Below are 57671 nucleotides of genomic sequence, written 5' to 3' on the forward strand. Positions count from 1 at the left end.
GCGTCGTGGAGTACACGACCTTCTCCGCGGCCCGCCAGTCACGGGCGTACTGCAGGGCGTGCGGCGGCTGGCCCGGCTGAGTGTGCGCGGTCTCCCAGTAGACCATCGTCTCGTACATCCGCCGGCCGTACAGGTACGTGCCCACGGGGCGGAAGATGTCGTTGATGAAGGTGTGCACCTCCTGATCGTCAGCAGGTCCGGTACCGAGCCCGCCCTCCGCGGCCTCGGCGTAGCCGTCGAGCGAGGTGATCATCGAGTAGATGAGCTTTCCCATGTATCTCCTTCAGGTACGGACGTCAGTCAGTGGTTCCGCAGATGGTGACCTCCGCACGGCCCGCAACTCATCGATCGGCCGTCGCATTTGTTCAGCGGTCAGCCGTCAGACCCCCGACACGGGGCGCCGCGTCGTCGGGTTGTCAGCCCGGTCCCGTGAGAATGCGACCGGTGCGCAGACGGCGGTAATCGACAGGCAGATGGGAAGCGAGGACCCGGGCTGTGACCATCAGCGCGGGTGAGACCGGAAGCCGCATACAGGACAGGCAAGCCGTACTCGAGAGCGGTCGTACGGGCCGCGGCGATCGGCAGGAGACTCGCACCGGTACCGGGAGCAGCGGCGGCGAGGTAGAAACGGCCGGGCTGCAGGCCCCCAGGATCTCGTCGAGGGTGCGGATACCGGTGGGCAGACCAACGGCGGTGCCGGGGTCGTGGTCCTGGTCGGGACGGGTGGTGGAGGTCAGGACCGTGGCGAGAGCCTCACCGAACCGGACAGGACGACGACGCGCCCGCACAACAGACGGCAGACCAGCGGGCGAGGCGCAGGCCGGCAAAGCGCCCGCCGGCTGACCGGTCGACGAGGCGGCGGAGATAGCCGGCTCGCCGACGGACTCAGCCGGCAGGCCAGGGCCGGGAACCCTCCCCCCAGCGCCACGGTACCGGCCGAGGCCACAGAAGCGGCCCGGCCGGCCGGGGTTGTCTCGTGGGCGCGCCGACCGGACGCAGCCGCGGGGGTGGGCTGAGGCGCAGCGACGGGCGCCATATTCGCGGTGGCAGGTACAGAAGCAGCGGGCACAGAAGCGAGTACCGTGGCCGCGGCGCCGGCGCCCCCTCCAGCAGCGGCGCCTTCGACCCCAGCGCGTACCGGGCCAAAGCGGCCATCCGGTTCGGCGGGATCTGCGACAGCCTCAGCAGCCCAAGCCGGTACGCGCCGATCTCGTCCACCCGCTCCAGAGCACGAGCGAACGCCGTACCCGGGGGGCGTGCGGCGCTGCGCACCGTCCAGAGGGACCGGCGGCTTCGGCGGTGAGGGTGGTGGCCCTGTACTGGGGGACTGGTCTACGGGCCGCGCCGAACCAACGCTGTGCCGGCCAAATCGTTTGCCTGCCGGCCGACGGGGCCGTCAGGATCAGCGTGTGATCTCTCTACTTCGCAGCCGCCGTCCACGCGCCACCACGCCTGCAGAGGACCACAACCTTGAGCTACACCATCCGCGCGTTCACTCCCGCTGACGAGACCGGCTGGCTCCACTGCCGGGTGCTGGCCTTCCTCCAGACCGCGTACTTCGACGACGTCTCACGCTCCAAGCCCACCACAGCGGCCCCCGGCCTGGACCTGGTAGCCGTCGACGCAGGCGGCCGTGTCGTCGGAATCATGGACACCAGCGTCGAGGGCGACATGGCGACGATCGACACCGTCGCCATTCACCCGGACCACCAGCGCCGCGGCCTGGCCCGCGAACTGTTGGAACGGACCCGCGACCGAGCCCGCACGCTCGGCGCGGCAGCCCTGGACGCCTGGAGCCGGGATGACCCGGACACCGTGAGCTGGTATCGAGCAATGGGCTTCACCGAGAGCGATCACTACCTGCACGTCTACGCCGACCACTACCGTGACTCTTCGGAGCCCGGCCGGGCTGTCGCCGAGGCGCGGCCCGGTCTGCGACCTCTCATGGTGTTCGCACACGCTCAGCTCGCGGATGAGGAACGGCTACGAGGAGAGTTCACCCGCGTCCACGTCTGCCGCCGTTTCGCCATGCCGCTCTGAGGCGGTCCGCGTGCCGCCTTCCGGCCGGAAGGCGGCACGCACTAAGACGCACGTCAGGCCGGCTTCGGAGCTGTCGCGAGGCTGGCGTGCTCTTCGGCCACGTCGATCAGTCCGGTAGGGGTACGCCCTGTGCGGTCCTCGGTGGCACAGAATCTGCGCGACAGACTGCTGGTCGCCCGTCGAAGAAAGGAAGAGTCCGGCGAATCGTGAAGGGGAAGGCCGGTGAACCCGCAGGCTCGTGCCGTCGGATAGGTCGTCTTCCAGACGGGTTCGCTGTCGGCAGCGGCGGGCGGACGAGGCGAATTTGGAGGTGCGAGATCTACGGATCTGCGACTACGACGGGTCCCATGAGGGTCTTCTACTGCTGTAAGTGCGGCATCGCGCTCACGCCTGACTTGACTGCGCTGTCCGACGTTCCGATCGTCCCGGACCTCGACAGTGCTCGGTCCAAGGGAGCACGCCTGGCGACTGCGACTGTGCCGCGGGGTCACGATGCGATTGAGCACGAGCCGTGGGGAGCGCCTTTCGTCCGGCAGGAAGACCGGGACAGCCCTGTACCGGGCTATCCCCGGGGACCGCTCATGGCCACTGAGGAAGGTCTTCGTCGTCTCGGCCGGCGTCCGCGACACGGTCGTCGTCCACCCGGATGACGCCCCCGGCCCGCAGCCGCTGCCAGGGTGGGAGAACAGCACCGGTTGCTGCGGACCGAATGGAACCGAAGGACCCAACCGGGCCTGCCCGTGTGGGGCACGGATCGCCACTGTCGCCGCAGATTGCTCCGGTCCATACGAGCTGCACCTCGACCCGGTCCGGACGTACGCCTTCGACCGGGCAAGGCATGACGTCTGATACAGCGGACCGGTCCAGGTGATCAATTTAATGAGCCGCACTGAGCTGCGGGATCGTGACATCCTGCGGCCGTGCTTTTGAGCGATCACACGAGCAGCGTCGAACTCCGTCCACTGCGCTATCAGTTCCCCGCGGCTCAAGGCGACGCCTGACAACTGGCTGGTCATTGACGGGGCCGTAACCACCCCCGACGGCAGCTGGTCCTTCGCCGATCCATGTCTGCTGGTTCCCGAAGCGCGTCAGATATCCGCCTGGCTGCGGGCGGATGCCGCTGGGAAGGTAGCAGTGACGAGGCCCGATACCGAAGGCTCGCTGTCCCCGGACACAAGCTTCGTCGAACCGGCCCTTGCCGTGAGCCTCGCTGATCGAACCGACAACGGAGCAGTGCTTCGTGTCCGCCTCTCCCTCGATGCAGCACCCCCATGGCAGCAAGGAGATGACAGCGCGGACACCTACCAGAACTTCGTGGAGATGCGGCCGGACACTGCAGTATTGCTTCGCCAGGCCGACCGATGGGATCTCGCTCTGCACTCACCCCGCTCCCTAATCAGCGCAGAGTCTCTCCGGTGTGAGGGCACCATGGCGTGCACTCCTGGATGACCGGTTCGGGCACCACCCGCGCCCGGCCGCATTGCGGACCAGGCAGAGCGGCATCGGAGCGGCGGTCAGGATCAAGACGGTGGGGCGGCGTTTACGCGCCAGCAGGTTGAAGCGGACTGTGGCGCGCAGGTCGGTGGGGTCCCCAGCGAGCGTGCTCTCCATCGGCGGGCTCGCTGCTGCTGCCACAGGGGTCCGGTCCGAACGATCCGTCATCGCAGCCGATATCCCCGATCCGCGGAGTGTTCGGCTTGTCAGTGCTCCGTGTTTGGATGCGGCATCGATCTTGCAAAGGGGAAGACATGGCTCGTACGACACCGCCACGCCCGTTCAACCTGCCCGCGGAGCTACCAGACATGGCGGGCTTGGCCAGGACAGCCACACGCCTGCACCCCCGCCCGGGCCGGCCCACCGTGCATGACAGCTCAGTGGGCGGGCCGCTGCTGTGGCCGGCCGAGGAGCAGTGGCCCGTGCGAACTCCCGCATACCGGCCCCTTGGGCGGGTGAGTACCCTCGCAGACATACATACCCGGAGAAATCTGCTCACGGACGCCTGGGCACGACCCCGTGGTCCCCACGAGAACCTGCTCACCGAACAGGAGCGGGAGATCAACGACCGCATCAACGCCGGATACCCACCCGAGCAGATGCCCGAAGGTCCGCTCCCGTTGATTCCCGTCGCGCAGTTCTACGCGACGGATGTTCCCGCGCTCCCTTTCCCCGAGGGGACGGACCTGCTTCAGATCCTGTGGGCGCCGTTCGACGACATCGAAGGCTGCTCCGACGCCGTGCAGCTGCGCTGGCGCCGGTCGTCGGACGTGAGGGAAGTCCTGACAGCGCCACCCGAGCCCCCATACGTGACAGACACCCAACACGTGCCCTCCCCCTGTGTGCTTCACCCCGAAGAAGTCCAGGAGTTCCCCCCGCCCCACCTCCTCAACGAGGAACAGGACAGCCGAGTGACCGCATGGGTGAAGACACGGTCCGCGGACTACTGGTCCGATCTGTCCGTCGCGCCCGGCTGGAAGCTGGGCGGCTGGCCGGCGCACTTCACATTCCGTGACCCCGCGGAATCGGACGAACTGCACTGCGGCGAATGCCACGGTCCCGTCGAAGCGCTGCTCACGATCGACAGCAGCGAATGGGACGGCGGCACCGGCAGCTGGCGCCCGACCGAGGACGCCAAGAAAAGCGGTGCTCCTCTGTACCGGACCGCATGCGAGCCCACCATGATGAACATCGGACGCGGTTACACGCTTCAATTCTACAGCTGTACCAGCGACCCCTCCCACCTGCCACGGACCATCATGCAGTAGGACCAGAACCGCGGGCGCTGCCCGATTCTGCGGGGCCTGCGGTCAGTCCCTTACACCGGGCGAAAACGCGTTGGCGGGAGTTCGGGAACAGTCGTCGAGCGTCTGATCCGCGCTGGCCAGTGGCGCGAGGGGGGTCGGGACGTCTTGATCGTGATGGACGCGGGCTACGACGTGAGGTGCCCAGCCTGGCTACTGTCCGACCTCCCCGTCGAGCTGGTCGGGCGTCTGCGCTCGGACCGGGTGCTGCGACTGCCCGCTCCGCCGAGTGGTCTACAAGCGTGAGGGCGGCCGGCCGCCAAGGCACGGTCCGGAGTTCCGCCTCACGAAGCCGGAAACCTGGCCCGAGCCCGCAGTGGCGACGGTGAACGACACACCCCGCTACGGCAAAGCCGAAGCCAAGGCGTGGGACCGCATCCACCCCCGGCTCACCCAACGGGCCGCGTGGATGGACCTGAACGGTGAACTTCCGCTGGTCGAGGGGCATCCTGGTCCGCCTCAAGTTCGAGCATCTGCCCGGTGACCGGGACGTACCACCGGTCTGGTTGTGGTTGTCCGCCACCGGCGCCACCAGCACGGACGTTGACTTCGTCTGATCGTGCTATCTGTGCAGATTCGATCTGGAGCACACCTTCTGCCTGTTCAAGCAGTCCCTCGCCTGGACCCGCCCACGGCTGCGAAACCGCGAGGCAGCGGACCGCTGGACCTGGCTCACCATCATCGCGCGCACCCAGCTCCGCCTCGCGGCCCCGCTCGCCGCGGACCAGCGCAAGCCCCGCGAGAAGACCACCCACACCAGCACGCCCTGACCCCGACGCGGGTCCAGCGAGTGTTCCGGAACACCCGGCCGCACCTGGGCAGTCCGGCCCGTGCCCCCACCCCTCCCGGCCAGGCCCCGGACGGCTGCCCGGCAGCCGCAACCGAAGACCGGACACCCGCTACCACGTGGGCAAAACCACCAAACAGCCCAAGACACTGATCGAACGCGATCAAGCCCGACGTTAAGGAACACGTTAAGAACCTGTTCTTCACCCCACAGTTGTGGCGGAAACCCTCGTTGCGGTGGAGTGAGTGCATCAGTTGGTGACCGACCTGCTGTGGGGACCGATGAGTGCTCGCTGCGTTTGGTGGTGAAAGGCTCGGATGCTGGACCCGTATTGGGTTTTTGTCAGCGCGGTGCTTGGCCTGGCGGGGAGTGTTCGGTATGCCTTCGCGACAGTGAGGGGAACGGCGCGTCCGAATGTGGTGACGTGGTCGCTGTGGGCTGCTGTGCCTCTGATCGGGTTTTCCGCGCAGCTCGATTCCGGTGTGGGCTTGCCGGCCGTGCAGACGCTGTCGGCAGGTGCGGGGCCGTTCGCGGTCGTGGTGTGTGGACTGCTGACCAGGCATAACCTGGTGCGGCTCGGTAGCTTCGACAAGGTCTGTGGTGGTGTTGCGGCCACCGCGCTTGTTGTGTGGCTGGTGCTGGATCAAGCGCCGCTGGCGGTGGTGTGTGCCGTCGTAGCCGACGCCGCTGCCGCCTTGCCGACGCTCGTGAAAGCCTGGCGCGATCCGTACTCGGAGAATCTGCTGTTTTATGTCCTGGTCGGCATCGGTGCTGCGGTGACACTCATGACAATCACTTCGTGGGAGCCGGAGTCCTGGGCCTTCGCGGCCTATATGTTCGCCCTGTGCGCCGTGCTCGGCGGAACGGTGCTCACCCGACGGCGAGTTATCAAGCAGCCGCGAACCGGTCCGGTGTTCCGAGCGTGAGTGTGCCTGTTCAGCGGATGATGCGCGAGTCATGAGGGTGATGGCTGCCCAGGTGATAAGGGTTTCGGAGTGCTGGATGAGGCGTTCGTAGTCCCTCGGGTGCCGGCGGACGTGCATCATCCAGGCAATGCTGCGCTCGACGACCCAGCGGCGGGGCGCCCTTCGGGCGGCTGATGGGTGATCGTGAGGTTCAGGTGTTTCCTTGCCCAGGTCACGAGCTTGCCCGCGGAGGCGTAGTCGGCCCAGGCGATGGTGATCTCGGGGTGGGCGAGGCGGAGGCGGAAGGGGATCTCCTTGGCCGCGGGGCGTGTCACCGTGGGGATGATCAGCCGTCAGGCGCCTTTCAGAGACCACATCGGCGAGAGCATCCTGGCGGTGCAGGATGAGCACTCACCGAACATCGGACGTGTTGCCATGGAACTCTCATTCCCCACTGGTCGCGTCCGCTGCGAAAGCTGGGCTGGAGACCTCTGCCTGAGGTCAGCGCCTTGATCCGGAACTCGGCCTGTCGGGCTGGGCCTTGACCTGGGCCTGGGACGCTTCCATCAGGTGCCGGTGGCCGCCGTGCACGAGGTCCCGGCGCAGACCGCTGTCGGTGACGAGTCCGGTGCCGGTGAACCCGCCCGGCTTCGAGAGCAGCGCGGTGCAGGCCAGCAGCCGGCGCGGCGGCTCGGGTGGCCTTGCCTCGGCTTCTCGGTCTCTGCGTCGCCGCGTCATACCGCAGCGGCGCCTTCCTCAGCGGTGGGCCGACTCTCGCTGTGCTGCTCGAAGACAGTTCGCGCCCTGCTGGGCGGGAGCCGCCACCACGCCGCCACTGGTACCCATCCGGCGAACGACAGCGCGAGCATGATCGCCGTCTGTCCCACGGCCAGCGTCACCCCGACCCGGGTCTGCAGCAGCCGGCCGGCCAGTGCCGCCACCGTTTTACCCGCCCAGAAGAGCAGATACAGCTGGGCCAGGGCCGCGGCGACGGCCGCCGTCACCGCCGCCCTGCCGCCCGGCGCGGCCAGCACCACCAGCGACGACAGGCGCGATCCTTCCCGGGGGCCGAGCCGGGTTCCACCGTGTGGATGGTCAGGGTGAGACCGGGTGCGGCAACCCTCTCCACACCCACCGTCTCGGTTCCGAGCTCGGTTATGGATTGATGCGCCGAAACACACCGGCCGTAGCGTGGCGTCCTGCGCCCCGGTCGGACTGTGTGAGCGGTTTCCCGACAAGGACGATGCCCGGGTGGCGCGGTACCAGACCGCGGGCGTCAGCGCCCGGCTGAAGATGCTCGCGCTCCTCCAGGCCCAGGGCATGCCGCGACTGAGGCGGAGGACCTGGTGGCCGCGCCGGAGAACGGCGCAACGTGGTCTCGGAGCCGGAGCGGCCGCGGACCTCGCCGACGACACAGATCGCCGCCCGGCGCTGCCCGAGTGCTGCGATGGGCCGTTACGTGTCCTGACCGGCGACGGGGGTGTCGCACAGGGCGTGGTCGACGAGATCGCTGGCGGCCTGTTCCTGCTGAAGTGCGTTGTCGGGCGAGTCGCCCAGGGCGGTGGACATGGACAGGGTGACGCTGCGGCTGCCGTCGTGGGTGGCGCCGTTCAGCGTGATGTAGCCGCTTTCGCCGCCTTCGTGACTCCAGTAGCTTCCGCCGCAGGACAGCGGCCGGTTGACCAGGCCGAGGCCGTAGCGCCCGTCCGGCCAGAACACCTGTGTCTCCTCGTCGACCGGGAGGGTGTCCTGCATCTCGGCCAGCCGTTCCGGGGACAGCAGTTCGCCACCGAGCAGGGCCCCGAAGAAGCGGTTGACATCCGAGGTGGTGGAGACGTAGCCGCCGGGGTCGGGAACGATCACCCGGGTGACGTCGATCCGTTCACCGGAGGGGTAGACCTCGTAGGCGTTGGCGTGCGGCCTGCGGAGGGTGGGGGTGCTGCCCGGCAGGTAGGTGTGGTGCATGCCCAGGGGCCGCAGGATCCGGTCCTGGACCTCTTGGTGCCAGGGGCGGCCCGTGGCCTCCTCGATGATCATGTCGAGCAGGACGTAGCCGGTGTTGGAGTATGCCCATCCGTCGCCGGGGGCGAAGTCCGGGCGGTGCCGCATCGCCCGGGCGACGATCTCTCGGGGGGTGTAGGTGTCGTACCGGTGCTCGTAGTACTGCTGTGGAGTGGCGAAGCCGGGGAGGTCGTCGTGGAGGCCGCTGGTGTGCTGCAGGAGGTGGCGGACGGTGATCCGGCTCCCGTCGTTGCCGTTGCCGTCCACCAGGCCGGGCAGCCAGCGCTCCACTGTGTCCTCGAGCGCCAGTTCGCCCTCGTCGACCAGTTGCAGGACCACGGTGGCCACCAGTGCCTTGCCGGTGCTGGCCATCCGGAAGTGGCCGTTCTCGGGCACGGGACGGTCGGTGCCCACCTCGGCGATGCCGCTGGTGGCGACCAGGTCCCGGCCGGCACCGGTGGTCACCCGTGCCTGTACGCCGGTGATTCCCAGCGCACGGATGGCGTCGGTGTCCCGGCGCAGGTCGTCCTGCCCGTATCCGGGCGCGGCCGCGTCGTGCGCGCCGGCCGGCAACTGGGTGGCAACGGCCGTGCCCGCGGCGAGCGCTGCCGCTGCGAGGACCAGCCACCGGCCGGGGACGCGGCCGCGCCGGGGCCACGCGGGCCGGGCGGGTGAGGCGGTGTTCCGTTGATGCGGAGCGGATGCCGGGCTCGTGAAGGTCATACCTCCACGCTAGGGAGACAAAGGTTCACCGATCGCTACCGCAGGCTCCCGAACGAGCGGTACAGCTACCTGTAGTGCCGCGGGCCTCCCCCTTCCCTAGGGTGGACGCCGTGGGGCTTCCACCGCCCTCCGGAGCGACCAGGAAAGCGACACGAGTGCACGGCATACTCCGCGCGGCCCGCGCACAGTGGCTCACCACATGGCGTGGCGGGCGTTACCTGCTGGACACCCTGCTGGCCGCGACGGTGACGCTCGCCGCCGCGCCCCTGCTGTTCGTGCCGTCGCTGGCTCAGCCCTGGGCGGAACGTCATCGCCGGCGCGCCGGGAAGCTGTTGGGACGGCCGGTGCAGCCGCGCCCGCGCGCCGCCCTGCGCAACCTCGGCTGGTTCGGGACACAGCTGGTGACCGGGCTGCCGGCCGGCGCCTTCGCCCTGTTCCTCCTGGGCAGTTGGGTAGTCACTCCCGTCATCTCCCTGTTGTGGTGGGCCTTTCCCACCGCGCCCTGGCTGCCCGTGGTCAGCCACCGGATCACCGGCTGGGGCACCGCGGTACCGCTCGGCCTGATCAATCTCGTGGTCCTGGCGGCCCTGGCCGCCATCACTCTCCCGCCGCTCGCCAGAGCACACGCCCGGTGCTGCCTCACGGTCCTGGCGCCTTCGCCCGCGGAGCAGCTGGTCGAACGCGTCACCGAACTCACCCGGACACGTACGGACGTCCTGCAGGCGCACAGTGCGGAACTCCGCCGGATCGAAAGGGACCTGCACGACGGCACCCAGACCCGGCTGGTGGCCATCGCGATGCGGCTGGCGGTGGCCGGTGAAAGCCTCTCCGGCGACCCCGACAGGGCCGCTGTCCTGGTGCGGCAGGCCCACACCGAGACCGAGGACGCCATGACCGAGCTGCGTTCCGTCATCCGCTCCATCTATCCGCCGGTGCTCGCCGACCTGGGCCTCTCCGGTGCGCTCGGCACCCTGACGACCAGGGCCGGTGTCCCGACCCGCATCGACATCGGCCCGCTCGGTGAGATCCCCGCGGCCGTCGAAGCCGTCGCCTACTACGCCGTCACCGAGACGCTGGCGAACATCGCCCGGCACAGCCGGGCGACCAGGGCCTCCGTGCGGGTCGGACGTGACGGTGGACTGCTCCGTGCGGAGATCTCCGACAACGGGAGGGGCGGAGCGGACCCGGCCCGGGGGTCCGGCTTGGACGGAATGCGCCGCCGCGCCGCCGCTCTGGACGGCTCCATGACCCTCAGCAGCCCGTCGGGCGGGCCGACCGTCATCACCGTGGAGCTGCCGTGCGCATCGTGATCGCCGAGGACAACGTCCTGCTGGCATCCGGACTGGAACTCCTCCTCAATTCCCGGGGCTTCGAAGTCGTCGAGATCACGGCCGATGCTCCCGGCCTCCTCACCGCCGTCCGCACCCACCGTCCGGACATCACCATCGTGGACGTCCGGCTGCCCCCGACTTTCCGCGACGAAGGCATCCGGGCCGCGATCCGGGCCCGCCGCGAGCACCCCGGGCTTCCCGTCCTGGTCCTGTCCCAGTACGTGGAACAGGAGTACGCGGGCCGTCTCCTCGCCGACGCCCGGGGCGGCATCGGCTATCTGCTCAAGGACCGGGTCAGCCGCGTCGCGGAGTTCACCGACGCATTGCGCCGGGTGGCAGACGGCGGCACCGCCATGGACCCCGAGGTCATCGCCCAGCTCCTCGCCGCACGCGGGGATCCCGTCGACGCCCTGACCGCACGCGAACGGGAGGTGCTGGCGCTGATGGCCGAAGGCCACGACAACGCGGGCATCGCTCAACGGCTCGTCGTCACCGACAACGCCGTCCACAAACACATCGGCAACGTCTTCCTCAAACTCGGCCTGTCGGTGGGCGACAGCGGCCACCGCCGTGTACGCGCCGTACTGACCTACCTCCGCCGCTACGGCCAAGACACCACGCCCACCGCCACAACACCACATCCGCCGACATGAACCTTGCACTGGACTCATGCACGGGAAGACACCCGAGCCCTGCGGTCACGGGCAAGGCCACGGTTGGCCATGTCGTGCGCCGGCACAACCGAATCTCCATAGTGGTCCGGGACGCACTCGATCCGCTGTGGCCCGTGCGAAGACCAGCACGAACCTGCCCGTCACTCTTATGCCCGGTACCGCCGCCAGGCAGGACAGTCCGTGTGACCGGGTCCTTCCCTCTTGGCAGATTCGGGGCGGGGCGTGACCTGGCTGACTGAACGGCTCGTAGCTCGCGCACCCATGATGCCGGGTCCCGAGGGTGCTGGGCGTAAGGCCCTCGGGGCCCGTATGTGCACCATGCTGTGGCCATGAGCGAGCAGGGCCCGGTGGGCCACTGCGGAGCGGCCCACCGGGCTTGACCAAGGGCTTGACCGGACTGGTCAACCGCAGTCAGTACCCTGGCCGACCAAGCCGGCCCGGGGTTCCGTAGCCGCGCAACAGCCGGCCCAGGAGCCCGCGTTCCGGCAGCGGGTCGAGTTCCGTCCGGCAGGCCGCACCGTGGACGCCGTCGGGCTCCACGACCGTGCGCCGCAGGCCTGGGTTCCTTGTCCCACTGCTCATCGCGGTGAGGCCGGCGACAGTGCGGGCCCTCCGGGCGCCGGGAGGCTTCGCGTTCCGCCTCCGTACGAGCAGCGGCATCCGCGCAGGCCAGGAGCGGGGGGCGGCAGCGCCCGCCCCGCCCCCGGCTCCGCCACGCCGGCGGCTCGCTCAGCGAGGATTCATGATCTCGATGACGCTCAGGAATCCGTCGGTGCCGTGCCCCCGTCCGACGGCGCGGCGGGCCAGTCCCTCGGCGGCGCGCATCAGGCTCGCGTCGATGGCGTGTTCCTCCGAGGTGTGGATGATGTGAGCCATGGTCGAGACGGTCGAGGTGATCGGGTTGAGGTCCCCGGTGTAGATCCCGTTGTCGATGTCCTCCACGTCCAGCTCGAACAGCGGTGGCAGGATCGCGGCGATGCCCTTGGCGAACGGGGCCAGTTCCTGCGCGGTGATTCCCTCCGCCCGTGCCACGGCCAGGGCGTGGGCGTAGCCGGCCATCGCCGTCCAGAAGATGTCGAGCAGCGCGATGTCGTAGGCCGCCGCCCGGCCGATCTCCGTTCCGAGGTGGGTGTGGGCGCCACCCAGGGCGTCCAGCACCGGGCGGGATTCCTGGTGGAGTTGCTCCGGGCCGCTGTAGAGGAAGACGGCGTCCGGTGTTCCGATGGTCGTGGCCGGTGTCATGATCGCGCCGTCCAGGTAGCTGATGCCGTGGTCGGCTGCCCAGGTGGCGGTGTCCCGGGCCCGGCCGGGAGTGTCGGCGGTCAGGTTCACCACTGTGCGGCCCTTGAGGGTGTCGGTGACCGCCGGGCGGCGCAGGATGGCGTCGGCCGCGTCGTAGTTCACCACGCACACCACGGTCAGGCCGCTGGCCGCGGTCGCTTCCTCGGCCGTCCGGGCGGCGGTGGCGCCCCGTTCGACCAGTTCCCGGTCACGGCCCGCGGTACGGTTCCAGACCGTGACACGCAGGCCGGCGTCCAGGAAGGCACCTGCCAGCGCGCGGCCCATCGGCCCGAGGCCGAGGACGGTGACGGTGGGCCGGTCGTGGGTCTCGGTGGATGAGGACATGCCTCAGCTCCTATCGTTGTGCCGTCATGGCGGTATTCGGTGGGGGTGGAGATGACACGCGGGCGTGCTCGGGACACGGATGTCTGCGGGGTGACGGCGGCCGTCGCCGTGATCGACGGCAAGTGGAAGACCACCCTGCTGTGGGTCCTGGAGTCCGGCCCTCAACGTCCCGGCGAGCTGCGCCGGCGGCTACCGGAGATCAGCGAGAAGGTCCTGACCCAGGCGCTCCGGGAGATGGAGAGCGATGAGCTGGTGCACCGGGAGGTGTACGACGAGCTGCCGCGGAAGACGGTCTACTCCCTGACCGCCCACGGCCGCGAACTCGCCGACGCGCTGGCGCCCCTCAGTGACTGGGGGTACCGGCGACTGACCCGGCTCGCCGAGGCCCGCACCACTTCCTGACACTGCCGACCTCCCCGACGCCTGGTTTCCGGAGCGGTCTTCGACCGCCCGCGCACACAGCCTCGCGCACCCGCTGGGCCGCCCACAAGTACCCACAAATTTGTGGGTACGCGGGGCTGACCAGCGGAGTTCTTCATCTGTCTCGCCCAGGAACGGACCCTGCGCGGGCCTTTCGCACCGGGCCGCGCCGAACCTCTCCACCCGCCGGCGGTGTCCGGCCGCGCTCCTGCGTGATCACTCAGAAGCGCGGTCGTTGGTCAATCCGCACCCCCGATGCCGAGGCCCCGAGACACTGAACGTGACGGCCTCGGGGCCCGGAGCGGCCCGGCCAAGGCCGAGACACATTCCCCGGCCCGGCGGGCCGGTCACCAGCCCGGCGGTCGCACCGTGCCCATCACCCGCGTGACGGTGATCTCGATGACCACGCGCTCGGGGTTGGGCCGAGGGGCCCGGTAGCGCTGGGCGTAGCGTCGTTCGGCCTCGGCGACGGAGTCCTGGTCGTCCTTGACGAGTGCGATGCCTTCGAGGGTGCACCAGCGGCGTCCGTCGACCTGGCTGACGGCGACCCGTGCTTCGGGGGCGGCTGCCCGGACGTTGCGGACCTTGGTGCTGTTCGCGCTGCTGATGACGCGTGCGATACCGGCGTCGGGGTCGAAGGTGACACCCACGGGGACCAGGTGCGGGCTGCCGTCCTGGCGGTGGGTTGTCAGGAAGCAGATCCGCCGTTCCTGCCAGAAGTCGTTTTCTTGCGCGCCGTGCGCGGGTACCTCGGTCGTCATGGTGTTCCTTCGTCGAGCCGTATGCCGATTCTCCCCGAGCACCGCGGGAGGCCGGCACGCCCGCCCAGGGTGGGGTCTTCACACGCCCGTAGGCTCCTTGGGACGCGGTTCCGCCGTGGAGCGGGCGGCGGGTGTGGCGAAGGCGGCGGCCACGACCAGGACGAGGACGAGGATGAGGGCGTTGCGCAGTCCGTAGTGCTCGCCGAGGAAGCCGAGTGCGGGTGGTCCGACGAGGAACGCGACGTAGCCGACGGTGGCGGCGAGTGCGACGCGGGCGGCGGAGTCCTCGCCGGAGTCGCCCGCCGCGGAGAGTGCGACGGGGAAGCCGAGTGAGGCGCCCAGTCCCCACAGGATCGCGGCGGACGCGGCTACCGCTTGGTGGTCGACGAAGATCACCAGGGCCAGGCCGATCGCTCCGACGAGGGCGCTGGCGCACAGGACGGCCGCCCGTCCGTAACGGTCGACGAACCGGCCGCCGATGAAGCGTCCGGCGGTCATCGCCGCCGCGAAGGCGGCGTAGACGGCGGATCCGAGGGCGGCGTCGAGGCCGTGGCCGTCGACCATGACCAGCGGCAGCCAGTCGTTCGCCGTCCCCTCTGCCATGGCGAGCGCGAGGATGACGCAGCCGATGAGCAGCAGCCTCGTGTCCTTCCACACCTGAGGGCGTCGTGTCCGGGTGGTCGTGCCGCCGTCGTCGGCCCGGCGCCCCACGTTGGAGGGGACGTTGCGGATCACGAGGGCGAGCACGGCGACGACCAGGGCGGCGACGATCGTCAGGTGCGCGAGGACGGGGAAGGAGAGGGCGGTCAGGAGCATGCCGGCCAGCGCCCCGACGACGGTGCCGAGGCTGAAGAACCCGTGCATCGCCGGCATGGTGGAGCGCCCCAGGAGGCGTTCGACCTCCGCGCCCTCGACGTTCAGGGCGACTTCGCCGCCGCCCATGCCGAAGCCGAAGAGGGCGAGGCCCAGGGCCACGACGGGGCCGGCGCCGGCCGCCGCACCGATGCCTATGACGGCCGCGCCCGCCGCCACCGCGACCGTCCCGACCACGATCACGGGGCGGGCGCCCCAGCGGGCCACGAGCGGCCCCGAGCACAGAATGCCGATCATGGAGCCGACGGAGAGCCCGAAGAGGATCAGTCCCATCTGCGCGGTCGAGGCGCCGACCAGGTCGCGTACGTCGGGGGTGCGCGTCACCCAGGAGGCGATGGTGAGGCCGGGCAGGAAGAAGAGGGCGAACACAGCGGTACGGCGCACTGCGAGGTCGACGGTCACGGTCATGGCTCCAGAGGATGCTCGAGCATAAGTCTGTACAAGCGTACACACTTTTGGGATGTCGCCGCGTGGCACATTGGGGGCGTGAGCGGCACACGACGCGAGGTTCCGAACGATCCCGGGCGCAGGGAACGCATCCTGGACGCCGCCCTCGATGTGATCGCCGAGAGCGGGGTGCACCGGACGACACACCGCAGGATCGCGACGCGGGCCGGAGTCCCGCTCGGCTCACTGACGTACTACTTCGACGGCATCGACGACCTGCTCGCCCAGGCGTTCGCCCGGCTCTCCGACACCATGTCCCGGTTCTACCGGCGGACCGTGCAGAGTGCCCGGACACTCGCCGAGGCCGAGGCCGCCGTCGTCGAGCTCATCTGCGGTCCGGGCTACGCCACGAAACGCGACATGACCCTCATCTTCGAGATGTACGCCTACGCGAACCACAACGCCGCGGTGGCCGCCACGACCCGTGCCTGGGCCAACCGCAGTCGGGAGAGTCTGGCCCTGCACTTCACGCCGGGGGCGTCACGCGCACTCGACGCGCTGATCGAGGGCTGGCCCATGCACCGTGCCTTCGACGACGCCCCGCTCGACCGGGAACTCGTCGCCGCCACCGTGCACGCGATCGTCGCCGCCGCTCAGGGCGAGTCCGGCGAGCCGCGCTCCTGAGCCGGGACCGTCCGCCCATCGGGGGCGGGCGAGCACGGGAAGTCGTCGGGCACGACCGGGAAACAAGGCGCCACTACGGCTGAACGACGCGTACGAGAGCGACGAGGATGGCGACTTCCGACGGTGCCGCTGAGCACCTGGGCCCTTCACCGGGATCGCCGGGGACGAGGCCGGCACGCGGAGATCTCGGTCCCTAGGTTCGGGCGATCTCCTGCCGGAGCTGCTGCGTGAAACGGCGCAGGAGATCCAGCGTCTCCCTGTGCTCGGCGCGGGCCTCGGCAGCGCCCTCGCTGGGCCGCGAACGCCAGACCCGGCGCGCAAGAGCGTCGGCGAGAGCAACGGTGTCCTCGGAGCACAGCAGGTAGAGGGCCGACCGGGCTTCCTGCATGCGCCCCACCAGCTCGTTGGCCCCAACTCCCCCATCGCCCAGCTGCGTGTGCCGGAGATAGTCGATGAGCTGGGACACCGCGGTGGTGAACCCGACTCCGGCCTTCAGCTTCTGATCGCGCATCCACAGGCGGTCCTGGCGGCGTGCGCTGAACCATGCCCCGAACACCACACCCACAAGAGCGAAAACGGCGCCGATGGCCACGGATACGATGTTCTCCACCTCAGCCTCCCCACAGGTACGGCACCACGGTACGAGGACCGTCCGGGGCCACCGACTCGTTGTTCGCGGCTCACACCGAAGATGCACGGCGAACGAATCGGCCCGGGCGGGGGAACACGGTGGGCCGGCGCTTCCCCAACCGGCGGAGTCGGCCAACGGCGGGTGGCAGGTGGTCCGGTGACGTGGGTGCCCGCGGCCGGGCGGAGCCGGGTGGGCCGCCCCCGGTCAGCGCTCTCCCACCGGCCGGCAGACGGCCGGGTGGGGCGTTCAGCAGATACGGGGCAGTTGTTCGCCCAGAGGCATGTCGACGATGCGTTCGCCGCCGATGGCCGTGCGGATCACCACTCGGCCGGGACGTGTCCCGTTCACCTGGCCGACGCTCACGGCACCTACACCCTCGGGGCGGGATCGCATGAGCCGGAGTGCCTCCTGCGCCCGCTCCTGGGGAACGAAGGCGACGAGGCAGCCCTCGTTGGCGACGTGCAGGGGGTCCAGGCCGAGGATCCCGCAGGCTGCCGCGACCTGGCCGGGGATGGGAAGGGCCGTTTCGTCGAGGGTGATCTGGACGCCCGAGTCGAGGGCGATCTCGTTGAGAGCGGCTGCCAGGCCGCCCCGGGTGGGGTCGCGAAGGGTGTGGACGGCTTCGCCCAGCGGCGCCAGGGCGCGGACCAGTCGGTGCAAGGGGCGGGAGTCGGAGACGATGTCCGCGGTGAAGCCGAGTTGCTCGCGGGTGCTCAGGACGGCTGTTCCGTGGGCACCGATGGGGCCGCTGAGCAGTACGGTGTCGCCGTCGCGGGCACCGGCGGCCGAGGGCCGCAGCCCGGGGATGCGGCGGCCGAGTCCGGTGGTGGTGATGAACACCTTGTCGGCGTGGCCCCGTTGGACGACCTTGGTGTCCCCGGCGAGTACCGGGAGCCCGGCCGCCCGGGCGGCGGTTCCCAGTGAGGTCAGCACGGCCCGCAGCTCGTCCAGTTCCATGCCTTCCTCGATCACCACGGCGACGGTGAGGGCGATCGGCTCGGCTCCGCGCATGGCCAGATCGTTCACGGTGCCGTGTACGGCGAGGGACCCGATGTCGCCCCCGGGAAAGAAGAGCGGGCTGACGACGAAACCGTCGGTGGTGATGACCAGGCCGTCCTCCCCGGGGATGTCGGCGGCGTCCTCCAGGGGGCCGCGCAGTTCCTCGCCCGCGAGGGCGGGCAGCACGACGGAGTCCAGGAGTTCGGCGGTGAGGCGTCCGCCGGCCCCGTGCCCCAGGAGCACCTGGTCCAGGTCCGGCCGGGGCACGGGGCATTGCGGGGCCCGCGTGTTCAAGGGTGCGGCAGTCTGCTCGTTCATGCCGGGCTCCCGGGGTTCGTGGCCAGGGCCTGGCGGCCGGCGGCGTGGAATGCGGCGCAGGTTCCCTCGGCGGACACCATGGGGGCGCCCAGTGGGGTGCGGGGGGTGCAGCTGCTTCCGTAGGCGGGGCAGTGCGTGGGCAGTCTGGATCCGGTGAGGACGGCGCCCGCGATGCAGTCGGGGTGTTCGATGGTGCGCAGCGTGCCCACCTCGTGGCGCAGGGCCGCGTCGTAGCGCGCGAAGGCGCCGGCAAGCCGCAGCCCGCTGTTGGGGAGTGGGCCCAGACCTCGCCAGACCTGGTCGGTGATCTCGAACACGCGCCGTACAGCGTTCTGGGCGTCGGTGTTCCCGGTGCGGCGTACCGCGCGGGCGTACTGGTTCTCCACCTCGGCGCGGCCCTGCTCCAGTTGCCGCACCGCCATCAGGATCCCTTCCAGCAGGTCCAGCGGTTCGAAGCCGGTGATGACGATGGGCACCTTGTACCGCGCGGCGATCGGCTCGTACGCGGTCCAGCCCATGACCGCGCAGACATGGCCGGCGGCGAGGAACGCCTGGACTTCGCAGTCGGGCGATTCGAGCAGCGTGGTCATGGCGGGTGGGACCAGGACGTGGCTGACGAGCATGCTGAAGTTGTCCAGGCCCAGGCGTTCGGCGTGCAGGACGGCCATGGCGTTCGCGGGTGCGGTCGTCTCGAATCCGACCGCCAGGAAGACGACCTCGCGCTCCGGTTCCCGGCGGGCGATCTCCACGGCGTCCATCGGTGAGTAGACGACGCGCACGTCGGCGCCGCGTGCCCGCTGGGTGAGGAGGTCCCCCTGGGTGCCGGGTACCCGCAGTATGTCGCCGAAGCTGGTGAGGACGGTGCCGGGGCGGGCGGCGATGGCCAGGGCCCGGTCGAGGACTTCCAGCGGTGTCACGCAGACCGGACATCCCGGCCCGTGGATCATCCGCATGCCGGCCGGCAGCAGTTCGTCGATGCCCTGCCGGACCAGGGTGTGGGTCTGGCCGCCGCACACCTCCATGAGCCGCCAGGGCCGGGTGGCGACGGCGGCCGTCTCCTCCAGCAGGGCACGGGCCAGCAGCGGGTCGCGGTACTCGTCGAGATGGCGCATGGCGGGTCCCTCCAGCGGTACTCAGTGGCGTTCGACGGTGAGATCGAGGAAATGTGCGGAGCAGGAGATGCACGGATCGTGGTTGCGGATGGCGCGTTCGCACAGCAGGCGCAGTTGTTCGTCGTCCGGATCCGGATGTCGGTCGAGGAAGGACTGCGCGACGCGCCGCAGGTGCTCTTCGATGGCGCTCTGGTTCTGCGCGGTGGGCGGGATCAGGGCGGCGTCCGTGATCGTGCCCTCCGTATCCAGGACGTACCGGTGGTAGAGAAGACCGCGCGGTGCCTCGGTGGCGCCGTATCCGGTGCCGGCGCGAGGCGGCACCGGCAGCGACGGTACGGCGGGCGCCGAGTAGTCGCTGACCAGGCGCAGTGCCTCGTCCAGCGCGTGGACGACTTCGACGGCGCGGACGAGGATGCTGCGGAAGGGGTTGCGGCACACCGTCCCGTGCCGGGGGTCGCCCAGGCCGGCGGCGTGGGCGGCTTCCCGGGCGACGGTGGAGAGCCAGCGTCCGCTGATGGCGTAGCGGGCGAGGGGGCCGGTCAGATGCCGTTTTCCGTCCAGCGAGGAGTACAGGGCGGTGGAACCGGGCACCTGGTGCTCCACCACATGCCGTTCGAAGTCGCGTACCGGGAAGGCTCTGGTGGGCAGGGCGCGGGTGCTCTCCGGTGACAGCCCGGCGCTGGAGGGGGCGGCCATGGCGGTGGGGGTTCCGGAGTCCATGGCGTAGGTGCCCGGTTGTGCGAGGGCGAGGAACTCCTCATCGGCTCCCGCGTCGGGAAAGTCGAAACCGGCGACCCACTCGACGGTGTGCCAGGCGTCTTCGCGGGCCCGGCGCAGTCGTTCGGCCAGTGGCGCCAGTTCCGTACGGGTCGGAACGCGGTGAAAGCCTCCCAGCCTGACGTTGACCGGGTGGATGGCTCTGCCCCCCAGTAGTTCCACGATGGCGTTTCCGGCCTGCTTGATGCGCAGACCGCGCTCGACGTGCGGGCGGTGGTGACGGGCCATCTCGATCGCGCCGCTGTGGCCGAGGAAGTCCGGGGCGTGCAGGAGATGGATGTGCAGGGTCTGGCTCTCGATCCATTCGCCGCAGTACAGCAAGCGGCGCAGCGCGGCGAGTTGCCCGGTGACGGCGACCCCGCAGACGTCCTCGATGGCCTGGCAGGAGCTCATCTGGTAGGCGACGGGGCAGATTCCGCAGACCCGCGCGGTGATGTCGGGTGGTTCCGTGTGGGCGCGGCCGCGCAGGAATGCCTCGAAGAATCGCGGAGGTTCGTAGATGCGCAGCCGGGCTTCGGTGATCCGTGCGCCATCGACGCGCAGCCGCAGTTCGCCCTCGCCCTCCACCCGGGAGAGCGCCCCGACGTGGAGGACCCTGGATCCGCGGTGTGTCATGACTCCTCCGGCCGGTCGGGGGCTTCCGGCTGTGCGGGCGGGCCCGGCGGCGTGCCGGAGGCATCGGCGAACTCCGGTGCGGTGGCGTTGAAGGTGCGCAGGACGCGTGTCACATCGGTGTCGGACATCCCGTCGCGGTGCAGCAGCGGGATGAACGCGGGCATGTTCACCGAGGCGGAAGGGCCGAAGCAGCCGTAGCAGCCCCGGCCGTAGGCGGGGCACAGGGCGCCGCACCCGGCATGGGTGACGGGCCCCAGGCAGGGCGTGCCGTTGGCGACGGGCAGGCAGACGACGCCGCGCCGTTTGCAGGCGAAGCACACGCTGTGGTCGGGGATGTGGGGGCGGCGCCCGCTGAGGAAGGCGGTGATGACCTCGATCAACTGGCCGCGGTCGATGGGGCAGCCGCGCAGTTCGAAGTCGACGGGGACGTTGCGGGAGATGGCCGTGGAGTGGGCGAGGGTGTCGATGTACGCGGGTTGTGCGTAGACGATGGAGAGGTACTCCTCCACATCGGCGAAGTCGCGCAGCGCCTGGATGCCGCCGGCGGTGGCGCAGGCGCCGATGGTGACCAGGTGACGGGAGACGCTTCTGATGTGCTGGATCCGCTCGGCGTCCTGGGGGGTGGTCACGGATCCTTCGACGAGGGACAGATCGTACGGTCCGGGGCCGGCGGCGCTGGTTGCCTCCAGGAAGTAGCGGATGTCCAGTTGTCCGGCCAGTGGCAGAAGTTCGTCCTCGCAGTCCAGCAGTGTCAGCTGACAGCCGTCGCAGGAGGCGAATTTCCACACGGCCATGGTGGGTCGCCGCTCGCCGCTCATCACAGTTCCCTGACGGCGAGCAGCGGTGCGGCGCGGTCCCAGCCGATGACCGGCCCGTCCCGGCACAGCAGCAGGGGGCCGAGCTGGCACTGCCCGCAGTGGCCGGTGCCGCAGCGCATGGTGCGTTCCAGGGACAGCCGCACCCGCGGGGCCGGAATGCCGCGCCGGACCAGTTCGCGGGCGGTGGCGCGCATCATGACCTCGGGGCCGCACAGGAAGGCCGTGGTGCGCCCCGGACGGCGGGGGGTGCGATCGAGCAGATCGGTGACCACGCCGACCTCCCCCGTCCAGTCCGGCGCGGGGCGGTCGACGGTGACCGCCACCCGCGCCGTACGGCCCCACTCCCGGTTCTGCTCCCGGTACAGCAGGTCGGCGGGGGTGCGGGCACCGATCAGTACACTCACGCTGCCGTGCTGCGGCGCGTCGGCCAGTACGCGCTGGATCAGCGGGCGCAGTGGTGCCAGGCCCAGCCCGCCGGCCACGACCAGAACATCGTGGCCGCGCGCCGCCGGCAGGTCCCAGCCGGTGCCGAAGGGGCCGCGCACCGCGACCTGTTGGCCGGCCCGCAGGGCGTGCAGGGCCCGGGTGACCGCGCCGACGGCGCGCACGGTGTGGATCAGGCCGCGCCCGGTGACGGTGGTGCCGCTGACGGACAGCGGCACCTCCCCGCGCGGAAAGCCGTAGACCATGGCGAACTGGCCCGGTGAGAAGGGGGGCAGCGGCTCGGCCACGGGTTCCAGGGTGAGGCTGACGGTGTCCGCCGTCTCCTCCTCACGTTTGGTGACCGTGTAGGGAAGGGGGAGCCGGCTCACAGCGTTCCTCCCTGGTGCGGGCCGTACAGGTCGAGCAGGCGGATCCGGGTGGCCTTCAGCCGTTGTCCGACGACGCCGCCCACGGCACGGGCGAGGTCGTAGCCGAAGGGCGGGTCCGTCTCACACCGGGTCAGGACGGCGGCGGCGTCACAGCGCCGTGCGGTCACCGGGCTGAGGGTTCTGGCGCCCAGGTGCCACTCGTAGGGCGGGAACAGCCATGACCAGCCCAGCAGGTCCCCGGGGGCCAGCGTCTCGATGACGGGTGCGACGCGGCCCGGTACGTGCACGTCCAACGCGACCGCTCCCTCCTCGATGATCCAGAAGGCGTCGGCGGGTTCGCCCTCGTCGAAGATGCGGGTCCCGGGCGGGTAGCGCACCTCCCGGGTGAGGGAGAGCAGTTCGGTGCGGTGCCCGGCGTCCAGTCCGGCCAGGAATCCCGTGGGCGCCGTCATCGTTCACCGGCCTGACCACCGCGTTCCTCTTCCGCTCCGGCCTCGGCGTGCAGCGCGTGTGCCTCTTCGGTGATGTCGATGCCGACGGGGCACCACACGATGCACCGGCCGCAGCCGACGCATCCGGAACTGCCGAACTGGTCGTGCCAGGTCCCCAGTTTGTGGGTGAGCCACTGCCGGTAGCGACTGCGCCCGGACGAACGGACCGGGCCGCCGTGCACGTAGCTGAAATCGAGGTCGTAGCAGACGTCCCACACGCGCCACCGCTCGGCGTGATCGCCTGTCAGGTCGGTGACGTCCTCGGTTGTGGTGCAGTAGCAGGTGGGGCAGACCATGGTGCAGTTTCCGCAGGTCAGGCAGCGCGCGGCGACGTCGTTCCAGCGTTCGGCGTCCATGGAGCCGCGCAGCAGGTTCCGCAGATCCGTCTGCGGCATGGTGCGGCCCATCCGGTCGGCCGCCCCGGTGACCGCGTCGCCCGCCGCCGTCACGGTCGCCCCGTCCGCGGGCCGGCCGGAGAGCTCCGCGAGCACTTCGGTCCCCGCCTCGCTGCCGGCGCGCGCCCAGAATCGGTGCCCGCGCTCGTCGTGCACCTCGGTGAGCACCAGGTCGCAGTCACCCGACAGGCCGGGTCCCGTTCCCATCGACACGCAGAAGCAGGTGGCGCCCGGTTCCACGCACTCCACCACGATCAGAAACGTCCCGGTGCGGCGCCCCCGGTAGAGGGGGTCGGCGTACCGGCCGCCCATCAGAACCCGGTCCTGGGTGGAGATGGCGCGCAGATCGCAGGGTCGTACCCCGAGGAAGGCGTAGGAAGGCGGCCGGTCCGGCTCCTCGGTGACGGTCACGGTGCCGTCCGGCGCCCGGTCGGCACTCCACTGGCGTGCGCGCTCGGGGTGCAGAAACGTCTTCCAGGACTGCGGGCCCGCGCTGTGGGCGAAGGCCATCCGGTCCGCTCTGCGGCGCAGCCGGTAGCGTCCGGCCTCCAGTTCCACGCCCCATCCGTAGGGCAGTTCCGCCGCCGAGGTCAGCTCGGCCAGGACGATGGCGTCGTCCCGGACGGTGGGCCCCACGACGGTACGTCCGCGCCGGATGAGGGCACGCACCAGTTCCTGCATGCCGTCGGCGCCGAGTACGACGCCCTCGCTGGTGCCGCCGGTCACGGCCGTCCTCCGCCCTGTCCGGCGGGCGGCTGCGGCAGTGGTTCCCCGAGTTCGCCCTCGATGGCCCCGCTCATGGCGCGCAGGACATCCAGGGTTCGCCGGGCCTCCTCTTCGTCCACGGTGCTGATGGCGAACCCGACGTGCACGATCACATAGTCGCCGGGGGCGGCGGCCGGTGTGTAGGCCAGGCAGGCGTCACGGCGCACACCGCCGAAGTCGACCGTGGCCATCCGCAGTCCGTGCTCCTCCCGCAGCTCGATCACTCGTCCCGGAATGCCGAGGCACATGCCCTACTCCTGTTCCTCGGTGGCCAGTCGGGCAGCGGCCACCGCTGCCTGTCCGAAGCTGATGCCCCCGTCGTTCGCCGGCAGTTCACCGCACGTCAGCACGCGTACTCCGCCCTCGGTGAGCAGGTCGGAGACGGCCTCGAGCAGCCGCCGGTTCTGGAAACAGCCGCCCGACAGACACACCACGTCCGGCGCGCCGTCCTCGATCGCGCGCCACACCAGGGCGGCGGTCGCCTCGGCCACCGCTGTGTGGAAACCGGCCGCCAGCACCGGTACCGGAGTGCCCGCGTGGCTCTCCCGCAGCAGGGCGGTGAGCGTCGGCAGCGGGTCGTATACGGCGATGCCGTCCGTGCCCCGGGACAGTCGCCACGGCAGCGCCGTCGTGCGCAGCGCCCCGGCGGCCGTCTCCAGCGCGACGGCCGCCTGGGCCTCGTAGCTGATGGTGTCCGCCAGCCCGAGCAGCGCCGCGGCGGCGTCGAAGAGCCTGCCAGCGCTGGACGCGACCGGGCAATTGACGCCACGCGCCAGCAACTGGCGCACCGACTCGGCCTCTTCGGGGCGGCCTCGGTCGGCGAGCGTACGCAGCAGGGCGGCTTCCGGTGCCGGTGATCCCAGTTCCTCGGCGGCCAGCAGATAGCCCAGGGCCATCCGGAACGGGAAACGCACCGCTGCCTCCCCGCCGGGCAGCGGCGCCCGGCCGAACCGGCCCACCCGGCGGTACCGGCACAGGTCGGCGACCAGGATCTCGCCGCCCCACAGGGTGCCGTCGTCGCCCAGGCCCAGACCGTCCAGGGCTACCCCGGTGAAGGGCCCGGTCAGTTGGTGCTCGGCGGCACAAGCGGCGACGTGGGCGTGGTGGTGCTGCACCGGGACGCGGCGTCCGGCCGGCCGGCGAGCCGTGGCCCAGTGGGTGGAGGTGTACCCGGGGTGGAGGTCGTGCGCCACGACCTCGGGGGTGATCGCGGACAACCGCGACAGCTCTCGCAATCCCTCCTCGAAGGCATCGGCGGTCCGCGGGTCGCGGAGATCCCCCACATGCGCTCCCGTCACCGCGAGGTCCCCGGAAACCAGGGTGAAGGTGTTCTTCAGCTGCGCCCCCACCGCCACCAACGGGCGGGGCGAAGCGATCGGGAGTCGCCGGGGGGCGGGCGCGTACCCGCGCGCCCGCCGCACCGTGTGCCGCCGGCCACCCAAGACGAAGACCACGGAGTCGTCGGAGCGGGCGTGGATGTCCCGGTCGTGGGAGAGGATCCCGTCCGCCACCGTGCCGAGCAGGCGGACGGCCTCGGCGTCATCCGTCACGATGGGCTCATCGCTGAGGTTGCCGCTGGTACACACCAGCGGCCGGCCCGCGTCGTGGGCGAGCAGGTGGTGCAGCGGGCCGGCCGGAAGCATCAGCCCCAGCAGACGGGTGCCGGGATGTACGCCGGGGGCGAGCCCGGAGACCGGGCCGCGGGCCGGCAGCAGCACGATGGGGCGGGCGGGTGAGGACAGTTCGGCCCGCTCCCGGGGTCCGGGTGAGGCCAGCCGCTGTGCCATGGCGAGATCCCGCACCAGCACGGCGAACGGCTTGTCCGGGCGCCGTTTGCGTTCCCGTAGCCTGGCCACGGCGCCGGTCTGCGACGCGTCGCACAGCAACTGGTAGCCGCCGACTCCCTTGACCGCGATGACGGCGCCCGCGGTCAGGGCGTCCACCGCGGCGGCCAGTGCGCCTTCGCCGGAGGCGGTGATGCGGCCCGTACCGGGCCGCCAGGACAACCGCGGTCCGCACGCCGGGCAGGCCAGTGGCTCGGCGTGGAAACGCCGGTCGGCCGGATTCGCGTACTCCGCGGCGCATTCCGGGCACAGGGTGAACGGACGCATGGTGGTGCGTTCGCGGTCGTAGGGCAGGTCGGTGATGACGGTGGCGCGCGGTCCGCAGGCGGTGCAGTTGATGAACGGGTACCGGTGGCGCCGGTCCCCGGGGTCGGACAGTTCGGTGAGACATTCCCGGCAGGGCGCGGCATCGACCGGCACCTCGCGCCGCGACCCGGCCGCACCGCGGCCGATGCTGGTCAGCACGGTGAATCCCGGTCCGGCCGGCGGGTCACCGGGGATCAGCGGTCCGACGGTCACGTCGCCGACCGCGGCCAGCGGTGGTGCGTCGCCTCGGCAGCGGGCGACCAGTTCGGCCAGGGACGCCCGCCGTCCGCTGACCCCCATGACGACCCGGCCGTCCACGTTGCGCACCCAGCCGGCCAGCCCCAGGGCGATCGCCGTCCGGTACACGAAAGGCCGGAACCCCACGCCCTGTACGGTGCCCGACACCTCGATCCGCCAGCTCTGCGCGCGTTCGCGGGCCCCGTCACCGGCCGCGCGCGCCCTCTCACCCGCTCCGGCCATCACTCACGCCCGCCGTACGGCTGCCCTCGCGGGCCGTGTCCAGGGACGGGGCCGCGCCGATCTCCCGCTCGACGCGCTCGGCCAGCGGGGTCACGGCGTCGCGGACCGGTGTCGACAGGCCGGTTCCCAAGGAGGTGTCCTCGCCTTCCACCGCGAAGACCACCAGCCGTGCGGGAAGTGAATCCAGTGCCCGCGACAGTTCCACGGCCTCGCCCAGTCCCATGCCGTGCGTGGAGGCGGACGCCGCGGGGACGGGGGTCCCTTTCCGCAGTTCGAGCCGGTGCACCCGGCCAGGCCGTCCCGGGTGGGCGTGCGCGGCGTCCACCACGACGCACAGTTCCGCGCCCCGCCACATGTCGATCAGTCGGGCCGGGTCTCCGTCCGAGACGGTGAACTCGACCTCGGAGCCGGGCCCGTCCGGCCGGTGCCGGGCACGTTCCCGCAGCAGGGCGACCACGGCCCAGCCCACCCCGTCGTCACGACGGAACTCGTTTCCGACACCCACGACGACCGTGCGGGCCCGAGCGTTCATGATCATCCATTCCATGAGCGCCATGTTCTTTCCGGTTGCCAGTGTTCTGCCGCGCGGCCGCCGCGAGCGTGGCTGACGCGCCCGGCGCACTCCATTCGGCCCCACCGCCTCAGCCGAACGACACTCCCCCGCCGCGACCGGGCGCGCGCCCGCCCGGCCCACATCATCAAGCGGCGTGCCCGGGCAGGGCCCATTCTGAGAGGGTCCCTTTCCGCCTTCCTCCGGGACGGTGATCACCTATGTCGCACGCCAGGGCCGGCGAGCTGACGCATGCGCTGTTGACGGACGGCACCACGGTATGGCTGCGCCCTCCCCGGCCCGGGGATCGGGAGGCGATCGCCGTGATGTACGCGGGGATGTCACCGGAGAATCTGCGACGCCGGTTCTTCGCGCCCGGACGCCGTTCGGGTGAGCAGGCGGCCGATCGGATGGCGGCGCCGCCGCGGCCCGGCTATCACGGTGTCGTGGTGGGATTCGGTGTCGACATCGTCGGGGCCGCCGATTACGAGCGCGTCGCCCCGGATGACACGACAGCCGAGATCGGGCTCGCCGTGGCCGACGGCTGGCATCACCGCGGCATCGGCACGCTGATGATCGAGCACCTTGTCGCCTCGGCACAACAGGACGGCATCGACCGGCTGACCGCCGAGGCGCTGGCCGACAACCATCCCGTCCTCCGGGTCTTCGCCGACCTCGGTCTGCCGGTGTCCCGGCACTTCGACGGCACCCAGGTGCGCTGCACCGTGCGGCTCGGCGAACCTGACGAGCGCTATCTGAGCGCCGTGGACGAACGGGCCAGGGCCGCCACGCTCGTCAGTCTCGTGCCGCTGCTGCGCCCCGAGTGCGTCGCCGTCGTCGGCGCGGGCCGCCGCGCCTCATCGGTGGGGCGGGCCGTCCTGCACAACGTGCTGAACGCCCACTTCACGGGGCTGGTCTACGCAGTCAACCCGCATGCCCGCTTTCTGGAGCACGTTCCCGCCGCCCCCACCGTCGCGGAACTTCCCCGGACACCGGACCTCGCCGTACTCGCCGTTCCCGCGGCGGCGGTGCCCGAGGCGGCCGAGGCGTGCGGACGGTCCGGGGTGCGAGCCCTGCTCGTGATCACCTCGGGCCTCACCGCCGCCCAGGGCCGTTCCCTGCTGGAGACCTGCCGCACGCACGGCATGCGGCTGGTGGGCCCCAACTGTCTGGGGGTCGCCAATACCGAGGAGGACGTCCGGCTGCACGCCACCTTCGCCGCTCACACCGTTCTTGCGGGCACCGCGGGCGTGGCCGTACAGTCCGGCGGCGTCGGCATCGCCCTGCTGGATGGCCTGTCACGGCTGGGCATCGGCGTGTCCACCTTCGCCTCCCTCGGCGACAAGTACGACGTGAGCAGCAACGATCTGCTGGAGTGGTGGGAGGAGGACGGCCGCACCGAACTCGCCCTGCTCCACCTGGAGTCCTTCGGCAACCCCCGGGCGTTCTCCCGGACCGCCCGCCGGGTCACCCGCCGCATCCCCGTCCTCACGGTGGACGCCGGACGTTCGGACGCCGGCCGGCGCGCCGCCGCGTCGCACACCGCCGCGGCGGCCACCTCCACCGTCACCAGGAAGGCGCTGTTCGCCCAGGCCGGGGTCATCGCCACCCGGAGCATCGCCGAGCTCCTGGAGACCGCCGCGCTGCTGCACAGCCAGCCCGCCCCCGAGGGGCCCTCGGTCGCCGTGCTCTCCAACGCCGCCGGGGCCGGTGTGCTCGCTGCGGACGCCTGTGCCGAGGCCGGGCTGACCGTGGCCGCTTTCCCACCCGACCTGATCGCGGCGCTGCGCGAGATCCTCCCGGCCGATGCCGTCCTCACCAACCCCGTCGATCTGACCCCCGGCATCACCGAGGAGGCTCTCTTGCGGGCCCTGGGCGCCGTCGCCGGCCACGACAGCGTCGACTCCGTCCTGGTCAGCCTCGTACCCACCGCCATCGAACGGGCCACGGGCGAGGACCTCTTCGCGGCCGTCGCCCGCGCGGAGCGGGGCAGCCCGCCGCGGCCGGTGGTCTCCGTGCTCCTCGATCAGGCCGAGCACGTCACACTGCGTCCCGCCGGGCACGGCGCGACCGTTCCCGCGTACGCCGATCCCATTCCCGCTGCCCGCGCGCTGGCCCACGCTGTCGCCCATCACCGGTGGCGCACCCGGCCGGCCGGCGTCGTACCCGGGTTGTCAGGTATCGACGCCGAGGACGCCGCACGGGTCATCGATTCCTACCTGGCGGCTCATCCGGAGGGAGGCTCGCTCGATCCGCCCCGATGTGCCCGCCTGCTGGACGCGTACGGCATCAGGCGGATCCCCTGGGCCTGGGCGACGGATGTGGGGGCGGCGGCACGTGCGGCACAGCAGTTCGCCGGCGAAGGCGGACGGGTGGCGCTCAAGGCGTACGGGCCCGGGCTGCCGCGCGCGGGCGACCACGCACCGGTGCTGCTCGACCTGGATCCGGAGCACGGGGTGCGCTCCGCCCACCGGCAGCTGTCCGAACGGCTCGGTGACCGGATGGAGGGTGTCGTGGTGCAGCCCATGGTGCCCCGCGCCCCGGAACTGTTCGCCGGGGTGACGCAGGATCCGGTCTTCGGCCCCGTGGTGCTGTTCGGGCGGGGCGGCTCCCCGAGCGGGGACCCCGCCGGCCACGCGGCGCGTCTGGCCCCGCTCACGGACAGCGACATCCATGATCTGCTCACCGAACCGGGCGTCGTCCCCCTGCTCGCCGTGCGCCCACGGTCGGCCCGCGCGGACCCGGTGATGCTGGAGGATCTCCTGCTGCGGCTGTCCGCCCTGGTCACCGACCTGCCCCAGATCACGGGCATCGATCTCGACCCGCTGATCGTGCGGCCCCAGGGGCCCCTCGTTCTCGACGCCCGTATCCAGGTGGGCCCCGCCCGCCCCCGCGACCCGTTCCCACGGAGCCTGCCCTGAAGGCGGCGGAGCGCGCCGGTCACGCTTCCGTCGCCGGGCCGCTTCGACCACCGGGTTTACCCACCCGTCCCGGGGCTACCCGCTTCGGCGTGTGATCCGATCCCCGACACGCGGAAGGGGCGAGCAGTCATGGCCGATCTCCCCGGTGCAGGAGCCGCAGGTGACCGAGTGCGGTGGTTCGGCGACATCTCGGTGCACGACATTCCCGTCGTCGGTGGAAAGAACGCCTCGCTCGGGGAGCTGATCACGCACCTCGCCCCCCACGGCATCAAGGTGCCCGACGGATTCGCCACCACGGCGGACGCCTACCGGGAGTTCCTCGGCACCGACGGCCTGCGCGAGCGGGTGGCCGGGCAACTCGACCTGCTGCGCGGCGGGGCCGAGCTCGCCGATGTCGGGGCGGCCATCCGCGACATGATCCTCGCCACTCCCCTGCCGCCCGCCCTCGACAGGGCCCTGCGAGACGCCTACCACACGCTGTGCCACCGCCTGCGGCGCGAGAACGCGGACGTGGCGGTCCGCAGCAGCGCCACGGCCGAGGACCTCCCCGAGGCCAGCTTCGCCGGCCAGCAGGAGACCTTCCTCGGCATCACCGGGGCGGACGGCGTGACGGACGCCTGCCGGCGCTGCTACGCCTCTCTGTTCACCGACCGTGCGATCAGCTACCGGGAACACCACGGCTTCGACCACCTGAAGGTGGCCCTCTCCGTGGGAGTGCAGCAGATGGTGCGCTCGGACCGGGCCTGCGCCGGAGTGATGTTCACCCTGGACACCGACAGCGGCTTCCCGCGCGTGGTGCTGGTGAACGCCGCGTACGGCCTGGGCGAGTCCGTGGTGTCCGGTGCCGTGGACCCGGACGAATACCAAGTGTTCAAGCCCTTCCTCGACAAGAGCGACCTCACTCCCGTGCTCTCCAGGAAGGCCGGCGGGAAACAAACCAAGATCGTCTACAGTGATGCGGCACAACCACCCACCCGGACCGTGGAGACCACCGAAGCCGAGCGCCGGGGGTGGGTCCTGAGCGACCAGGAGATCCTCCTCCTGGCCCGCTGGGCGACCGCTGTCGAGGATCACTACGGCCGGCCCATGGACATCGAGTGGGCCAAGGACGGGGACACCGGGGAACTCCACATCGTGCAGGCGCGCCCGGAGACGGTCCAGGCCCGCAAAGGGGCTGCCACCTTGCGTTCCTACCGGCTCACCGAGCCCGGGGAGGCTCTGCTGAGCGGCCTGGCCATCGGCGACGCCATCGCGGCCGGCCCGACCCGGACGCTGCACGACATCTCCGAGGCCGAGCGGTTCGAGGACGGGGCCGTGCTGGTGGCCGACACCACCGACCCCGACTGGGAACCGGTCATGCAGCGCGCCGCCGCCATCGTCACCAATCACGGGGGCCGCACGTCACACGCCGCCATCGTGAGCCGGGAGCTGGGCGTACCCGCGGTCGTGGGCACCGGAGACGCCACGGCGACCCTGGGGGACGGTCTGCCCGTCACCGTCTCCTGCGCCGAGGGCGAGACGGGCCATGTCTATGACGGGCTGCTGGAGTACGAGGAACGGGACATCGATCTCACGCGCGTGCCGGAGACCAGGACCCGGGTGATGCTCAACATCGCCAACCCGGCCGCGGCCTACCGCTGGTGGCGTCTGCCGGCGGACGGCGTCGGGCTCGCCCGCATCGAATTCCTGGTCGCCAACCACATCGGCGTCCACCCCATGGCCCTGGTCCATTACGACGATCTCACCGACCCCGTCACCCAGCACCAGATCGACACGCTGACCGCCGGGTACGAGGACAAGACCGCCTACTTCGTGGACCGCCTCGCCCAGGGCATCGGACGCATCGCCGCCGCCTGGTGGCCGCGCCCCGTCATCGTGCGCACGAGCGACTTCAAGACCAACGAGTACGCACGCCTCGTCGGCGGCCTCGCCTTCGAGCCCACCGAGGGGAACCCCATGCTCGGCTGGCGCGGGGCCAGCCGCTACTACCACGAGGGGTACCGCACCGGATTCGGCCTCGAATGCCGCGCCCTTCGCCGGGTGCGTGACGAGATGGGCCTGACCAACACGGTCGTCATGATCCCGTTCTGCCGCACCCTCGCCGAGGCCGACCTCGTGCTGCGGACGATGGCCGGCCACGACCTCATCCGGGGCCGCAACGGACTGGAGGTCTACATGATGGCCGAGATCCCGTCCAACATCATCCTCGCCAGGTCCTTCGCGGAACGGTTCGACGGGTTCTCCATCGGCAGCAACGACCTGACCCAGCTCACCCTGGGCGTGGACCGCGACTCCACCGAACTGGCGGAACTCTTCGACGAGCGCGACCCCGCCGTCATCCACAGCATCGAGGAACTGATCGCCGCCGCGCACGCCGAACGCCGTCACGTCGGACTGTGCGGACAGCGTCCCAGCGACGATCCGGGATTCGCCGGTCTGCTGGTGCGTGCCGGTATCGACTCCGTGTCCGTCACTCCGGACAGCTTCCTGCGGGTGAAGGACAACATCGCCGCGGCGGAGGCATCGGAGAACACCCCTTCACAGAACTGATAGGGCGTCACCGGACCTGGATACGGCGGCCGGTGATCCTCTCCGGCTCGATCCGGACCCACACCTCGCGCTCCCCGCCGGCCCAGGGAGCGGAGCCCGCCTCCTCCTCCAGGTCCCGGCTGCCCTCCGCGGTCGCTCCGGCCTGGATGGCGTGCCCCACCAGCAGGACGCTCCACCCCTCACTCATCGCCTCATCGATCCGGTCCACCTCGAAAGCCACCTCTTGGCCCACGGCCTGGCCAGGGGTGCTGCCATGCGCGGTGCGGTACACCACCGACCCGTCCACGGCGGTGTAGTTGACGGGAACCACGGCCGGTCCGTGCTCCGTGTAGAGCGCCACGCGCCCCACCCCGTGCCCTGACAGCCGCTCGCGGCACTCCTGCTCGCTCAGTTCCACCAGCTCCGGATGGTGTCCGGCCTGGCCCAGGCCCGGAGGCAGGTCGGCCGTCCCACCCAGCAGTTCCGCCACCGACGTCCGCAACGCTCCGGCCAGCCGCAACAGGGATGCCGTACCGGGTATCACATCGGGGCTGTCCTCCACATGGGCCAGATATTCCTCCGCGAAGCCGGCCCGCTCGGCCACCTCGGCGCGGCTCAGACCCAGCTCCGCTCTGCGAACCGCGGCCCGTCGTCCCAGATCCCCGCTGCTTCCTGGTCCCGCTGCCATGGCTGTCTCCTTCGTCGCAAGGTCATACAACGGTTCGCGCTCCCAGCCGGGCAGCCGCGTCACGCATCACATACAGAGACCGGGAGCACGCCCCTGGGCGGGGGCGATCGGTGCTCCCCGGAGGGGGCGGCGGTACAGAACCCGCCTGTCCGGGCCCACAGTCATGGCGCGCGTGAGCACGGTGGACAGCGCGGGTGCCGGAGCGGGCGAGGGCCGGCGGCCGGAACCGGGGGGAGGTGCTCCATGCTTCCAAGGTCACTCCGAAGGGCCGCTGTCACCAGCGCACCTCGGCCGTCGGAGTGACGGTGCTCGGGGCCCTCGGCCGAACCGTTCACCGCCGCCTCCCCCGCCTGCGGCGCACCGCAGGGTGAGAACCTCCGCGGCCCCCCGCCGGGGCCTGGCCGTCAGGTGCTGTGGTGCGGGGGATGACCGATGTGCGCGTCAGGGCCCGGGAAGACGAGTGCCACCCGCCCGCTGTCGGACCAGCGCACGTCATAGGGCGGTTCGCCGTCCGCGCGGTGCACGGCGATGATCTCTCCGTCACGTCGTGGCCCGTCAACGGTCTGGCTTTCCACGATCAGATGATCGCCGGGATGGGCCTTCATGATCAACAACTCCTCGCGGACGGGCTGGTGCCTCCCGTCCCGTTGTGACGCGATGACTCGCGCCCGACCCCCGCGCCCGCTTCGTGGCCTTACCGCTTCGACCTGTGACGACATGCCCGAGCGGGACCTCTCTCCTTCCACCATGTCGCCGCTTCGGCCCGGGTGCAAGGGCCTCACGATGTCGTTTCCGCTCTCACTCGCTGAGGTGATCTTCTCGCTCAGGGTGAGCGGACCGCGCGGCGAGAACCCGAGTGCCGCTGTCGTCTGGCCGACTGCCCACGCCGGTGGTGAGCTGGGCAGGAATCCCATCGGAGACGGCATGAACGGCGGTGATGACGATGGCCCAACCCATCGTGGTGGGAATCGACGGGTCGGAGTCCAGCCTGCAGGCGGCGGACTGGGCTGTGGACGCGGCGGCACGTCATGACCGGCAGTTGCGCATGGTGTACGCGTCGTTCTGGGAACAGTACGAGGTGATGTCGCCTTCGGTGGGCCTGCAGCGCCCCGAGGGGGGCATGATGGCCCGCAATGTGCTCGCCGCCGCTCAGCAGCGTGCCGCCAAGCGCCGGCCCGAGGTCAAGGTGAGTACAGAGGTGGTCACCCATCCGCCCGTCGCCGCGCTGCTCGCGGAGGCACGCGGCGCCTTCGTGGTGGTGGTGGGCTCCAGAGGCCGGGGCCAGCTGGCCGGAATGCTGCTGGGCACGGTCGGTTTGGGTGTCGCCGCCCGCGCGACCTGCCCGGTCGTCGTCGTACGAGGCAGCGCCCCCGCCCGCGAGGGCTACTACCAGCAGGTGGTGGCCGCGGTGAAGGACGAGGGGCATCCGGCCGCCGTGGAGTTCGCCTTCCAGGAGGCCGGTGCCCGGCGCTGCGCGGTGCGCGCGGTCCACGCGTGGCTGGCGCCGGCCGAAGGGGGGACGGGCCAGGAGGACGAGGAGACCGTCGCCTCCTTGCTGACCCGCTCACTGGCACGGGGAAGAGAGCTCCATCCCGAGGTCCGGGTCGAGGAGCGACCGCTGCGCGGCCCCGCACGTTCTGAACTGCTCACCGCGGCGGAGAGCGCGGATCTTCTCGTCCTCGGTGCTCATGAGCGCCGCACCCCCGTGGGGCTGCAACTCGGGCTGACCTCGCACGCCCTGCTCCAGCACGCCGCATGCCCCGTCGCGGTGATCCCGCCGAACTGACGCCGCCGCGCCGGGTGGCGGTGTGCCACTCCCTGTGAAAGGTGCGGAACCTCCCCCTTCCGGTGGGCGGCAGCTCACTCACGCCGCAGGTCGCCCGGTTCGGGTATCGGCCCGCGCCGCCGGACCGATCGCCGGAGCCGGTGACGACGGGACCAGTCGGCACTTCGCGGCTCCGGAAGGCGTCCGGGGTCTCCCCTCATACCTTCCTCCTCGGCCCGGGAGGGAGGAAGCCGAAGCCCGGTGCGTCCGGGAACGCCGACTGCCCCTCCTGGCGCGAGGAGTGCCCATGGTTCCTTCCCCGCCGCCGCCGGTGGGCAGCCCGGACAGTCCGTCCGCCAGCGGCCCCTCGGGGTCGAGGGCGCACAGACACCGGATCGAGCCGGCCCTGACCCTGATGACCGGCCTGTGCCTGGCAGCGGGAGCCCTCGCCTGGTGGGCCGGAGCCAGAACGGCCGCCGACGTGATCTGGGTCATCGGGACGGTGACCGGCCTGGTACCCGCTGTGGTGTGGGTGGCAAGGGCGCTGCGGCGCGGCCGGACCGGCGTCGACCTGATCGCGGTGCTGGCACTGGCCGGAACACTCGCAGTGGGCGAGTACCTGGCGGGCACGCTGATCGCGCTGATGCTGGCGACCGGCCGTTGGCTGGAGTCCGCGGCGGAGCGGCGCGCGACCCATGACCTGCGGGCCTTGCTGGAGCATGCCCCGCGCAGTGCTCGCAAACGAACGCCGACAGGTGTACTGACCGTCCCGCTCGCCCAGGTGGAGCCCGGAGACGTACTGGTCGTCGGTCCGGGCGATGTGGTGCCGGTGGACGGCCGGGTGCTGGACACGACGGCCGTACTGGACGAGTCGGTACTGACCGGTGAATCCCTGCTCCGGGAGCATCCGGCGGGTGAGCTGGTCCGCAGTGGCACCGTCAACGGGGGCGATGTCTTCGAGATGCGGGCGACGGCGACGGAGGCGGACAGCGCCTACGCCGAAATTGTCCGCCTCGCCCGGCAGGCGGGGGCCGGCGGAGCGCCGGTGGTCAGGCTCGCGGACCGGTACGCGGCCTGGTTCGTGCCGCTGTCCCTGGCAGTGTCCGGATCGGCCTGGTGGTTGAGCGGGGACCCGGTGCGGGCGGTGGCGGTGCTGGTGGTGGCCACGCCGTGCCCGCTGCTGCTGGCGGCTCCGGTGGCGATCGTCTCGGGCCTGGCACGGGCCGCCCGGTTGGGAGTGGTGGTACGGGACGGCGGAGCCCTGGAGCGTCTGGGCCACGCGCGCACGGTCGTGCTGGACAAGACCGGCACACTGACCGCCGGCCGGCCCCGGGTCACGGAGGTGGCCCTGGCGCAGGGGTGGAGCGCGGCACGCGTCCTGCGGGCCGCCGCATCGGTGGACCAGTACTCCTCGCACGTCCTGGCGCGGGCGCTGGTCGACGAAGCGCACCTGAGGTCGCTGGAGTTGAGGCCGGCCAGTGACGTCGGGGAGGAGCCGGGAAGGGGCGTGCGGGGAGTGGTCGACGGGGCCGTCGTCACGGTGGGACGGCGAGAGACCGACGACGCGCTGCCGGGGTGGGCGCGTTCCGCCGAGAACCGGGCCGTCCTGGACGGGGCCGCCGTGGTGTGGGTCGGTGTGGACGGGACTCCGGTGGGCGCGGTGCTGCTGCGGGACCCCTTGCGCTTCGACGCCCCCCGGACCGTGCGCCGGTTGCGAGCGGCCGGCATCGACCGGACGCTGATGCTCACCGGCGACCGGCCGGAGCCGGCCCGTGAGGTCGGGATGATGCTCGGGCTCGACGCGGTCCGAGCCGGGCAGAGTCCGGCGCACAAGGTGGAGGCCGTTCAGCGGGAGTGCGCGCACGCGGTGACGGTGATGGTGGGAGACGGGGTGAACGACGCTCCGGCACTCGCCGCCGCGGACATCGGGGTGGCGATGGGTGCCACCGGGTCCGGCGCTTCCTCCGAGGCGGCCGATGTCGTCCTGACCACGGATCGCGTGGATCGGCTGGCCGATGCCGTGACCATCGCGATCCGCTCGCGCCGCATCGCGGTGCAAAGTGCTCTGGGTGGCATGGTCCTGTCCCTCGCCGCCATGGTTCTCGCGGCGGTGGGATTGATCCCACCGGCCGCCGGGGCGCTGTTGCAGGAAGGCATCGACATGGCGGTGATCGCCAACGCCCTGCGTGCGCTGCGCGGAACCGAACCGCGGATCGAGCCGGGAACCCGTGAACTGCTGCGCCGGTTCGCAACCGAGCACACGGAGTTGCGGGAGGTGGTCGACGCCACGCGGGAGGCCGCGGAGGCACTCTCCGACCGGGACGGCTCGCACGCGCTGCCCGCGGTCCGGCGCGTCGACCAGCTGCTGACGGAGCGGCTGCTCCCCCATGAGCAGGCGGAGGAGCGGGAACTGTATCCCGCGCTCGCCGCCTGGCTGGGCGGCACCGAGGCGACAGCGACCATGAGCCGAGCTCACACGGAGATCGAGCGGCTGGCCAACCGTATTCACACCCATCTCGAGCTGGCCGGCCGGGGCGTCCCCGGGCAGGCCGCGGAGCTTCGGCCCGAACAGATCAGTGATCTGCGGGATTGCCTGTACGGCCTGCACGCCGTGCTGCGGCTGCACTTCGCACAGGAGGAGGAGAACTACTTCTCACTCGGCCGTTGACCGCGGCAATGGTGTGCCGGGACGGGCGCGGCCATCGGCTCTTCGACCGCCTTGCCCCGACCGCGGCCCGAGATCACCGCTCACCCGGCGGATGTCCGTCTCTCTCCTGTGCAACGAGCCGTTCGCGTACCTGATCGATCAATGAGGCGAGGGTCGGTGAGAGTCGCGTTCCGGGGGCGTCGGGAGAACGGACGCGCCGGGCCGCCGCCGGAAGCATCGCGAAATCCCGCGCGAAACGCCGGTGCGCGGCTGCCTGCGACGGCCGCGGGCCGGTGCGCCTGCCGTCCCGCATCACCGTCTCCAGCAGCGGTTCGCCGCCCGGCGGCGCGGATTCCCCGAGGGTGCCGGTGAGGTCCGCGTACCCGGGGCGGCGCCAGGACTGGTGCGGCCCGGGGAGAGTCGTCTTGCCGGTCGACAGTTTCATGGTCGGCCGGCCCCGGTAGGAGACCAGCTTGTACGCGGTGTCCAGATAGGGTGCGTCGGCCGAAACCCCGACCTTGGTGCCCACCGCATAGGTGTCGATGGGTGCACCGCGCGAGACCAGCGTGTCGATGGCGTACTCGTCCAGCCCGCCGCTGGCCACGATGGCCACCTGAGGGAGTCCGGCCCCGTCCAGGATCCCGCGGGCCCGGACGGCGAGGTCGCCCAGATCGCCGCTGTCCAGACGTATCGCGGCCCCGGCCGCCCGGCCGGTCTCCTTGAGGACCTCGGCGGCGTGCCGGGTGCCCGATCCGGTGTCGTAGGTGTCCACCAGGAGTGTCAGCGGGCCCGGGTGGGAGGCGGCGAAGGCGCGGAAAGCCGTGCGCTCGTCCTCGAAGGCTTCGATGAACGAGTGCGCCATCGTTCCGGTGGCGGGCAGATCGTAGCGGTGCGCGGCCTCCACGTTGCTGGTGGCGGCGAAGCCCACCAGAGAACCGAGTCGTGCCGCCTGGTCCGCCGCCTCGGCGCCGTGCGTACGGCGCAGGGAGAAGTCCACGACCGGTCGCCCGGCGGCGGCGATCACGCAGCGTGCCGCTTTGGAGGCGACGGCGGTCTGGTGGCTCATCCGGTTGAGCACCATGCTCTCGACGAGTTGGGCCTGCGGCAGCGGTGCGGTGACCTCCAGCAGTGGTTCGTTCGCCAGCGCGATGCGGCCTTCGGGGATGGCCCGCACCGAGCCGGTGAACCGGGTTCCCCGCAGGGCCGCCAGGTCGCCGGCGGGACGGTGGAGGGCGTGGGCGAGGACAGCGGCGTCGTGAGCGTCCACGTGGTATCGCTCCAGCATGTCCAGAACGGACTCCAGCCCTGCGGCGACGAGGAATCCGCGCTCGGGCGGCAGCGAGCGGACGAAGAGACTGAAGGTGGCCTCACCGGTCAGCCCATGGTCCAGATAGGCCATGGCCATGGTCACTTCGTACAGGTCGGTTCGCGTGGCTTCGGGCACCGGGTGCCTCCGTGGGACCGCGTTCTCGGCCGCTCACCCGGGTGGTCGCGACCGCGCTTCCTCTTCCACGCTCCCTCTCCGGGGCGCTGCCCGCAAGGGCGGGGAAACCGGGCTCGTCGACGCGGGGACGAATGGTACCGATGTGCGGGCGATCGGGCAGCCGCGGGCGCGGCTCACGGATGGTGTGGTGCAGGGTGTGTGCGGCGGCGTCGGCCCCCTCGTCGGCGAGGCGCTCGGATGTGCGTGCGGTGCCGCACGCGGCCGTGCGCTGTACGCCAAGTGGTGCACAACCGGACCCCCGCTCCGGTGAGTTCGGATGCGGACGGTCGTGCGATGCCGGGATCTACGGGCGGATACACCGACGATGACCGGAACCCACCCAGCGCACGATCTCCGAGAACGGGATTTCGACCATGAGACCATCCCTCGTCCGGCTGGCGACCGCCGTCAGCGGTCTGGCCCTCACCGCGGTGTCCGTGGCCACCGCCCCCGCAGCCGTCGCCGACTCAAAGACCCCGGCGCTGAGCACGGTGCAGGACACCCGCGCCGCCATGCGTGGGGAAGGGTTCGCCCACGCCGCCTACCTTCTCTACGCCGACGAGGCGGCCCGGGAGGGGCACGGCAGGATCGCCGAGCTCTACCGGAGCACCGCGCAGACCGAGTTCGAGGATCACTTCACTCAGGAGGCCGGTCTCATCTCCTACGTCGGGAGCAACGAGGCCAACATCCGTCAGGCGATGGAGGGTGAGCGGTTCGAGGCCACCTCCATGTACCCGACCTACGCGGAGGAAGCCCGCCAGGACGGAGATGTCGCCGCCGCCGAACTCTTCACCGAGATCGCGGCGGACGAAGCCGAGCACCGGGAACTGCTGGCCCTCGCCCTCAAGGCGCTCACCACCGGAGAGGGAAAGATCCCGTCGCCGCCGCAGGTGGACCCCGTCACGGTGCCCGCGGGTCTGCCCCAGGTGGCCTCCGCCCGGACCCGGGCCAACCTCGACGACGCCATGCACGGCGAGGGCCTGGCCAACGCGACGTACATGCTGTTCGCCCAGCACGCGCGGGACACCGGCGAGCGGCGGCTCGCCGCCCTGTTCGAAGGGCTCGCCGAGATCGAACTGCGGGAGCACTTCGCCGCCGAGGCCCTTCTCGCCGGTCTGGTCTCCGACACGGCCAGCAACCTCCGCACGTCCGTCGCCGGGGAGACGTACGAGGCGGAGGTCATGTATCCCGCGTTCGCCCGCCGCGCCGAGAACAACGGCGATGTCCAGGCGGCGGAGCTGTTCACGGAGATCGCGGCGGACGAGGCCGGACACGCGGAAGCCTTCCAGCGTGCCCTGAACCACCTCGGCTGACACACCGCCCGACCTGTGCGGAACCCGCGCGGGAACGCCGGGGCCGCTCGCCGGCTCCGGGGGCGGCACCGGGAAGCCGGCGACAGCGGCCGGTGGCGCGTCCGGGTCAGGTCGGCGGGCGGCGTTTCTCATCGAAACGGGGGGCGGCAGCCCAGGGACGTCAGGTGGGTGATGCCCTCGGCGGCCCGGTCGGGCAGTAGCGTCACAGTGCAGGCCCGCTCGAAGGTGGCACCGATGCGCTCCCATCCCGCGAGTGATGCGTGCAGCGCGTCCGGGTCGCCGTCGAGCCGGCCGGCCGCGCGGGCCAGGCAGGCTGCGGCCCAGGCGTTCTCGGCGCCGGCCGGGGCCGCCGCCGCGAGGCGCCGGCGGGCGTCCGGAAGCCCTGCGACGACGGCGGCCTCGGCGGCGACGGCCCACGCGTACGCGTCGTAGAACTGATGGGGAGTCCGCGACCAGGGCAGCGTCTCCGCGAGGTCCACGGCAGGGGTGGGAGAGTCACCCGCCCGCCCCGTGTGCAGGCCGACCCTGATGTCGGCGAAGGCGGCGAAACTCGCCGTGATGCCGTGCGGGTCCCAGGGCGCGGCCAGGGCGCGGGCCCGTTCCCGCCATCGCCGGTACTCCCGGCCGCCGCTGTCGCGCAGGCCCTCGGCCAGGGCGGCGGCGTGTGCGGCGGGGGCCATCCAGCGTGCGGCGGGGCGTCCGGCCCGCTCCCAGCCCTCCCACATGAGGGCGGCGTACTCCAGCGCCTCCTCGAACCTGCCGGACAGCACCAGCGGCACCACACTCTTACTGGCCCTCATGTAGAGGCCGCTGAGGGGGTCCTCCCAGGCCCGGCGGGCCGCCGTCACGGCGCGGGGCAGGTCGCCGGCGGCCACCGCGACCAGGGGCACGACATGCAGGGTGTCGATGATCTCCAGGCCGATCCGTGGATCGTGCCGGGGCAGCCGGTCGAAGAGCCGGAGCCGCTCATCGCTCAGGCTGTGGGCATCGCGGAATCGACCGGCGACGCCGTGGCCGCTGCACACCGCGTCGACGGCGCCGGCGATCAGTACCGGGTCGGCGGCGGCCCGCGCTGTGTCCAGGGCCCTTTGGGCCAGCTGGGCGTCCGGAGCGGTCTTCTGCCCGGTCGCGTTCCAGGCCTCGGCCGCCGCCAGGTAGGCGGTGACGAGCCGGTTGTCCGGTGGCGCGACGCGTTGGGCCTCCGCCAGCATCCCTCGCACATCCTCGTGGGAGAGCGGGTCGGGGAATGTGGCGGGGAAGCGGCTTCCGATACAGGCGGCGAAGGCCAGTGCTGTCGCCCGCGCGGCCGTATCGCCCGCGACGGCGGCGGAGGCCGCGGCGGCGCGCAGCAGGGGAAGGGCCAGGTCGCCCCGGTGTTCGGCCATGGCCACGTCGGCCGCGGCCCGCAGATCTGCGGCCTTGCGGGACGGGTCACCCGTGAGGGCGGCGGCCGTCTCGAAGTGCGCTCTGGCCTCCGCGAGGAATTGCCGGGCGTAGCACAGGTGGGCTAGTGCGCGGGCCAGTCGGTCCGGTGCGGCTTCCGGGTGTTCGCCGGCGCCGTCCAGCGCCGCGCGCAGGTCATCGGCGAGCCGGTCGAAGCAGGGCTGCCAGGAGGGGTCCGGCCGCCGCGCGCCGTCCGTTCCGGCGACCGTCCGTTCCAGGCGCTGGGCCGTGGCCGTCGCCCAGGCCCGGTGGCGGGCGCGGCAGCGCTCCGTTTCGCCCTCGGCGTCGAGCCGTTCCAGCGCCACGGCGCGTACGGCTGCGGGAAGACGCCACACAGCGGTGCGTGGGCCACGGCGGCGGTGGAGCAGAGCGCGGGTGGTCAGCCGGTCCAGGATCGCCTCCGGGTCGGCGGTGCCGGCGACGGCGTGGGCCGACGGCGCGTCGAAGTCGCGCTGGAACACCCCCAGATGTCTCAGCAGCCGGCGCTCGTCGGCGTCGAGCAGTCCGTAGCTCCACTCGACGGCGCGCCGGGCCGTGCCCCCGTGTGGGTGGCGGTCGTTCGGCGGTGGTGCGGGGGCCCGGTCCCAGGTGGCCGCCAGTTCGACGGCCAGGGGTACGCCGTCCCACTGGGAGCACACCCGCTCGGCGTGGGGCCGCTCGTGTCCACGGTCGCGGGCACGGTCCAGGAAGAGGGCCACCGCGCCGCTCGCCGACTCCGGGTCCATGGACAGGGGTTCCAGCTCCAGAACGTGCTCCCCGGCCAGCCCGAGGGGGCGGCGGCCGGTGGTCAGGACGGCGAGTTCGGGGCAGCCGTCGAGGAGCCGGGCGATCAGGCCCCCGATCGTGCCCGGGGCCTGTTCACAGCCGTCGACGACCAGCAGGCAGCGGCCCCGGACGAGCCGTTCCTGGAGGGCCTGTTCCAGGGGTTGCCCCGGCCGTTCCCGCACGCCGAGCGCGGCTGCCACGGCCTGGGCGACGGTGTCCTCGCGTCCGGGGGCGAGTTCGACGAAGCCGCCGCCGGCGGGGAACTCCTCGACCGCCTGCGAGGCGACGGCTGCGGCGAGCCGGGTCTTGCCGACGCCGGTGGGGCCGGTGAGCGTCACCAGCCGGGACGCTTCCAACGCCGCGCGGACGGCGGTGTGTTCGGCTGTGCGTCCGAAGACCTCCGTCTCCCACCGTGGCAGACCGGTCAGCGTTCCTGGCTCCTCATGGACGTGGGTCACCGGAGTTCTCCTCTGTGTGAACATCACTGTGGTGAGGGTGCTGTGCGGCGAGCGCGGTGGACTTGGAGTCGGCGGCCGGTTCGGCCTCTGCGGGTGCGGGCGTACGTTCCGCGCGGGCGGTGCGCCGCGAGACGGCGACGCCGGCCAGGCAGAGCAGTCCTCCACCCAGCGCCCATGGGGTGGGCACCTCTCCGAGCAGCAGCCACGACAGCAGCACGACGACCGCGGGCACCAGGTACGTCGTCGCGGCGGTCTTTCCCGCGCTGGTGCGCGCCAGTGCGTAGGCCCAGGTGGAGAAGGCCAGCGCCGTCGGGAACACCCCGAGGTAGACCATGCCGAGCACCGCGCGGGGCGGAGCCGTCGTCAGTTCCCGGGCCAGGGCGGCGGCGAACGGCAGGCACGCCACGGCGCCGACCGTGCAGCCGAACGTGGTGACCTGAAGTGCGGAGGCGTGCCCGAGCGCGGGTTTCTGGGCCAGGATCCCGGTGGCACAGCCGACCGCGGCGAGCAGGCACAGCAGTACCCCGGGCAGCGATGCCTGGCCCGGGCCGGAGCCTGCCAGGCCGACCACGGCGGCGCCCGCGAAGGCCAGAGCCACCCCGGCGAGCAGCCGTCCCGGGAACCCTTCGCCCAGCAGCCAGCCGCTGAGCAGCGCGACGAGGATCGGGCCCACGTTCACCACGAGGGACGCGGTGCCCGCGTCCACCCACTGCTCGCCCCAGTTCAGAGCGACGAAGTACAGGCCGAACCACAGCACTCCGGAGCCGATGACGCCCGGCCACGCGGCACGCGGCGGCAACCCCTCCCGCCGTGCGGCCAGGAGGACGGCGAGCACCGCCGCACCGATCAGCAGCCGGCCGAGGGCGAGCGCGCCCGGTGAGAAGTGCGGCGCCGCGTCGCGGATCACGATGAACGCCGAGGCCCACAGCAGCACGGTGACGCCGACTGCGAGCAGCGCCCGCCCCTCGTCGCCTGCGTGTGCCGGCGCTGTCCGGACGGCCATGGGCCACTGCTCCCTCGCGGTCTGTGCCGCTGTTCTCGGTGGTCGGGTGTGGCGGCCCGGTACGTCACCGTGTGACGGTGGGTCGCCGTGCCGGCGCTCAGGTACGGGTGGTGATCCGGATGCGGGCGCGGACGCGCTGTTCCAGGGCGTCCAGTGCCTCGGGGGTGGGCGCGTCGATGAAGAAGGTGACGGACCGGTCGTCGGAGCTGGAGAGCGGCTCCAGTCGGCTGCCGCGTTCTCGGAGAACCAGTACGGCGCGCAGGGTGGGCGGGTCGTCCACGGCGCCGGGCTTGATGTCGGGCCAGACTCCGCTGCCGCTGATCCACTCGGGCTGTACTCCCGGCCAGTCGACGAGGACGTCCTCCAGGATTCCTGGGGTGTGCTCGACGTAGATCTGTCGCGTCCAGCGGCGCGGTCGCGGGTAGGCGGCGGGTTCGCCGAGCGCGATGCGGAGGATCTCCGGTTCCAGGGGGCGCCCGGTGGCGAGTTGGTAGAGCACCAGCAGGCCGTCGCCCGGGGTGCGGGCCGCGACCTCCATCAGGAAGGGTCTGCCGTGTTCGTCGACCCGCCATTCGGAGTGGGTGATCCCGTCCTGGAAGGCGAGCCCTTCCAGCAGTCGCCGGTTGGCGTCCAGCAGGGTGCCGTTGAGGCCCTCGTGGGCGCTGGGGACGCTGTGGGCGAGTTCGACGAAGGTCTGTGTGTGGCTGTCCGTGGTGTTCTTGGCGGTGACCGAGGCGAAGATCGCCCGGCGGTCCTGGACGAGGGACTCGACGGAGAACTCCGGTCCGCTGACTTTTTGTTCGACGAGGATGACTTCGTGGTCCGGGTAGCTGGCGAGCCGGCTGATCAGTTCCTCCCGGTCGGTGACGGTGCCGACGCCGGAACTGGAGGCGCGCGAGGCGGGTTTGACCACGGCCGGGTAGACCACGGGGCTCAGGTCGGCCGTGTGGCGTTCGCCGGCCGGGATCGTCAGGGAGGCGGGGCTGAGGCCGGGGAGGTACCAGCGTTGCAGGAACTTGGCGCGGCCGGCACGGCTGGCCCGCAGGCCGGGGGAGCGCACGCCGAGGCCGTCGGCGAGCAGGCCGGTCGGCTCGGCGAGGTAGTCGCCGACGGCGTACACGCCGACGATCGTGTAGGTGTCGCGCCAGGCGGCGGTCCGGGCGACGGCGCCGGCGACGAAGGCTCCCTGGACGGTGAAGTCGCCTGTGACGTAGGCGATGTCGGTGATGTGCGAGGCGGGGTTGGAGGTGTCGGCCATGGCCTCGGTGGCCTGTTCCCGGTAGGAGTCGGCGGTGATGACCAGGATCTTCAGGCCGCGCCGGGAGAGTTCGGTCAGGTAGAGCGGGTTGCGGCGGATCACCGGGAAGGAGCCGGTCAGGATGAACGCCTCGGTCCTGCCCTCGGGGCGGCCGGGAACGGATGCGGATGCGGTCATGTCGGGGTGGTCTCCTGGTTCTCGGTGCCGGCCCGGGTGCCTGGAAGGTGCCGTCCGCTCTCTCGGGCCCCGTCGTGCGAGGTGACGCCGCTGCCGGACATGTGCTGTCGCCTTTCGGTTGCCGGGGAGGAGCCGGGGTCCGCGGTCGGGGTCAGATGACCAGTTCGGTCAGGGCCTCGTCCGGCGGGTCCTCGGTGACCTTCTTCAGCAACGGCTGTTCGAGGAAGTACGCGAAGGAGGCGTAGCCGCGCCAGACCCGGCGCCACTCCCCCGCCACGGCCGCCTCGCCGAGGATGCGTCGGACGCCGTCCAGGTGGGAGACGATGATGTCGGCGGCCTGCTTGGCGTGCCCGGCGGAGAAGTTGTCGATCGTCAGGTGGGCCTGCTCGTAACAGGTGTCGATGCCGTGGTGGCGCAGCTTCTGGATCTCGTGAAGGCGCATCTCGCCGGATCCGAACATCTCGATGGCGAGGTTGTAGCCGATGATCTCGTTGTAGAACCGGTCGGGGAACAGGCACATGCACAACTGCTGGATCGCGAATCCGTACAGGTCGTCGGGGAGTTCGTCCTGCTCCATGAATGCCTCGTCCCGGATGTGCGGGAGTTCGATCCCGGCGCTGGCCAGGACCCGGTGTGTCAGGGTGATGTGATTCTTGCGCAGATCCCCGTTGCCCATCTCGTCCGCGTAGATCGCGAAGAGCATCGCGTCACTGTCGCGTTCGTCGTGGCCGGGGCGGGCGAGCCGGTGGAGCCAGGCTCCGTCGATGAGGTACGTGAGGTAGAAGGTGCTCTGCCGGAAGAGCACTTCGTCGCGGTCGGGGATGTCCCGCAGCGGCCGGTAGGGCTCGATGAGCTTCTCCCAGTAGATCCGCTCGGCCCGTTCGTACAGTGCCTGGGGGCTGTATTCGAACCAGCTGGCGTCGGTGTACCTGCCGCCGCTTCCGTGGACGAAGAGGATCTCCGCGTCCTGGAAGCACCGTTCGGCGCGTTCTGCGGCGAGCGGGAGCGTGTGGGGGAAGTTCTCGATGTTGACCAGCCGGTGGAACAGCTCGCGGTGGTCGCGGGGGTCGGCCTCCGCGAGCACGATGTCGTCCGGGGCGGAGCGGGCGATGGCGGTACGGTGCCGTTCGGCCTGTTCCCGCCCCACGGTGTCGGGCGGGATCTCGATCACGGGGCGTTCGCCGGCGTGGACACGCGCCGCCCAGGCCCGCACAGTTGCCGTCTCCCGTTCGTCGAGGATCCCGAACATCGGCCCGCCGAACTTCGTGGCGTCGGTGAGCCGGCAGTCGCCGTGACCGGGCCCGGTGGGCCGCAGGTACGGGGATGCGCGCAGGTCGGTGAGGAAGGCGGCGAGATCGGGGGGCGCGCTTGCCTCCCGGGGATGGCTGCGGGAGCGGAAGATGTCCGACAGCAGCCGGTCCCCGACCCGCACGGAGCCGTGCTGGGTTCCGGCCATCGGGGCGTGCCGGGAGATGATCTCGGCGACCTTCGCCTCCAGGGTGAGGCCGGTCTGCCGGGTGGCGAGTTCGGTGAGCAGGGTGAGGTGCTCCCGTTCCAGGTCCAGCGTGAGCCGTACGGCGTGGTGCAGGCGCCGCCGTTCGTCCGGACCGGCCAGGTCCAGGTAGGTGGCCAGTGTCCGGCGCAGTTCGTCCTCGGACAGCGGCGGTGGGGTGGCGGTCAGCAGGTCGTCGGTGCCGAGCGTGTGGAAGGCGTAGTGCACGCCGACGACTTCGGGCAGGAAGTTGGCGGGCAGCCGGGCGAGGGCGAGGTGGAAGCAGCCGTGCTGTGCCGTGAGCGGACGCGCCCCGGCCTTGTCGAGGAAGTCGACGGCGGCGATCGGGGGCAGATGGATGCCCTCGTTCTCCAGTGCGCGCCGGCGCAGGTGGGTCAGGCCGCACCGGGCGTCGCCGTTTCCGCGCAGGGTCAGGTGGTGGGTGAAGAGCCGGTTGACGATGACGGAGGGCTGGGTCGCGGGCTGGGAGACGGTGGCGAGCCAGCAGCCTCCCAGGAGCGTCACGGGGGCGCGCTGGAGCAGGACGGCCCGGCGCGGCTCGGGGTCGAGGTCCCGGAGGGAGCGGGCGGTCGCGGCCAGCTGACGGCGTGCTTCGGCGACCTCGGTGGCGATGTCCTCGGTGTCGGGGGCTGCCTGCGGTTCGCTGCCGTGGTCGCCGTCGGGGTGCAGAAAGGCGTCCAGGATCCGGCGGGCGAGAAGCATCGGTGCCTCGGACTCCTGTTCCCGCAGCAGCAGCCGGTACAGGGCGCCGGGGTCCGGTGAGGCGGCCGCCGCGGCGTCCAGGCCGGCCCGGCTGAACGCGAACGGCCGGCGGGGCAGTGCGGCGATGGTGTCGGGCAGGACGAACGGGACGAAGGGACGTTCGCGGCGATGTGCCTGCGCGTGAGGTGCGGTGGTCATTCCCGTGGTCCCTTCCGCTCGGGGCTCTGGTGGCTTTGGGGCGTGCGGAGCAGTACGCCGATGCGCTGCCCGGGGACCGCGGCCGCGAGCAGGCACAGGCTGCCGGGTCCGAGGTGGCCCAGCGCGGCCCGGTCGACGAGGTTGATCAGTGGGTCGGCGGAGAAGCAGTGCCCGACACGGGTGATGTTGTCGGTGTGGAGCTGACGGGTGGTGAAGCCCGCCTGGCGTTCCTTCATCAGGACGACGGGTTTGAAGATGTTGGCGTGCATCAGGGCGGCGACGTCGTCGAGTTGCTTTCCGAGGGGGGTCAGGAGGCGCTCGTTGACGGTGCGGGCGAGGTCGGAGCTGATCTCGTGCGCGTGGTCGAGGGTCCGGGTGTGCTGGGCGTCGGCGCAGCCGAGGATCTCGTAGCCGCCGTCGGTGAGGTCGGCCCTCGCGTCGGCCGCGGTGATGAGGCAGCCGGCCGCTCCGTCGCTGAAGAGCGCGTAGCCGACCATGCGGTCCGCCTCGTGGGCCACGCTGTCGGTGGTGACGACCAGGACCCTGCGGTGGCGTCCGGAGGCCACGAAGGCGATGGCCGTGTCGATCGCCGCGAGCAGGTTCACGCAGCGATTCATGTTCTGGCCGTAGAAGGGGATGTCGCCGAGGCCGGCCGCGGTGAGGAAGGTCTCCATGAACCGGCCGTGGTCCTGTGAGGGCCCCGGTATCCGGGTGGAGCACAGGAGGACGGCGTCGACCGAGGACGGGTCGGCGCCGGCCGCGCGCAGGGTGGCCGCTGCGCTGTCGGCCGCCAGGGACGCCAGGCTCCGCCGGGTGCGGCGGACGCTCCCCCATCCCCACAGTTCGGGTGTCGGCGGCATGCGGAGTTCCGCGGCGCGGGTGAGCAGGTCGGTGATCTCGGTGTGGTGCACCTCGGTTTCGCCCAGGACGTATCGAGGTCCGTGCAGCCAGGGGTGAGTTGTGCTCATGACGGTTCCTCTCCTGTCTCGCCCGGGGGCCGGCCCCGGTCCGGGATCAGGCCGGTGGTGGGGCCGACATGCGGTCGTTGGCCTCGCCGTAGCCGAGGGCCTGCCGGCCGAAGGAGAACGTCCCCCGGTCGCGGACCTCCAGCGCCGCGGCGAGGAATCCGCCGAGAGCGGCCCGGGCGAAGCCGGATCCGATGCTGATCCGGTCGGCGCCGCAGGCGGACAGCTCGTCCACCGACAGCGCGGGCCCGGCGAGGACGTTCAGTGGTTTGCCGACCGCCGTGCGGACGGCGCGGATCGCGTCGGTGTCGGGCAGGAGGGGGGCGTAGAGGACGTCCGCGCCCGCCGCTTCGTAGGCGCGGAGCCGGGCGATGGTGTCCGCGAGGTCGGCGCGCCCGTACAGAAAGTTCTCGGCCCGGGCGGTCAGGGTGAACGGGAACGGCAGTGCCCTGGCGGCCTCGGCGGCGGCGGCCACGCGTTCGACGGCGATGCTCAGCGGGTGAATCGGCTCGGCGGGGTCGCCGGTCGCGTCCTCGATGGAGGCGCCGACCAGTCCGGCCTCGGCGGCGAGCCGGATGGTGCGCGCGATCTCGTCGGTGGAGTCGGCGTAGCAGCTCTCCAGATCGCCGCTGACCGGCGCGGGGGTGGCGGCCACGATCGACCGGGCGTTCTCCAGCGCCTCTTCGCGCCGCACCAGGTTCACGCCGTCCGTCCGGCCCAGCGAGAAGGCCAGGCCCGCGCTGGTCGTCCCGAGCGCCGGGAAGCCGAGCTGCGACAGCAGGCGGGCGCTTCCGGCGTCCCAGGCGTTCGCCATGACGAAGGGCGTTTCGCCCTGGTGCAGCCGGGCGAAGTCGACGGCCCGGCGGTGCTGGTCCTCGGCGTTGAGCTGCACGGCGTTCTTCCTCCGGAGGGGTGGTGTCAGATGACTTCGGTGTGTTGGTCGGCCCGGACGGCGGTGAGGAGCAGATCGGTGGCCGCCCGGGGGCTTGTGTCGCGGAAGTAGAAGTGCCCGCCGTCGACCCAGTGCACGGCGGGCGGGGTGCGGCACTCGTCCTTCCACTCCCGCATCCTGTCGGGGTGCAGGTAGGCGTCCTGCCGGCCGGCGATGACGCTGACCGGCACCTCCAGGGGTGCGGCGGGGCGGTACCGGTAGCCGGCGGCCATGCGGAAGTCCGCGATCACCGCGGGGAGCAGCAGGTCCATGAGCTCGTCATGGGCCATGACTTCCGGGGGGAGTCCCTCGAAGAAGTTCAGCCGCTCGGCGAATTCCCTGCCTTCCAGGGCGGCGAGTTCCCGTACCCGCGGTGAAGGGGCCCGTGCCGGGGCGGAGATGCCGGAGACGCACAGGTGCCGCAGGGTGGGCAGGTCGCGCAGCCTGCGGGCGGTCTCGAACGCGACCAGGCCGCCGAGGCTGTGTCCGAACAACTGGACGGGGCGGCCGGCCGCTCCCCCGGTCTCCCGCTCGGCGGCACGGATCGCCGTGGCGGCGCCGTCGGCGAACTCTTCGAGTGTGGGGTGGGGTTCGGCCGCGCGGTGGCCGCGTCCCGGCGGGCACACGGCGGCGATCCGTGCCTCTTTCCCGAGTGCGGACTGCCAGGCGAGGAACGAGCGGGGGTCTCCCCCGGCGTGGGCGAAGACGTAGACACGGGGCGTTTTGGGGGTGTCGGGGCCGCGGGTGACGAACCAGTCGGCGGGGTGTGCGGGCGTGGTCATGGCGATGTCACCTCCGCCGGGTCGAGCCGGAAGGAGCGGGTGCGGGAGCGTGCGGGGTCGCCGGGCCGTACGTGCAGTTCTCCGAGGCCGGGCCGCAGTACGACCGCGGCGACCGTGCGTTCCCGCCGGATGTCGCCGTTGCCCTCGACGCGGAGTGGGGGCCGGGACAGCACGGCGAAGTGGTCCTCGGCACGGGCCTCGGGCGGCAGCGCGGCCAGTTCGCGGCGGCAGGTCTCCAGCCGCAGCCGGGAGAAGTTCCGCGCGAAGACGTTGAGCGCGTCGTGCGGGGCGAAGTCCGGGTGCAGGTAGTGATTGGTGTGGGTGGTGACGGCGGCCTCGGCGACGCGCAGGTCGTCCCCGAGGATCTCCACCCAGGCCGTCTTGCGCGTGTCGCACAGGACGAGGGTGCGGGAACTGGTCAGCCGCAGGCCGCGCAGTTCCCGCACCGCCTCGTCGACGCCGGAGGTGGTGTCCAGCAGATGGCGGATGGCGAGGTACGGCGGGAGGCCGGGGCGCCAGGTGCCGCCGAGCACCAGGTTCAGTCCCACGGCGAGGCCGTCGCTGTTGATCCCGAGGTAGCCGAGCAGGCCACCGAAGCTGAGGACCAGGGAGCGCCGGGGTGATCCGGCGGGGGCGACGCGCAGCACGCTGATCTGGTCGTCGAGGTCGCCGTTGAGATCGACGGTCTGCGCCAGCACGGCCGGGGCATCGCCGCCGGCGCGGGCGTACGTCGTGCAGTCACCCGCCGTCGGAATCCGGCGGTAGCCCATGATCTCCCGGCGCAGTTGGAGCAGCAGGGCCTCCTCCTCGCTGAGTCCGGCCCCGGCCGCCAGGCCGCGGATCTCCGCCATGAGCCGTGGGGCCTGGGTCTCGATCTCGGCGCGGTGGGCGGCGAGCAGGGGACGCAGTGACTCCAGGGAGAGGGGCCCGGGCAGGATGTGGGAGAGCCGGGCCAGGCCGTCGCCGACGAAGGTGCGCAGCCGGGCGCCGAGCGCCGTGCCGTGGCGGTGGCCGCGCGTGTAGGGGGTGCCGTGCGCCAGGATCAGCGGAACGTGCGGGGGTGGCCCGGTCCCCGCCGTGTCTCCGGTGGGCGTCCGTGTCATGCGGGCTCCGGCTGGTGGATCACCTTGGGCCGGACCAGCAGTTGCTCGCGCAGCTGGGGCCATTCGCCCCGCAGCACGCTGTAGTAGACGGCGTCACGGCGGCGGCCGCCGGGCATCGGGTTGAAGCTGCGCAGGGTTCCCTCCTCGGTGGCGCCGATGTTGCGCAGGCCCCGGCGTGCCTGGAGGTTGAGCACGTCGGTCTTGAATTCGACGCGCTCGGCCCCGAGTCGGGTGAAGGCGTGCTCCAGCATGAGGAACTTCGACCAGCGGTTGACTCCCTGGCCCTGGAACCGGGTGCCGATCCAGGACCAGCCGATCTCCAGTCGTCCGTCCGCCTCGGCCATGTTGCAGAAGCTCATGCTGCCCGCCGTGCGGCCGGCCGATTTGTCGATGATGTGGTGGACGACGCGCCGGCCGGCGTCCTGGTCGGTGAGCGCCGCGTCGAAGAAGGCGTCGAAGTCGGTGTCCGTCTCGATCCGCTGGACGAAGTAGCGCCAGATCCGCGGGTCCATGGCCGGTTCGCGCAGCGCTTCGCGGTCCCCGGGGACGATCGGACGGAGCAGGACGTGGTCGTTCTCCAGGGGTGTGCCGGCGATCCGTGCCCAGGTCATGTCAGTCCACCTCTCCGACGTGGCGCGCCAGCGCCGTGGTCACATCGCGCAGCGTAGCCATTGCGGCGACGTCCGGTTCGGTGAAACGCGCCAGGCTCACGGCCGCCTCGTCGCAGGCGGACATGAGGAACAGGACCTTGTTGAGTGAGGTCAGCCCGTAGTCGCCGGCCAGGTCCGCGTCGAGGTCGAGGGCTTCGGGGGCGAGGCCGGATTCCAGGGCCCGGGCGAGGTGCCGTCTCGCCACGGACTCGATCGTGGATTCGGTGTCAGGCGGCATGGACGCCTCCTCGGGTGCCGTTGATGTGTGCGTGGTAGGTGTCGAGGATCCGGCCGCGACGGGGCTTGAGCTGGGAGGTGAGCAGCCCGTTGTCGACGGTGAACCGGCCGCGCGCCACCACGATCTCGCGGATCTGCTCGTCCGCGCCGAACGCCGCGTTCGTGCGGGCGAGTTGCTCGGCGATGGCTTGCTCCTCCCGTGGTCCGACCGTGTCGGAGGCGGGTGAGACGACGGCGACCAGATGCGCCGGTGGGAGGGAGAACACCACGCATTCCTCGATGGCCGGGCTCGCTCTCAGGTGCTCCTCGATCGGGCGTACGGCGATCTTCCGGCCGTTGTCCCGCACGATGACGTCGTCGGCACGGCCCAGGACGTAGAGAAAGCCGTCCTCGTCGATGTGGCCGATGTCGTTGGTCCGCACCGTTCCGTCGGCGGCGAAGACGCGTTCGGACACGCCCGGTGGGGCCTGCTCGTAGCCCCGGCACACGGGGTGGTCGGCACGTACATGGATCACTTTGTCGGCGTCCAGCAGGACCTGTTTGCCGGGGAGCACGCGTCCCACGCTGCCCGCCCGGTGGGCGCCGGGGTGGTTCTTGGCGACGATGCAGGTCTCGTTGAGCCCGTAGCCCTCGAAGAGCGGCAGCCCGAGGGCGTCGAAGAACCGCAGGGTCTCGGCGCTCGCCGGTGCCGAACCGGTCCACAGGTAGCGGATGCGGTCCCCGAACAGCCGCCGGGCGGCGGCCCGCGCTGCCCCTTCGCCGCTTGGCACCGGGCCGCCCGCCGGTGCCTGGAGGTGTTTCCTGGCCGCCTCGAAGAAGCCGGGTACGCCCATCACCACCGTCGGCCGGATCTGCCGCAGGGCGGGGAAGGCGGCCTCGTAGGTGCTGAGGGTGACGTCGTGGCCGAACCGGAGCGCGGAGTACGTCCAGTAGCGCTGTTGCAGCACCGACAGGGGGAGGAAGACGAAGAGGTTGTCGTCGGGGCCGTGCCGGAACATCTTCTGGACGGCGTGCAGGTCGTCGTCGATGCTGCCGACACTGGCCGTGAGCGTCTTGGGCTCGCCGGTGCTTCCGGAGGTGAGCTTGAGCGACGTCACGTCATCGGGCCCGTACCGCAGGGGCGGTACCTGCCGGCCGGGGGTGCTGCGCGTGACGGCCGTGCGGACGGTGTCGGCGAGTGCCCTGATCCGGGGCCCGTCCGTGCCGCCGGCGCCGGGGCGGTCGGTGACCAGCAGGGAGAGCCGGTAGCGGTCCAGGAGGGCGGGGTCGGCGCGGGTGAACCTGGCCGGGTCGAAGCCGACGGTGACCGCGCCGAGCCGCAGGGCGGCGAGGTCGAGCACCATCCATTCCAGGCAGTTCGCGGCGAGGACGCCGATCCGGTCCCCGCGGGCGATGCCGAGGTCGCTCAGGTACAGCGCGAGCCGTCCGGCGCGGTCGTACAGGTCGACGAGGTCCAGGCTCTCGACGCCACCGAGCCGGAAGAAGGAGATGCGGTGTCCGGCAGCGGGGGGCACGGCGACGATGTGGTTGATCACCGAGGGCTCGCTCATGTCGCCGGCCCCGCCTTCCCGGACTGGGACGCGCCGAGCCAGTGCGCCATGGTGCGTACGGTGTCGACCTCGGGCAGCCGGTCCATGGTGAGGGTGCGGCCGAACCGCTTGCGGACCGCGGTGAAGATGCGCGCGGCGGCCAGGGAGTCCCCGCCGAGGTCGTACAGGGCTCGGGTGACGTCCAGGTCCGTGGCCGCGATCTTGAGTACCCTCGCCCACAGGTCGGCGACCTGGCGTTCCACTTCCGTGTCGGGCGCGGCGACGCCGGTGGCGGGATCGGCTTCCTCGCCGTGGTCCGCCAGCCGTGCCCGGTCGATCTTGCCGTTGCCCGTCAGCGGGAGGCTGTCGTGCCAGCACACGGCGGCGGGAATCATGTAGTACGGCAGGTGCTCGCGCAGGGCCGCCCGGATCGTCTCCCGCGAGGGGCGTTGCGCGCCGGCCGGCACCAGGTGGGCGACGAGTGCGCCGCGGTGTCCGCGCTCCTGCCGGAGAACCACGGCGCGTGCCACGGCGTCCAGTGCCATCAGCCGGCTCTCCACTTCTCCGGCCTCGATGCGGTGGCCGTTCACCTTGATCTGGAAGTCGTCGCGGCCGAGGATGTCGATCTCGCCGTTGGGCAGATAGCGGCCCAGGTCGCCGGTCCGGTAGAGCCGTTCACCGCGCACGGGGTCGTGGACGAAGCGTTCGGCCGTGCGTGCCGCGTCGCCCCAGTAACCGCGGGCGAGGCCGGTTCCGGCGGCCCAGATGTCGCCGGTCACCCAGTCGGGCATGTCGCGCAGGTGCTCGTCCAGGACGTACGCCCGGTTGTTCGCGTTGGGCCTGCCGTACGGGATGCTGCGCGAGCCGTCCTCGTCCGGCCGGATCGGGTGCACGATGTTCCAGATGGTGGTCTCCGTCGGTCCGCCCAGCGAGACGATCTCCAGATCGGGCTTGAGCGCGCGCAGGGCCGCGGGCAGTTTCGGGGGGATGCGGTCGCCGCTCATCATCACCAGCCGCAGCGCGGGTAGTGTCCCGGGTCCCCCGGCGCCTGTTGCCACGGCCTGCTCGTGCAGGAGGGAGACGATGGCGGGGACGGAGTTCCAGACGGTCACGCCGGTGTCGGTGGCCAGCCGCAGCCAGTGCTCGGGGTCGGTTGCCCGGTCCGCGTCGGGCAGGACGACCGCGGCTCCGGTGCTCAGGGCGCCGAGGATGTCGAAGACGGACAGGTCGAAGTGGAAGGCGCTGACTGCGAAGAGCCGGTCGTTGGGCCCGATGCGGAAGCGGGCGGTGCAGTCGGCGACGACGTTGGCGACGCTCGCGCGGCTGACCATGACGCCCTTGGGCTCCCCCGTCGTGCCCGAGGTGTACAGGACGTATGCGAGCCGGTCGTCGGGCACCCGGGGGGCGGCGCCCGGGTCGGGTGGCGGGCCCGGCGGCGGCGGCCGGGTCGCGTCGAGCGACAGCACCTCGTAGCCGTGCGGCTCCGGTGCTCCGCCCGTGTTGGTGAGGACGTGGCGCACCCGGCCGTCGGTCAGCATGTACGCGCGCCGGGCCGTGGGCAGGGCGGCGTCGATGGGCAGGTAGGCGGCGCCGGCGAGGAGGGTGGCGAGGATGCCGATCAGTTGTTCGGGGCCCCGGTTCATGACGAGGCCGACGAGTTCGTCGGGTGCCGTGTTCCGCTCGCGCAGCCAGGCGGCGGCGTGCGCGGCGTGCGCGTACAGGGCGGCGTAGCTCCACGTTGCCGTGCCGGTCACGATGGCCGGCGCGTCGGGGGCTCGTCGGACGTGGGTGAGGAAGGCGTCGGTCGGCGGACCCGGTGCGGGCGGCGGGGTCGCCGTGTCGTTGGCGGCCCGGCGGCGGTGGCGCTGGGCGTCGGGGAGCAGGTCGAAGGTGGTCGCGCCCCAGGCGTCGTCGGTGCACAGGGCGTGCAGGAGTCGCTGGTAGCCGGCGGTCACGGCCTCGATCAGGCCGTCGGGGAAGAGCTCATCGACGCTGTCGAACTGGACGACGATCCCGCCGTGTTGTTCGAACGCGGAGACGTCCAGCCAGACCTGGGGCGTCTGGCTGGAGGTGTACACCTCGGGGCCGAACAGCTCCAGCGCCGAACCGTCGACGCCCGCGTGCCCGTGTCCGAGGGCGCTGTTGAAGGTGTACGGCATCCGGCTCGCCGCGGATCCGCGCCGGGCCAGTTCGCGCAGCACCTCGATCCCGGTGAAGTGCCGGTTGTCCAGTTCCCGGCGCAGCCGGGCCTGCAGGGCCCGGGCCCGGTCGGCGAAGCTGATGCTCCGGTCGACGCCGACCTCGACCAGCATGGTGTCGCAGAAGTTTCCGACGGCGTCGAGGATGCGCGGGTGGATCGGCGGGCGGTTGGCCACGGTGGTGGTGATCGTGAAGCGTGATCCGGCGCCCCAGGCGGCCAGGGTGTCGGCGTAGACCGCGAACAGCAGTGCGGAGGGGGTCAGTCCGCGGTCGGCGGCGCGGGCCTTGAGGGCGGCCCACCGCGGTGCGTCCATGCGGGCGAAGCGCGCGGTGAAGCGGGGTGCGGCGATCGAGGACGGGCTGGTGCGCAGGGGCAGATCGGGGTGGGGCGCGAGGTCCTCCAGCCGCTCCAGCCAGTGGGCGCGGGCGCGGCGGGCGGGGGCACGGGAACGGGCGGTCTCCAGCGCCGCCACGTACGCCTCGAACGACGCCTCGTCCGTGTCGCGGGGGGCCGCGTCGCCCTTGTCGTAGGCGGTCCGCCAGTCCCGGAAGAACACGAACATGGAGGTGGCGTCCATGATCAGTCCGTCGTGGTCGATGTGCAGGACCATGCGGTCCTCGGCGAGGATCGTGACGTCCGCGGCCAGCAGCGGCGGTCTGTCGGCGGGCAGGACGCGGTGCGAGCGTTCCTCGCGCAGGGCGAGCCGGTGCTCGCGCTGCGCGTCGCCGGACGCGCCGCGCAGGTCGAAGCGCCCGACGCGTACGTCCACGGTGCTCTGCGTCACCTGCCTGCCGTCGGGCGTGAAGCGGGTGCGCAGGGCCGGGTGGCGGGCGACGACGGTGCGCAGCGCGCTCTCCAGCCGGTCGAGGTCCCAGGCCCCCTCGATCTCGTGGTAGACGTGGCTGGCCACGTTGCCGATCTCGACGTGCGCTCCGCGCCCGAGGAGATAGCTCTGCTGCAGGGCGGTCAGCGGGAATCCCCCGGGAGCGCCGAGGTGGGCGATCAGTTCGGCCTTGTGTGCCCTGATGAGGCCCAGGAGTTCGGTGTCCATGCGGTCGCGCGGGCCCTGGAGTCTGAGGTCGGTGCCGGTGGAGGTGAGGGCGAGACCGCGCGCCTCGATCTCGCGGAGCACCTGTACGTGGCTCATGCCGTTGCCTCCCGGTGGGCCGCGAGGGTGTCGGGGTCGGCTCCGTCCGCGATGCGGGCGGCGAGGTCGGCGACGGTGCGGGCGCCCAGCAGGTCCTCCATGGGGATGTCGGCGCCGAGGTGTTCGGTGATCCGGTACTGCAGGGCGATGGCCTGCAGCGATTCCATGCCCAGCTGGACGAGCGAGGTACCCCGCACGGGTTGGCCGGCGGGCAGGCGCAGGGTCTGGCGGACCAGGTCGCTCAGCCACGGGAGCAGCGGCGGATCGTCCTCCTGCGAGGGGAGATCCGGGGGCGCGGAGCGTGGCGGGGGGACCGGCTCCCCCGGGTCGGCGAAGAACTC

Annotated in this window: 47 protein-coding genes and 4 pseudogenes (1 of these 51 running past the window's edge); 15 read left to right on the plus strand and 36 right to left on the minus strand. The window is 71.5% G+C overall.

Annotated features, from left to right (window positions below):
• Together H7827_RS00005 and H7827_RS00010 are read right to left on the minus strand one after the other, a co-directional pair.
• A pseudogene (locus H7827_RS00005) lies at positions 1 to 274 on the minus strand (dihydrofolate reductase family protein); the annotation flags it as partial.
• A 773-nt stretch (positions 275 to 1047) separates the two neighbouring features.
• Positions 1048 to 1269, minus strand: a pseudogene (locus tag H7827_RS00010) (hypothetical protein); the annotation flags it as partial.
• Positions 1270 to 1470: 201 nt separating this feature from the next.
• Here H7827_RS00010 and H7827_RS00015 point away from each other — a divergent pair.
• The 6 genes from H7827_RS00015 (at position 1471) to H7827_RS00040 (ending at position 6551) form a co-directional block, all read left to right on the plus strand.
• On the plus strand, positions 1471 to 2040 hold the full coding sequence (locus H7827_RS00015) for a GNAT family N-acetyltransferase (RefSeq protein WP_432741512.1): 570 nt from the start codon (positions 1471 to 1473) through the stop codon (positions 2038 to 2040).
• A 1014-nt stretch (positions 2041 to 3054) separates the two neighbouring features.
• Entirely contained in the window at positions 3055 to 3489 is a 435-nt protein-coding gene (locus H7827_RS00020; RefSeq protein ID WP_432747908.1) for a WapI family immunity protein, read from the plus strand.
• A 500-nt stretch (positions 3490 to 3989) separates the two neighbouring features.
• On the plus strand, positions 3990 to 4802 hold the full coding sequence (locus tag H7827_RS00025) for a hypothetical protein (protein ID WP_432741514.1): 813 nt from the start codon (positions 3990 to 3992) through the stop codon (positions 4800 to 4802).
• Between the two features lie 144 nt (positions 4803 to 4946).
• Positions 4947 to 5084: a hypothetical protein gene (locus tag H7827_RS00030; protein ID WP_432741516.1), complete on the plus strand. Its 138-nt coding sequence runs from the start codon at positions 4947 to 4949 to the stop codon at positions 5082 to 5084.
• On the plus strand, positions 5068 to 5322 hold the full coding sequence (locus H7827_RS00035; RefSeq protein ID WP_432741518.1) for a transposase: 255 nt from the start codon (positions 5068 to 5070) through the stop codon (positions 5320 to 5322). Before H7827_RS00030 ends, H7827_RS00035 begins: the two co-directional genes overlap by 17 nt.
• Positions 5323 to 5942: 620 nt before the next feature.
• On the plus strand, positions 5943 to 6551 hold the full coding sequence (locus H7827_RS00040) for a hypothetical protein (RefSeq protein ID WP_432741520.1): 609 nt from the start codon (positions 5943 to 5945) through the stop codon (positions 6549 to 6551).
• A 24-nt stretch (positions 6552 to 6575) separates the two neighbouring features.
• Here the strand turns inward: H7827_RS00040 and H7827_RS00045 are convergent.
• The 4 genes and pseudogenes from H7827_RS00045 to H7827_RS00060 form a co-directional block, all read right to left on the minus strand.
• Positions 6576 to 6850: pseudogene (locus H7827_RS00045) on the minus strand (IS5-like element IS4811 family transposase); the annotation flags it as partial.
• A 181-nt stretch (positions 6851 to 7031) separates the two neighbouring features.
• Positions 7032 to 7268, minus strand: a complete 237-nt coding sequence (locus tag H7827_RS00050) for a hypothetical protein (RefSeq protein ID WP_432741522.1) — start codon at positions 7266 to 7268, stop codon at positions 7032 to 7034.
• Entirely contained in the window at positions 7265 to 7564 is a 300-nt protein-coding gene (locus H7827_RS00055; protein WP_432741524.1) for a hypothetical protein, read from the minus strand. Before H7827_RS00055 ends, H7827_RS00050 begins: the two co-directional genes overlap by 4 nt.
• Positions 7565 to 7985: 421 nt before the next feature.
• Positions 7986 to 9254, minus strand: a complete 1269-nt coding sequence (locus H7827_RS00060) for a serine hydrolase domain-containing protein (RefSeq protein WP_432741526.1) — start codon at positions 9252 to 9254, stop codon at positions 7986 to 7988.
• 155 nt (positions 9255 to 9409) lie between these two features.
• Between H7827_RS00060 and H7827_RS00065 the strand changes: the two genes are divergently transcribed.
• On the plus strand, positions 9410 to 10564 hold the full coding sequence (locus H7827_RS00065; protein WP_432741528.1) for a histidine kinase: 1155 nt from the start codon (positions 9410 to 9412) through the stop codon (positions 10562 to 10564).
• Positions 10552 to 11238: a response regulator gene (locus H7827_RS00070; protein ID WP_432741530.1), complete on the plus strand. Its 687-nt coding sequence runs from the start codon at positions 10552 to 10554 to the stop codon at positions 11236 to 11238. Before H7827_RS00065 ends, H7827_RS00070 begins: the two co-directional genes overlap by 13 nt.
• Before the next feature lie 750 nt (positions 11239 to 11988).
• Here H7827_RS00070 and H7827_RS00075 read toward each other — a convergent pair.
• A complete protein-coding gene (locus H7827_RS00075) occupies positions 11989 to 12885 on the minus strand; it encodes an NAD(P)-dependent oxidoreductase (protein WP_432741532.1) in 897 nt (298 codons plus the stop codon).
• Between the two features lie 51 nt (positions 12886 to 12936).
• On the opposite strand from H7827_RS00075, the gene H7827_RS00080 reads away from it, so the two are divergent.
• On the plus strand, positions 12937 to 13287 hold the full coding sequence (locus H7827_RS00080) for a winged helix-turn-helix transcriptional regulator (RefSeq protein ID WP_432741534.1): 351 nt from the start codon (positions 12937 to 12939) through the stop codon (positions 13285 to 13287).
• A 365-nt stretch (positions 13288 to 13652) separates the two neighbouring features.
• Here H7827_RS00080 and H7827_RS00085 read toward each other — a convergent pair whose 3' ends face one another.
• Both H7827_RS00085 and H7827_RS00090 read right to left on the minus strand, forming a co-directional pair.
• Complete coding sequence (locus H7827_RS00085) at positions 13653 to 14066, minus strand: pyridoxamine 5'-phosphate oxidase family protein (protein ID WP_432741536.1); 414 nt, start codon at positions 14064 to 14066, stop codon at positions 13653 to 13655.
• A 78-nt stretch (positions 14067 to 14144) separates the two neighbouring features.
• Positions 14145 to 15347 carry an MFS transporter gene (locus H7827_RS00090; protein WP_432741538.1) on the minus strand — a complete coding sequence of 401 codons (1203 nt, stop codon included), beginning with the start codon at positions 15345 to 15347 and terminating at the stop codon, positions 14145 to 14147.
• A 78-nt stretch (positions 15348 to 15425) separates the two neighbouring features.
• Here H7827_RS00090 and H7827_RS00095 point away from each other — a divergent pair, with 78 nt between their 5' ends.
• A complete protein-coding gene (locus tag H7827_RS00095; RefSeq protein WP_432741540.1) occupies positions 15426 to 16010 on the plus strand; it encodes a TetR/AcrR family transcriptional regulator in 585 nt (194 codons plus the stop codon).
• 193 nt (positions 16011 to 16203) lie between these two features.
• Here the strand turns inward: H7827_RS00095 and H7827_RS00100 are convergent, their stop codons facing one another.
• From H7827_RS00100 to H7827_RS00150, 11 genes are all read right to left on the minus strand, one after another.
• On the minus strand, positions 16204 to 16620 hold the full coding sequence (locus H7827_RS00100; protein WP_386532911.1) for a hypothetical protein: 417 nt from the start codon (positions 16618 to 16620) through the stop codon (positions 16204 to 16206).
• Between the two features lie 267 nt (positions 16621 to 16887).
• On the minus strand, positions 16888 to 17958 hold the full coding sequence (gene hypE, locus H7827_RS00105; protein ID WP_432741542.1) for a hydrogenase expression/formation protein HypE: 1071 nt from the start codon (positions 17956 to 17958) through the stop codon (positions 16888 to 16890).
• A complete protein-coding gene (gene hypD, locus H7827_RS00110; RefSeq protein WP_386532917.1) occupies positions 17955 to 19070 on the minus strand; it encodes a hydrogenase formation protein HypD in 1116 nt (371 codons plus the stop codon). Before hypD ends, hypE begins: the two co-directional genes overlap by 4 nt.
• A 21-nt stretch (positions 19071 to 19091) precedes the next feature.
• Positions 19092 to 20462, minus strand: a complete 1371-nt coding sequence (locus H7827_RS00115; RefSeq protein ID WP_432741544.1) for a Ni/Fe hydrogenase subunit alpha — start codon at positions 20460 to 20462, stop codon at positions 19092 to 19094.
• Positions 20459 to 21280, minus strand: coding sequence for an oxidoreductase (locus tag H7827_RS00120; protein ID WP_432741546.1), 822 nt, complete (start codon positions 21278 to 21280; stop codon positions 20459 to 20461). Before H7827_RS00120 ends, H7827_RS00115 begins: the two co-directional genes overlap by 4 nt.
• Positions 21280 to 22092 carry an FAD/NAD(P)-binding protein gene (locus H7827_RS00125; protein WP_432741548.1) on the minus strand — a complete coding sequence of 271 codons (813 nt, stop codon included), beginning with the start codon at positions 22090 to 22092 and terminating at the stop codon, positions 21280 to 21282. The genes H7827_RS00120 and H7827_RS00125 overlap by 1 nt, the downstream gene beginning before the upstream one ends.
• Positions 22089 to 22544 carry a cyclic nucleotide-binding domain-containing protein gene (locus tag H7827_RS00130; RefSeq protein ID WP_386532928.1) on the minus strand — a complete coding sequence of 152 codons (456 nt, stop codon included), beginning with the start codon at positions 22542 to 22544 and terminating at the stop codon, positions 22089 to 22091. Before H7827_RS00130 ends, H7827_RS00125 begins: the two co-directional genes overlap by 4 nt.
• Positions 22541 to 23659, minus strand: coding sequence for a 4Fe-4S dicluster domain-containing protein (locus tag H7827_RS00135; RefSeq protein WP_432747909.1), 1119 nt, complete (start codon positions 23657 to 23659; stop codon positions 22541 to 22543). Before H7827_RS00135 ends, H7827_RS00130 begins: the two co-directional genes overlap by 4 nt.
• Before the next feature lie 41 nt (positions 23660 to 23700).
• Positions 23701 to 23991: a HypC/HybG/HupF family hydrogenase formation chaperone gene (locus H7827_RS00140; RefSeq protein ID WP_432741551.1), complete on the minus strand. Its 291-nt coding sequence runs from the start codon at positions 23989 to 23991 to the stop codon at positions 23701 to 23703.
• Between the two features lie 3 nt (positions 23992 to 23994).
• Positions 23995 to 26373 (minus strand): carbamoyltransferase HypF, encoded by a 2379-nt coding sequence (gene hypF / locus H7827_RS00145; RefSeq protein WP_432741553.1) that lies wholly within the window; start codon positions 26371 to 26373, stop codon positions 23995 to 23997.
• Positions 26357 to 26920 (minus strand): hydrogenase maturation protease, encoded by a 564-nt coding sequence (locus tag H7827_RS00150; RefSeq protein ID WP_432741555.1) that lies wholly within the window; start codon positions 26918 to 26920, stop codon positions 26357 to 26359. Before H7827_RS00150 ends, hypF begins: the two co-directional genes overlap by 17 nt.
• 224 nt (positions 26921 to 27144) lie before the next feature.
• On the opposite strand from H7827_RS00150, the gene H7827_RS00155 reads away from it, so the two are divergent.
• Both H7827_RS00155 and ppsA read left to right on the plus strand, forming a co-directional pair.
• Positions 27145 to 29844, plus strand: coding sequence for a GNAT family N-acetyltransferase (locus H7827_RS00155; RefSeq protein WP_432741557.1), 2700 nt, complete (start codon positions 27145 to 27147; stop codon positions 29842 to 29844).
• 168 nt (positions 29845 to 30012) lie between these two features.
• Positions 30013 to 32394: a phosphoenolpyruvate synthase gene (gene ppsA, locus H7827_RS00160; RefSeq protein ID WP_432741559.1), complete on the plus strand. Its 2382-nt coding sequence runs from the start codon at positions 30013 to 30015 to the stop codon at positions 32392 to 32394.
• 7 nt (positions 32395 to 32401) lie between these two features.
• On the opposite strand, the gene H7827_RS00165 is transcribed toward ppsA, so the two are convergent.
• Complete coding sequence (locus H7827_RS00165; protein WP_432741560.1) at positions 32402 to 33061, minus strand: helix-turn-helix domain-containing protein; 660 nt, start codon at positions 33059 to 33061, stop codon at positions 32402 to 32404.
• Between the two features lie 425 nt (positions 33062 to 33486).
• Positions 33487 to 33666 (minus strand): annotated as a pseudogene (locus tag H7827_RS00170) (DUF1918 domain-containing protein); the annotation flags it as partial.
• A gap of 338 nt (positions 33667 to 34004) precedes the next feature.
• Between H7827_RS00170 and H7827_RS00175 the strand changes: the two are divergent.
• Positions 34005 to 34847 (plus strand): universal stress protein, encoded by an 843-nt coding sequence (locus tag H7827_RS00175; RefSeq protein ID WP_432741562.1) that lies wholly within the window; start codon positions 34005 to 34007, stop codon positions 34845 to 34847.
• 394 nt (positions 34848 to 35241) lie between these two features.
• A complete protein-coding gene (locus H7827_RS00180) occupies positions 35242 to 37494 on the plus strand; it encodes a heavy metal translocating P-type ATPase (RefSeq protein ID WP_432747910.1) in 2253 nt (750 codons plus the stop codon).
• Between the two features lie 73 nt (positions 37495 to 37567).
• On the opposite strand, the gene H7827_RS00185 is transcribed toward H7827_RS00180, so the two are convergent.
• Positions 37568 to 38917, minus strand: coding sequence for a nicotinate phosphoribosyltransferase (locus H7827_RS00185; protein WP_386532954.1), 1350 nt, complete (start codon positions 38915 to 38917; stop codon positions 37568 to 37570).
• Between the two features lie 413 nt (positions 38918 to 39330).
• On the opposite strand from H7827_RS00185, the gene H7827_RS00190 reads away from it, so the two are divergent.
• A complete protein-coding gene (locus H7827_RS00190) occupies positions 39331 to 40269 on the plus strand; it encodes a ferritin family protein (protein WP_432741564.1) in 939 nt (312 codons plus the stop codon).
• A gap of 128 nt (positions 40270 to 40397) precedes the next feature.
• Here H7827_RS00190 and H7827_RS00195 read toward each other — a convergent pair whose 3' ends face one another.
• The 13 genes from H7827_RS00195 to H7827_RS00255 all read right to left on the minus strand — a co-directional run.
• A complete protein-coding gene (locus H7827_RS00195) occupies positions 40398 to 42935 on the minus strand; it encodes an ATP-binding protein (RefSeq protein ID WP_432741566.1) in 2538 nt (845 codons plus the stop codon).
• The gene (locus H7827_RS00200; protein WP_432741568.1) at positions 42919 to 43938 is read right to left on the minus strand and encodes a DMT family transporter; all 1020 of its coding nucleotides are present in this window, start codon (positions 43936 to 43938) and stop codon (positions 42919 to 42921) included. The genes H7827_RS00195 and H7827_RS00200 overlap by 17 nt, the downstream gene beginning before the upstream one ends.
• Before the next feature lie 97 nt (positions 43939 to 44035).
• Entirely contained in the window at positions 44036 to 45373 is a 1338-nt protein-coding gene (locus H7827_RS00205; protein WP_432741570.1) for an ATP-grasp domain-containing protein, read from the minus strand.
• 151 nt (positions 45374 to 45524) lie between these two features.
• A complete protein-coding gene (locus tag H7827_RS00210) occupies positions 45525 to 47786 on the minus strand; it encodes an iron-containing redox enzyme family protein (protein WP_432741572.1) in 2262 nt (753 codons plus the stop codon).
• Entirely contained in the window at positions 47783 to 48754 is a 972-nt protein-coding gene (locus H7827_RS00215) for a 3-oxoacyl-ACP synthase (protein ID WP_432741574.1), read from the minus strand. Before H7827_RS00215 ends, H7827_RS00210 begins: the two co-directional genes overlap by 4 nt.
• 46 nt (positions 48755 to 48800) lie before the next feature.
• Complete coding sequence (locus H7827_RS00220; protein ID WP_432741576.1) at positions 48801 to 49643, minus strand: isocitrate lyase/PEP mutase family protein; 843 nt, start codon at positions 49641 to 49643, stop codon at positions 48801 to 48803.
• A gap of 26 nt (positions 49644 to 49669) precedes the next feature.
• Positions 49670 to 50464 carry a thioesterase II family protein gene (locus tag H7827_RS00225; protein WP_432741578.1) on the minus strand — a complete coding sequence of 265 codons (795 nt, stop codon included), beginning with the start codon at positions 50462 to 50464 and terminating at the stop codon, positions 49670 to 49672.
• A complete protein-coding gene (locus H7827_RS00230) occupies positions 50461 to 51567 on the minus strand; it encodes a C45 family autoproteolytic acyltransferase/hydolase (protein ID WP_432741580.1) in 1107 nt (368 codons plus the stop codon). The genes H7827_RS00225 and H7827_RS00230 overlap by 4 nt, the downstream gene beginning before the upstream one ends.
• Positions 51564 to 52178 carry a GNAT family N-acetyltransferase gene (locus H7827_RS00235; protein WP_432741582.1) on the minus strand — a complete coding sequence of 205 codons (615 nt, stop codon included), beginning with the start codon at positions 52176 to 52178 and terminating at the stop codon, positions 51564 to 51566. The genes H7827_RS00230 and H7827_RS00235 overlap by 4 nt, the downstream gene beginning before the upstream one ends.
• Before the next feature lies 1 nt (position 52179).
• On the minus strand, positions 52180 to 52455 hold the full coding sequence (locus H7827_RS00240) for an acyl carrier protein (RefSeq protein ID WP_200362272.1): 276 nt from the start codon (positions 52453 to 52455) through the stop codon (positions 52180 to 52182).
• A complete protein-coding gene (locus H7827_RS00245; protein WP_432741585.1) occupies positions 52445 to 54004 on the minus strand; it encodes an AMP-binding protein in 1560 nt (519 codons plus the stop codon). The genes H7827_RS00240 and H7827_RS00245 overlap by 11 nt, the downstream gene beginning before the upstream one ends.
• Positions 54001 to 57330, minus strand: a complete 3330-nt coding sequence (locus tag H7827_RS00250; RefSeq protein WP_432741587.1) for an amino acid adenylation domain-containing protein — start codon at positions 57328 to 57330, stop codon at positions 54001 to 54003. Before H7827_RS00250 ends, H7827_RS00245 begins: the two co-directional genes overlap by 4 nt.
• A protein-coding gene (locus tag H7827_RS00255) for a class I tRNA ligase family protein (RefSeq protein ID WP_432741589.1) crosses the window boundary here: on the minus strand, positions 57327 to 57671 show its end. Its footprint extends 1971 nt past the window's final position; only the last 345 of its 2316 coding nucleotides appear in the window; its start codon lies off the right edge, out of view; its stop codon occupies positions 57327 to 57329. The genes H7827_RS00250 and H7827_RS00255 overlap by 4 nt, the downstream gene beginning before the upstream one ends.

It is taken from the genome of Streptomyces sp. JH002 (assembly GCF_050916115.1).
In the GTDB taxonomy this organism is placed as follows: Bacteria; Actinomycetota; Actinomycetes; order Streptomycetales; family Streptomycetaceae; genus Streptomyces; species Streptomyces xiamenensis.

What these genes read in the sequence shown, in the direction of transcription:
- H7827_RS00240 (WP_200362272.1), bottom strand. Translation starts at nt 52,455, where the DNA reads ATGCCGCCTGACACCGAATCCACGATCGAGTCCGTGGCGAGACGGCAC.
- H7827_RS00075 (WP_432741532.1), bottom strand. Translation starts at nt 12,885, where the DNA reads ATGTCCTCATCCACCGAGACCCACGACCGGCCCACCGTCACCGTCCTC.
- H7827_RS00200 (WP_432741568.1), bottom strand. Translation starts at nt 43,938, where the DNA reads ATGGCCGTCCGGACAGCGCCGGCACACGCAGGCGACGAGGGGCGGGCG.
- H7827_RS00180 (WP_432747910.1), top strand. Translation starts at nt 35,242, where the DNA reads ATGACCGGCCTGTGCCTGGCAGCGGGAGCCCTCGCCTGGTGGGCCGGA.
- H7827_RS00090 (WP_432741538.1), bottom strand. Translation starts at nt 15,347, where the DNA reads ATGACCGTGACCGTCGACCTCGCAGTGCGCCGTACCGCTGTGTTCGCC.
- H7827_RS00040 (WP_432741520.1), top strand. Translation starts at nt 5,943, where the DNA reads ATGCTGGACCCGTATTGGGTTTTTGTCAGCGCGGTGCTTGGCCTGGCG.
- H7827_RS00165 (WP_432741560.1), bottom strand. Translation starts at nt 33,061, where the DNA reads ATGGCAGCGGGACCAGGAAGCAGCGGGGATCTGGGACGACGGGCCGCG.
- H7827_RS00085 (WP_432741536.1), bottom strand. Translation starts at nt 14,066, where the DNA reads ATGACGACCGAGGTACCCGCGCACGGCGCGCAAGAAAACGACTTCTGG.
- H7827_RS00115 (WP_432741544.1), bottom strand. Translation starts at nt 20,462, where the DNA reads ATGACACACCGCGGATCCAGGGTCCTCCACGTCGGGGCGCTCTCCCGG.
- H7827_RS00245 (WP_432741585.1), bottom strand. Translation starts at nt 54,004, where the DNA reads ATGAGCGAGCCCTCGGTGATCAACCACATCGTCGCCGTGCCCCCCGCT.
- H7827_RS00210 (WP_432741572.1), bottom strand. Translation starts at nt 47,786, where the DNA reads ATGACCACCGCACCTCACGCGCAGGCACATCGCCGCGAACGTCCCTTC.
- H7827_RS00230 (WP_432741580.1), bottom strand. Translation starts at nt 51,567, where the DNA reads ATGACACGGACGCCCACCGGAGACACGGCGGGGACCGGGCCACCCCCG.
- H7827_RS00175 (WP_432741562.1), top strand. Translation starts at nt 34,005, where the DNA reads ATGGCCCAACCCATCGTGGTGGGAATCGACGGGTCGGAGTCCAGCCTG.
- H7827_RS00235 (WP_432741582.1), bottom strand. Translation starts at nt 52,178, where the DNA reads ATGACCTGGGCACGGATCGCCGGCACACCCCTGGAGAACGACCACGTC.
- hypD (WP_386532917.1), bottom strand. Translation starts at nt 19,070, where the DNA reads ATGCGCCATCTCGACGAGTACCGCGACCCGCTGCTGGCCCGTGCCCTG.
- hypE (WP_432741542.1), bottom strand. Translation starts at nt 17,958, where the DNA reads ATGAACGAGCAGACTGCCGCACCCTTGAACACGCGGGCCCCGCAATGC.
- H7827_RS00215 (WP_432741574.1), bottom strand. Translation starts at nt 48,754, where the DNA reads ATGAGCACAACTCACCCCTGGCTGCACGGACCTCGATACGTCCTGGGC.
- H7827_RS00120 (WP_432741546.1), bottom strand. Translation starts at nt 21,280, where the DNA reads ATGAGCGGCGAGCGGCGACCCACCATGGCCGTGTGGAAATTCGCCTCC.
- H7827_RS00080 (WP_432741534.1), top strand. Translation starts at nt 12,937, where the DNA reads ATGACACGCGGGCGTGCTCGGGACACGGATGTCTGCGGGGTGACGGCG.
- hypF (WP_432741553.1), bottom strand. Translation starts at nt 26,373, where the DNA reads ATGGCCGGAGCGGGTGAGAGGGCGCGCGCGGCCGGTGACGGGGCCCGC.
- H7827_RS00060 (WP_432741526.1), bottom strand. Translation starts at nt 9,254, where the DNA reads ATGACCTTCACGAGCCCGGCATCCGCTCCGCATCAACGGAACACCGCC.
- H7827_RS00140 (WP_432741551.1), bottom strand. Translation starts at nt 23,991, where the DNA reads ATGTGCCTCGGCATTCCGGGACGAGTGATCGAGCTGCGGGAGGAGCAC.
- H7827_RS00135 (WP_432747909.1), bottom strand. Translation starts at nt 23,659, where the DNA reads ATGCAGGAACTGGTGCGTGCCCTCATCCGGCGCGGACGTACCGTCGTG.
- H7827_RS00250 (WP_432741587.1), bottom strand. Translation starts at nt 57,330, where the DNA reads ATGAGCCACGTACAGGTGCTCCGCGAGATCGAGGCGCGCGGTCTCGCC.
- H7827_RS00050 (WP_432741522.1), bottom strand. Translation starts at nt 7,268, where the DNA reads ATGACGCGGCGACGCAGAGACCGAGAAGCCGAGGCAAGGCCACCCGAG.
- H7827_RS00190 (WP_432741564.1), top strand. Translation starts at nt 39,331, where the DNA reads ATGAGACCATCCCTCGTCCGGCTGGCGACCGCCGTCAGCGGTCTGGCC.
- H7827_RS00205 (WP_432741570.1), bottom strand. Translation starts at nt 45,373, where the DNA reads ATGACCGCATCCGCATCCGTTCCCGGCCGCCCCGAGGGCAGGACCGAG.
- H7827_RS00130 (WP_386532928.1), bottom strand. Translation starts at nt 22,544, where the DNA reads ATGACGGCGCCCACGGGATTCCTGGCCGGACTGGACGCCGGGCACCGC.
- H7827_RS00150 (WP_432741555.1), bottom strand. Translation starts at nt 26,920, where the DNA reads ATGGAATGGATGATCATGAACGCTCGGGCCCGCACGGTCGTCGTGGGT.
- H7827_RS00155 (WP_432741557.1), top strand. Translation starts at nt 27,145, where the DNA reads ATGTCGCACGCCAGGGCCGGCGAGCTGACGCATGCGCTGTTGACGGAC.
- H7827_RS00225 (WP_432741578.1), bottom strand. Translation starts at nt 50,464, where the DNA reads ATGACCACGCCCGCACACCCCGCCGACTGGTTCGTCACCCGCGGCCCC.